55 protein-coding genes, 1 tRNA gene and 1 pseudogene (1 of these 57 only partly in view) are annotated in these 57,671 nt (G+C 40.4%); 44 read left to right on the forward strand and 13 right to left on the reverse strand.

Translation table 11 applies throughout. The features are described from left to right. The first annotated feature begins 196 nt into the window (after nucleotides 1–196). The 3 genes from MHI58_RS04445 (at nucleotide 197) to MHI58_RS04455 (ending at nucleotide 2,665) form a co-directional block, all read left to right on the forward strand. Nucleotides 197–622: a hypothetical protein gene (locus MHI58_RS04445; protein ID WP_038475046.1), complete on the forward strand. Its 426-nt coding sequence runs from the start codon at nucleotides 197–199 to the stop codon at nucleotides 620–622. Between the two features lie 427 nt (nucleotides 623–1,049). Next, complete coding sequence (locus MHI58_RS04450) at nucleotides 1,050–1,844, forward strand: phosphotransferase (protein WP_045035290.1); 795 nt, start codon at nucleotides 1,050–1,052, stop codon at nucleotides 1,842–1,844. A 116-nt stretch (nucleotides 1,845–1,960) separates the two neighbouring features. Continuing rightward, nucleotides 1,961–2,665, forward strand: a complete 705-nt coding sequence (locus MHI58_RS04455; RefSeq protein WP_045035291.1) for a hypothetical protein — start codon at nucleotides 1,961–1,963, stop codon at nucleotides 2,663–2,665. Between the two features lie 42 nt (nucleotides 2,666–2,707). Here the strand turns inward: MHI58_RS04455 and MHI58_RS04460 are convergent, their stop codons facing one another. The 5 genes from MHI58_RS04460 to MHI58_RS04480 form a co-directional block, all read right to left on the reverse strand. Beyond that, nucleotides 2,708–3,253: a histidine phosphatase family protein gene (locus MHI58_RS04460; RefSeq protein ID WP_041093302.1), complete on the reverse strand. Its 546-nt coding sequence runs from the start codon at nucleotides 3,251–3,253 to the stop codon at nucleotides 2,708–2,710. A 71-nt stretch (nucleotides 3,254–3,324) separates the two neighbouring features. After that, nucleotides 3,325–3,516, reverse strand: coding sequence for a hypothetical protein (locus MHI58_RS04465; protein ID WP_045035292.1), 192 nt, complete (start codon nucleotides 3,514–3,516; stop codon nucleotides 3,325–3,327). Nucleotides 3,517–3,633: 117 nt separating this feature from the next. Next, on the reverse strand, nucleotides 3,634–3,927 hold the full coding sequence (locus MHI58_RS04470) for a hypothetical protein (protein WP_024719925.1): 294 nt from the start codon (nucleotides 3,925–3,927) through the stop codon (nucleotides 3,634–3,636). Between the two features lie 64 nt (nucleotides 3,928–3,991). Beyond that, on the reverse strand, nucleotides 3,992–4,681 hold the full coding sequence (locus tag MHI58_RS04475) for a DUF1963 domain-containing protein (RefSeq protein WP_368004379.1): 690 nt from the start codon (nucleotides 4,679–4,681) through the stop codon (nucleotides 3,992–3,994). Nucleotides 4,682–4,699: 18 nt separating this feature from the next. Then, entirely contained in the window at nucleotides 4,700–5,503 is an 804-nt protein-coding gene (locus tag MHI58_RS04480; protein WP_041507558.1) for a DUF2262 domain-containing protein, read from the reverse strand. A gap of 535 nt (nucleotides 5,504–6,038) precedes the next feature. Between MHI58_RS04480 and MHI58_RS04485 the strand changes: the two genes are divergently transcribed. Together MHI58_RS04485 and lepB are read left to right on the forward strand one after the other, a co-directional pair. Beyond that, nucleotides 6,039–7,982, forward strand: a complete 1,944-nt coding sequence (locus MHI58_RS04485) for an LTA synthase family protein (RefSeq protein WP_178929966.1) — start codon at nucleotides 6,039–6,041, stop codon at nucleotides 7,980–7,982. A 156-nt stretch (nucleotides 7,983–8,138) separates the two neighbouring features. After that, nucleotides 8,139–8,705, forward strand: coding sequence for a signal peptidase I (lepB, locus tag MHI58_RS04490; RefSeq protein ID WP_039170157.1), 567 nt, complete (start codon nucleotides 8,139–8,141; stop codon nucleotides 8,703–8,705). Nucleotides 8,706–8,747: 42 nt separating this feature from the next. Here lepB and MHI58_RS04495 read toward each other — a convergent pair whose 3' ends face one another. Continuing rightward, nucleotides 8,748–10,040: a homocysteine synthase gene (locus MHI58_RS04495; protein WP_019743963.1), complete on the reverse strand. Its 1,293-nt coding sequence runs from the start codon at nucleotides 10,038–10,040 to the stop codon at nucleotides 8,748–8,750. Between the two features lie 265 nt (nucleotides 10,041–10,305). Here MHI58_RS04495 and MHI58_RS04500 point away from each other — a divergent pair, with 265 nt between their 5' ends. The 12 genes from MHI58_RS04500 (at nucleotide 10,306) to MHI58_RS04555 (ending at nucleotide 19,550) form a co-directional block, all read left to right on the forward strand. After that, complete coding sequence (locus tag MHI58_RS04500; RefSeq protein WP_034647783.1) at nucleotides 10,306–10,461, forward strand: FbpB family small basic protein; 156 nt, start codon at nucleotides 10,306–10,308, stop codon at nucleotides 10,459–10,461. Nucleotides 10,462–10,623: 162 nt separating this feature from the next. After that, on the forward strand, nucleotides 10,624–11,391 hold the full coding sequence (locus MHI58_RS04505; protein WP_041507556.1) for an ABC transporter ATP-binding protein: 768 nt from the start codon (nucleotides 10,624–10,626) through the stop codon (nucleotides 11,389–11,391). 14 nt (nucleotides 11,392–11,405) lie between these two features. Then, nucleotides 11,406–12,395, forward strand: coding sequence for an aliphatic sulfonate ABC transporter substrate-binding protein (locus MHI58_RS04510; protein WP_047947123.1), 990 nt, complete (start codon nucleotides 11,406–11,408; stop codon nucleotides 12,393–12,395). 44 nt (nucleotides 12,396–12,439) lie between these two features. Beyond that, complete coding sequence (locus tag MHI58_RS04515; protein ID WP_234712545.1) at nucleotides 12,440–13,228, forward strand: ABC transporter permease; 789 nt, start codon at nucleotides 12,440–12,442, stop codon at nucleotides 13,226–13,228. Nucleotides 13,229–13,242: 14 nt separating this feature from the next. After that, nucleotides 13,243–14,385 carry an FMNH2-dependent alkanesulfonate monooxygenase gene (gene ssuD, locus MHI58_RS04520; protein ID WP_047947124.1) on the forward strand — a complete coding sequence of 381 codons (1,143 nt, stop codon included), beginning with the start codon at nucleotides 13,243–13,245 and terminating at the stop codon, nucleotides 14,383–14,385. A gap of 541 nt (nucleotides 14,386–14,926) precedes the next feature. Beyond that, nucleotides 14,927–15,139: a hypothetical protein gene (locus MHI58_RS04525; RefSeq protein WP_003211695.1), complete on the forward strand. Its 213-nt coding sequence runs from the start codon at nucleotides 14,927–14,929 to the stop codon at nucleotides 15,137–15,139. 115 nt (nucleotides 15,140–15,254) lie between these two features. Further along, nucleotides 15,255–16,001: an ABC transporter ATP-binding protein gene (locus MHI58_RS04530; RefSeq protein ID WP_008349096.1), complete on the forward strand. Its 747-nt coding sequence runs from the start codon at nucleotides 15,255–15,257 to the stop codon at nucleotides 15,999–16,001. Then, a complete protein-coding gene (locus tag MHI58_RS04535; protein WP_019743966.1) occupies nucleotides 15,979–17,445 on the forward strand; it encodes a hypothetical protein in 1,467 nt (488 codons plus the stop codon). Before MHI58_RS04530 ends, MHI58_RS04535 begins: the two co-directional genes overlap by 23 nt. Beyond that, nucleotides 17,429–18,334, forward strand: a complete 906-nt coding sequence (locus MHI58_RS04540; RefSeq protein WP_008349091.1) for a PqqD family protein — start codon at nucleotides 17,429–17,431, stop codon at nucleotides 18,332–18,334. The genes MHI58_RS04535 and MHI58_RS04540 overlap by 17 nt, the downstream gene beginning before the upstream one ends. Continuing rightward, a complete protein-coding gene (locus MHI58_RS04545) occupies nucleotides 18,331–18,612 on the forward strand; it encodes a hypothetical protein (protein ID WP_008349089.1) in 282 nt (93 codons plus the stop codon). Before MHI58_RS04540 ends, MHI58_RS04545 begins: the two co-directional genes overlap by 4 nt. An 80-nt stretch (nucleotides 18,613–18,692) precedes the next feature. Beyond that, nucleotides 18,693–19,349: a hypothetical protein gene (locus MHI58_RS04550; RefSeq protein WP_168948489.1), complete on the forward strand. Its 657-nt coding sequence runs from the start codon at nucleotides 18,693–18,695 to the stop codon at nucleotides 19,347–19,349. Between the two features lie 127 nt (nucleotides 19,350–19,476). Then, a tRNA-Gly gene (locus MHI58_RS04555) sits at nucleotides 19,477–19,550 on the forward strand. Between the two features lie 96 nt (nucleotides 19,551–19,646). On the opposite strand, the gene MHI58_RS04560 is transcribed toward MHI58_RS04555, so the two are convergent. Further along, a complete protein-coding gene (locus tag MHI58_RS04560; protein ID WP_144666999.1) occupies nucleotides 19,647–20,243 on the reverse strand; it encodes a hypothetical protein in 597 nt (198 codons plus the stop codon). Nucleotides 20,244–20,326: 83 nt separating this feature from the next. Here MHI58_RS04560 and queG point away from each other — a divergent pair, with 83 nt between their 5' ends. The 9 genes from queG (at nucleotide 20,327) to MHI58_RS04605 (ending at nucleotide 30,168) form a co-directional block, all read left to right on the forward strand. Further along, entirely contained in the window at nucleotides 20,327–21,475 is a 1,149-nt protein-coding gene (gene queG / locus MHI58_RS04565) for a tRNA epoxyqueuosine(34) reductase QueG (protein WP_026050065.1), read from the forward strand. A gap of 61 nt (nucleotides 21,476–21,536) precedes the next feature. Continuing rightward, on the forward strand, nucleotides 21,537–22,439 hold the full coding sequence (locus tag MHI58_RS04570) for an amidase domain-containing protein (RefSeq protein ID WP_024719936.1): 903 nt from the start codon (nucleotides 21,537–21,539) through the stop codon (nucleotides 22,437–22,439). 43 nt (nucleotides 22,440–22,482) lie between these two features. Next, the gene (gene trmL / locus MHI58_RS04575) at nucleotides 22,483–22,956 is read left to right on the forward strand and encodes a tRNA (uridine(34)/cytosine(34)/5-carboxymethylaminomethyluridine(34)-2'-O)-methyltransferase TrmL (protein WP_003211950.1); all 474 of its coding nucleotides are present in this window, start codon (nucleotides 22,483–22,485) and stop codon (nucleotides 22,954–22,956) included. Between the two features lie 443 nt (nucleotides 22,957–23,399). Further along, on the forward strand, nucleotides 23,400–25,295 hold the full coding sequence (locus MHI58_RS04580; RefSeq protein ID WP_113767231.1) for a PrkA family serine protein kinase: 1,896 nt from the start codon (nucleotides 23,400–23,402) through the stop codon (nucleotides 25,293–25,295). Between the two features lie 140 nt (nucleotides 25,296–25,435). Then, nucleotides 25,436–26,599, forward strand: coding sequence for a sporulation protein YhbH (gene yhbH, locus MHI58_RS04585; RefSeq protein WP_007497035.1), 1,164 nt, complete (start codon nucleotides 25,436–25,438; stop codon nucleotides 26,597–26,599). A 362-nt stretch (nucleotides 26,600–26,961) separates the two neighbouring features. After that, nucleotides 26,962–27,594, forward strand: coding sequence for an HlyD family efflux transporter periplasmic adaptor subunit (locus tag MHI58_RS04590; protein ID WP_007497037.1), 633 nt, complete (start codon nucleotides 26,962–26,964; stop codon nucleotides 27,592–27,594). Nucleotides 27,595–27,633: 39 nt separating this feature from the next. Next, the gene (locus MHI58_RS04595) at nucleotides 27,634–29,253 is read left to right on the forward strand and encodes a DHA2 family efflux MFS transporter permease subunit (protein WP_113767233.1); all 1,620 of its coding nucleotides are present in this window, start codon (nucleotides 27,634–27,636) and stop codon (nucleotides 29,251–29,253) included. Between the two features lie 17 nt (nucleotides 29,254–29,270). Continuing rightward, entirely contained in the window at nucleotides 29,271–29,795 is a 525-nt protein-coding gene (locus tag MHI58_RS04600) for a flavodoxin family protein (protein ID WP_017366904.1), read from the forward strand. A gap of 13 nt (nucleotides 29,796–29,808) precedes the next feature. Continuing rightward, entirely contained in the window at nucleotides 29,809–30,168 is a 360-nt protein-coding gene (locus tag MHI58_RS04605; RefSeq protein ID WP_017360371.1) for a hypothetical protein, read from the forward strand. Between the two features lie 114 nt (nucleotides 30,169–30,282). Here MHI58_RS04605 and cspB read toward each other — a convergent pair whose 3' ends face one another. Together cspB and MHI58_RS04615 are read right to left on the reverse strand one after the other, a co-directional pair. Next, nucleotides 30,283–30,483: a cold shock-like protein CspB gene (gene cspB, locus MHI58_RS04610; RefSeq protein ID WP_008349061.1), complete on the reverse strand. Its 201-nt coding sequence runs from the start codon at nucleotides 30,481–30,483 to the stop codon at nucleotides 30,283–30,285. Nucleotides 30,484–30,694: 211 nt separating this feature from the next. Further along, nucleotides 30,695–31,786 carry a diguanylate cyclase gene (locus MHI58_RS04615; protein ID WP_045034824.1) on the reverse strand — a complete coding sequence of 364 codons (1,092 nt, stop codon included), beginning with the start codon at nucleotides 31,784–31,786 and terminating at the stop codon, nucleotides 30,695–30,697. Between the two features lie 94 nt (nucleotides 31,787–31,880). Between MHI58_RS04615 and MHI58_RS04620 the strand changes: the two genes are divergently transcribed. Beyond that, nucleotides 31,881–32,261: a hypothetical protein gene (locus MHI58_RS04620; protein ID WP_045034825.1), complete on the forward strand. Its 381-nt coding sequence runs from the start codon at nucleotides 31,881–31,883 to the stop codon at nucleotides 32,259–32,261. 36 nt (nucleotides 32,262–32,297) lie between these two features. Here the strand turns inward: MHI58_RS04620 and MHI58_RS04625 are convergent, their stop codons facing one another. Then, nucleotides 32,298–32,714 carry a hypothetical protein gene (locus tag MHI58_RS04625; RefSeq protein WP_045034826.1) on the reverse strand — a complete coding sequence of 139 codons (417 nt, stop codon included), beginning with the start codon at nucleotides 32,712–32,714 and terminating at the stop codon, nucleotides 32,298–32,300. Between the two features lie 153 nt (nucleotides 32,715–32,867). On the opposite strand from MHI58_RS04625, the gene MHI58_RS04630 reads away from it, so the two are divergent. Together MHI58_RS04630 and MHI58_RS04635 are read left to right on the forward strand one after the other, a co-directional pair. Then, nucleotides 32,868–33,374, forward strand: coding sequence for a YhcN/YlaJ family sporulation lipoprotein (locus MHI58_RS04630; RefSeq protein ID WP_008349054.1), 507 nt, complete (start codon nucleotides 32,868–32,870; stop codon nucleotides 33,372–33,374). 156 nt (nucleotides 33,375–33,530) lie between these two features. Continuing rightward, on the forward strand, nucleotides 33,531–34,406 hold the full coding sequence (locus tag MHI58_RS04635) for a hypothetical protein (RefSeq protein ID WP_368004380.1): 876 nt from the start codon (nucleotides 33,531–33,533) through the stop codon (nucleotides 34,404–34,406). A 29-nt stretch (nucleotides 34,407–34,435) separates the two neighbouring features. On the opposite strand, the gene MHI58_RS04640 is transcribed toward MHI58_RS04635, so the two are convergent. Next, nucleotides 34,436–35,080, reverse strand: a complete 645-nt coding sequence (locus tag MHI58_RS04640) for a spore coat protein (protein ID WP_019743738.1) — start codon at nucleotides 35,078–35,080, stop codon at nucleotides 34,436–34,438. A gap of 144 nt (nucleotides 35,081–35,224) precedes the next feature. Here MHI58_RS04640 and MHI58_RS04645 point away from each other — a divergent pair, with 144 nt between their 5' ends. From MHI58_RS04645 to MHI58_RS04655, 3 genes are all read left to right on the forward strand, one after another. Beyond that, nucleotides 35,225–38,587 carry a CheR family methyltransferase gene (locus tag MHI58_RS04645; RefSeq protein WP_045034828.1) on the forward strand — a complete coding sequence of 1,121 codons (3,363 nt, stop codon included), beginning with the start codon at nucleotides 35,225–35,227 and terminating at the stop codon, nucleotides 38,585–38,587. An 82-nt stretch (nucleotides 38,588–38,669) separates the two neighbouring features. Next, nucleotides 38,670–41,576 carry a 5'-nucleotidase C-terminal domain-containing protein gene (locus MHI58_RS04650; protein WP_045034829.1) on the forward strand — a complete coding sequence of 969 codons (2,907 nt, stop codon included), beginning with the start codon at nucleotides 38,670–38,672 and terminating at the stop codon, nucleotides 41,574–41,576. Nucleotides 41,577–41,608: 32 nt separating this feature from the next. Further along, nucleotides 41,609–42,175, forward strand: a complete 567-nt coding sequence (locus tag MHI58_RS04655) for a class D sortase (protein WP_045034830.1) — start codon at nucleotides 41,609–41,611, stop codon at nucleotides 42,173–42,175. A gap of 34 nt (nucleotides 42,176–42,209) precedes the next feature. Here MHI58_RS04655 and MHI58_RS04660 read toward each other — a convergent pair whose 3' ends face one another. Continuing rightward, nucleotides 42,210–43,112 carry an RluA family pseudouridine synthase gene (locus MHI58_RS04660; protein ID WP_025207003.1) on the reverse strand — a complete coding sequence of 301 codons (903 nt, stop codon included), beginning with the start codon at nucleotides 43,110–43,112 and terminating at the stop codon, nucleotides 42,210–42,212. Between the two features lie 108 nt (nucleotides 43,113–43,220). Between MHI58_RS04660 and MHI58_RS04665 the strand changes: the two genes are divergently transcribed. The 3 genes from MHI58_RS04665 to MHI58_RS04675 all read left to right on the forward strand — a co-directional run bounded on the left by MHI58_RS04665 (nucleotide 43,221) and on the right by MHI58_RS04675 (nucleotide 46,088). Continuing rightward, nucleotides 43,221–43,562 (forward strand): DUF5365 family protein, encoded by a 342-nt coding sequence (locus tag MHI58_RS04665; RefSeq protein ID WP_024719947.1) that lies wholly within the window; start codon nucleotides 43,221–43,223, stop codon nucleotides 43,560–43,562. A gap of 307 nt (nucleotides 43,563–43,869) precedes the next feature. Continuing rightward, nucleotides 43,870–44,535, forward strand: a complete 666-nt coding sequence (locus tag MHI58_RS04670) for an HAD family hydrolase (RefSeq protein WP_017366913.1) — start codon at nucleotides 43,870–43,872, stop codon at nucleotides 44,533–44,535. 14 nt (nucleotides 44,536–44,549) lie between these two features. After that, nucleotides 44,550–46,088 (forward strand): bifunctional GNAT family N-acetyltransferase/carbon-nitrogen hydrolase family protein, encoded by a 1,539-nt coding sequence (locus tag MHI58_RS04675; RefSeq protein WP_045034831.1) that lies wholly within the window; start codon nucleotides 44,550–44,552, stop codon nucleotides 46,086–46,088. A 45-nt stretch (nucleotides 46,089–46,133) separates the two neighbouring features. Here the strand turns inward: MHI58_RS04675 and MHI58_RS04680 are convergent, their stop codons facing one another. Further along, the gene (locus MHI58_RS04680; RefSeq protein WP_024719949.1) at nucleotides 46,134–46,550 is read right to left on the reverse strand and encodes a hypothetical protein; all 417 of its coding nucleotides are present in this window, start codon (nucleotides 46,548–46,550) and stop codon (nucleotides 46,134–46,136) included. Nucleotides 46,551–46,716: 166 nt separating this feature from the next. Between MHI58_RS04680 and MHI58_RS04685 the strand changes: the two are divergent. The 9 genes and pseudogenes from MHI58_RS04685 to MHI58_RS04725 all read left to right on the forward strand — a co-directional run. After that, a pseudogene (locus MHI58_RS04685) lies at nucleotides 46,717–47,133 on the forward strand (VOC family protein). Nucleotides 47,134–47,216: 83 nt separating this feature from the next. After that, nucleotides 47,217–48,134 (forward strand): AEC family transporter, encoded by a 918-nt coding sequence (locus MHI58_RS04690; RefSeq protein WP_007497064.1) that lies wholly within the window; start codon nucleotides 47,217–47,219, stop codon nucleotides 48,132–48,134. Nucleotides 48,135–48,162: 28 nt separating this feature from the next. After that, on the forward strand, nucleotides 48,163–49,755 hold the full coding sequence (locus MHI58_RS04695; protein ID WP_045034832.1) for a PucR family transcriptional regulator: 1,593 nt from the start codon (nucleotides 48,163–48,165) through the stop codon (nucleotides 49,753–49,755). Between the two features lie 240 nt (nucleotides 49,756–49,995). Next, nucleotides 49,996–51,333, forward strand: coding sequence for an aspartate aminotransferase family protein (locus MHI58_RS04700; protein ID WP_045034833.1), 1,338 nt, complete (start codon nucleotides 49,996–49,998; stop codon nucleotides 51,331–51,333). A gap of 358 nt (nucleotides 51,334–51,691) precedes the next feature. After that, a complete protein-coding gene (locus MHI58_RS04705) occupies nucleotides 51,692–52,249 on the forward strand; it encodes a glycerol-3-phosphate responsive antiterminator (RefSeq protein ID WP_017360356.1) in 558 nt (185 codons plus the stop codon). Nucleotides 52,250–52,464: 215 nt separating this feature from the next. Beyond that, the gene (locus MHI58_RS04710; protein ID WP_008349011.1) at nucleotides 52,465–53,280 is read left to right on the forward strand and encodes an MIP/aquaporin family protein; all 816 of its coding nucleotides are present in this window, start codon (nucleotides 52,465–52,467) and stop codon (nucleotides 53,278–53,280) included. A gap of 15 nt (nucleotides 53,281–53,295) precedes the next feature. Further along, a complete protein-coding gene (gene glpK, locus MHI58_RS04715) occupies nucleotides 53,296–54,792 on the forward strand; it encodes a glycerol kinase GlpK (protein ID WP_007497075.1) in 1,497 nt (498 codons plus the stop codon). Nucleotides 54,793–54,931: 139 nt separating this feature from the next. After that, nucleotides 54,932–56,593: a glycerol-3-phosphate dehydrogenase gene (gene glpD / locus MHI58_RS04720; protein WP_327878707.1), complete on the forward strand. Its 1,662-nt coding sequence runs from the start codon at nucleotides 54,932–54,934 to the stop codon at nucleotides 56,591–56,593. Nucleotides 56,594–56,737: 144 nt separating this feature from the next. Continuing rightward, nucleotides 56,738–57,671 carry the 5' portion of a phospho-sugar mutase gene (locus tag MHI58_RS04725; RefSeq protein WP_045034836.1) on the forward strand. 812 nt of this gene lie beyond the right edge of the window, so the window shows 934 of its 1,746 coding nt (coding positions 1–934); the start codon lies at nucleotides 56,738–56,740; its stop codon lies off the right edge, out of view.

The raw sequence follows: 57,671 nt of genomic DNA on the forward strand, positions 1-57,671 counted from the left end.
GTAGAGAGGCGTTTTTTATTTGTTTTAGCTAGTTTTTCACATGACAAAATTACTTCAAATGGTGAAAAAACGGTTTTTGCTGAGGGCCATTCTAAGGAGATTGACTTTTACTTTATTGATGGTTACCTTATGATTAAACTAAAGGGGCAGGACAATTGAAGATGGATTGGATCAATTGTACATAGGAGGTGTTGTAATGATTACGGTTAAAAATGCTGAAAGTTATCTTAAAGATAGCATCGGTGAAGATACCGATGAGATAAAAAAGGTTTGGGAAACATTTAAGGCTTTTTCAAAGGAGACCGTTGAGGGCGAAGAAGATAAAGAAATTTTATTTCAGTGTGGTGTCTATGATTTTACAGGAGAGGAACTATTTCATCTTGATTTTGTACGGCAGTTTACAATTTATGAAGAAGATGATTATTCTCACATGGAACAACTGCACTGTGAATTTTTATTTAAACCAACAAGCGAGTTAAAAAAGTTAAAGGTGGTAGAAGAATGGTCAATGGATTATGACGATATAGATCATTTTTTTAATCATATTGAAAGTATTCATGAGTTTAAAATTCCTTTGACTTTAAAGCCGATAAAATCAGCAATATATCAAGAAGAACTTTAATTCTTATTTCATTAACGGCTGCTTTACTTTAAGAGGGTATACCTTGCCTTTTTGGAATCATTTATCACGTAGTGTCGGTTCGACTCCGGCCACCGGTATCTATTAATATTAAAAGTTTCATGATCGGTTTTTACCGTGAACCCAACGTTTCACCCTCGTGGTGAAACGTTTTTTGTGGTTTAAATGAGTTATTTAGATGAAAATAGAATCCTATTAGAAGAGAATGAGCATGTACTACTTTTAACAGAATAAACTTTAGATGATTTGCAACATTTGGTACGATACATTTAACCATATAAGGAAACAAAATGGATTAGCGCATTCACATAAAACAGTGAATTACCTTTGTGTAACTAAATGAATATTTGTGGGTACATACGCATCTTTAGCTGGCATCATCATTGTGGCCCAGTTTGGAGGAGAATTTATGAAAAAACAAAATGATCATGAAGAGTTATTGACAGGTGGAAATGTCTCGAACGTATATCGTTCGGGAGATACGGTTCGCAGAGAGGTAAAGTCAGACAATATGAATATACAAAAGCTACTAAAGCATTTAGAAAAAAAGAATTTCTCCTATGCTCCAAAGTTTTTAGGGGTTGATGAAAAAGGTAGAGAGATCTTGTCCTTCATTGAAGGTGTAGCCGGTCATGATCCCTTAAAAGAATACATGTGCTCTCACAATGCTTTAAAAGAAATAGCGAAAATGCTTAGACTGTATCATGATGCTGTTTGTGATTTTCCCATTTCAGACGATTGGGAACGAATGGACAATACGCCTAACAACATAGAGGTTGTGTGCCATAATGATTTTGCGATGTACAACATCATTTTCAAAGATAAAAACCCAGTGGGAATCATTGATTTTGATGTAGCTGCCCCTGGTCCAAGGCTTTGGGATATTGCATATACTCTCTATACTTGTGTCCCTCTCAGTAGGTTTTTTCGTACTGAAACAGGGGAGGTCGTAAATTATCATACATTAGAGCATGCAGCCCATATAAAGTATAGAGTCAAACTGTTTTTTGAAGCTTATGGTGAGGCAATACCAGAAGATTATGTGGACATGGTGTTGCTGCGTTTAGAAGGTTTATGTCAATACATGAAGCGAAAAGCGAATGAAGGGGATAGAGCCTTTCAAAAAATGATTCATGAGGGGCACCTTGAACATTATCAAAAAGACATACAATTCATTCATGAACACAGAAAAGAATGGGTTTGAGGATGCCAAGGGTTTTATAAAAAAAGGACAACTTATCTTTTTACTAGTTTCTTGTGGATGTTACAATTGGTTATAATAGTTCAATAGAATGAATGTAAAGAGGCGGAGTTGTTATCTTGCAAACGAAGACGATATTACAGACTATGATTGAAGATGAGCGATCACATGATTATCCGCTTTTTAGACAGTACTGTGTAAGGAAAGAACAGGGTCTGCGTAAAGATGCGTTAAAGGTTCTTCAGTCTTTTGTTGAAGAGATGAATAAGAACGAATTTACAGCACGGCGTTCATTTGTTGCTTGGCTGTTTGATTACATTGAACGTTTTGAGGATGGTCATCATTTGCTTGTGTATCCATTGGTACATGGGGTGATCCACCCTGTTCTTCGAGAGTGGGAAAATATTGATCCAATGGATGTGAGACCGTATCGCTGGCAAGGCTTGTTTGTGCATCAGGGGGAAGGGCTGCCCTATTTATTGAAGGCACTAGAGATGGGTGGCAGAAAAGAGCAGCGAGTGATTGTTCAAATTTGCGAAACCTATTTCTCGGCTTTGTGGTATTCGTTTCATCATATACATGAAGATCTTTATTTAAGCACCTATGAGAAAGATCATGAGCGAATTCAAGGGATTCAAGATGTCATGAAACTGATCGAAGATAAAAATGTTCAAAGCAATGTTGAAAAACTAGCAGTCTACTATAACCAACTTTTATCGGACTGGAAGGAATTTCAGCAGACGGAGACAAGAGGCTTTGTGAAATGGTGTGCGGATCATAAGAAGCCCTATGAGTGGGTACAGACATTTTACTATAATCAATAGTTGTTTTTCATAAGAAAAAGGCAGGGATCAACCCTGCCTTTTTTATTTATGCCATATTCTTTCTATTTCTACATGGTCTGGTTTAAAATATTTCAGGATGTAGACATCTGGATTGCTTAGTTGTTCCCACTCCTTGAATCCAATTGCAGGATCGGCGTGTTTTAGAAGCAGGCTCATAATATTGCCATGAGTGGCGAATAAAGTATGATCTCTTCCTAATTTTATTTGTTCATAGAGTGCCTCTACAATACGATTCATCGCTTCTTGGCTCGACTCTCCGCCTTCACAGGTCATATGCAAGTCCGAAAAACTGAGCTTTAGTTTTTCATACCAATCTTCCATTGGTTGACTGCTTAACCTACGTTCAGAGAGACGCTTATCAATTTGTACCTTTATTTGTTTGGCATAAGCAAGGGGCTCAGCGGTTTGAATCGCTCGTTTATAAGGACTTGAGATGATCTGGTTGAGCTGAATGCCGGAAAAAAACTGTGCGAGTTCATGCGATTGTGTGATGCCTTGAGGCGTTAAAGACGCATCCTCGGATTGTCCATCTGCTTGACAGTGTCTGACGAAATAATATGTCTTCATAGGGGAGACACCTTCCTCTAAGTATAAAAAAATCATCCAATATTGGATGAGGGTTCACGAAAGTTTAGGTTCTATTTGTTCGTGTCTGCTTCTTTGTATGGATCTATCAGTTTGGAGGTTAGGTCTAAGTTGAACAAAAAATCATCTACGGTGTCTGTGCCAAAGGGAAGGGCAGAAAAATTAATTGGGATGCTGTCTTCTTGCGTATCTGAAGTAATCGGCTGTTTGTGCTGCTTTTTTCTCCAGTTCTTAAACAAGCGCATGTGAGGCCCCCTTTTCTAAAAAAAGATGGATTTATACATAATATACGGGGAGAGTTGTCCGAGCGTCAATTGTTTTCTTCAAAAGGATTTACTACATTTGTACGGAAAGAGCCACAGCTAAGTGCGGATCTTTCCGTGTTTTGACATGGCACGGTGTATGGCTTGTTGTACCTTTCGTTCGCATCTGATGTTGTATGGCTTCTTATGGAGTTTACTCGTCTTAAATTGACCAATTACACGGCGGACTCCTTGATCATAAATGATCAGCTCTCTGCTCGTTTGATCACTTAATAACGCTTGAAACCAGCTGTATTTTTTTAGCTGTGCTGCATTTCGTGATATATCATCTTCATCTACCTGTAAAAAAGGGATATACAGAGCAAGATTGAAGATGTCTAAAATGAATCCCATATTACCGGCCCCCTTCATATCGTTTATTACGATTAGAAAGGGGAATGGTTCCATACAGTTGGTTTTAAAAACAATCCCAGTGCATGAACCATTCTTTATTGTTTTTGTCATAATAGAAATACATCGTGCCGTTATCACCAATCATGAACCGAGGCTTTTCTTCTGAGGCGATTTGCAGCATGAATTCTCCTGACATCTGGTGGGGAGGAGATTGGATGTAAGCTCCGTATCCACCGATTTTTGTGAACGAGTAGTTTGAGTAATGCTCGAAGAAATGATCTGTCGCTTCTTCACTTTCATTAACCTCTGATAAGTCAACGTATGACCAAGCTTCCTCCCAGCATGGATAATCCGGTTGTTCCCCTTCGAGCCACTTTATCTGGAAAGGTTTAATTCCTTTCACGTCTTCAGGGGTCTCAGCGATTTCTAATCCTTCCATTGATGAATATTCAATGAGTTTCCAGCCATCACCGTTTTTGGCGATATCGATCGGAAGGGTTTTCTTGTTGATGAAAATTTGAATCATCTTACATTCATCAAAGCCGTTCATTCCCCCTGGTACTTCGGGTAAATACATTTGTAAAATGGGAATCATAGCTCCATCTTGATCTGCCGGCCACCCTTTATCACGTTGGATGAAAAAATGACCAGCAAACCAGCTGTACTTAGATGGATCAGGGCGAAACCCGCCTATTTTGGCTACAATAGGTGTTTTTCCTAGTTGATTTAATTCGTCAAAAGCTTTGATCTTCATTTATCCATCCCCCATTCTTTAGCCAGCAATGTGTGCATCTTGAAATGTTCCATTCATATTGCCAGAGACAATGATGACATGTCCCCAAAATAAATCTCCGTCATGATAGTAGGCTTCGAATTCTCCATTTGGATAAGCATGGAGGCTTTCAAGAGAGATGCGGCTGATAAATTGATCCGGTGTGATCTCTTCTGAATGTTCAGCGGAGTCGTCTTGTTCCTGCCAATCTTTTGCTAGTTCAATCAGCTGATTTGCTGCATATGACTTCATGGAGGCATCCCATGTTGTCTGCTCTTCTACGAGTTGTCTAGCCGTTTTCAGAGAGTCATTCATTTCTTCCTCTTCTTCAAGATTGAAGTAAAGAAGGCACTCCTCATTGCCCCACTGGATGGTTGTTTCAAATAAGTCTAGTCCTTTCACTAATTCAAAGGTACCCAGCTTGTCATCGTGGTAAAAGATAGGTTGTTGAGCTTCTTCTAATATTTCTTGCAGTTCCTTATCTTCAGTATCTGTATCAACAAGTGAAACGAGCATGAATTCATCTTCACCTTTACGTACTTGAAGTGTGACGATAGATTCTTTATGTAATTGCGCTTGTTTTTCTCGTAGTCCCTTTTCATCTGTTAACCAGCACAGTCTCACTTTTTCGGTTATGATGCGGTCTTTTTCCTTCCATGCAATGAGTGGGATTGAAGCAGTCCAAAGAGTTTCTTTTCCCGCTTTTCCTGCGCCGACTCCAGAAGGTCCTGTAACAGCCATGATGTCTATCACTTCTTCTGAGAATCTTTGTTCAAATATGTTGATTTGTTTGTTTGATTTCATAGGATGTCCCCCAGCTTGATTTATTTGATGGAGCTATACCTTTATCACACCGTACATTGGCAGGGGAAATCAAGCTTTTTTTGCTTAAAACTGTTTTTTAGGTTTGTGGCAACAGAGAGGATACATGGATTGCTGGAGGTTGAGTCACAATAAAAAAGCAAATCGGTTCAGATTTTGTATAAATTTGGCTAAGTGAGTCGAAAAGCCTAGGTTATTCTTCCTTTTCTTTATAATTACTTTGACACGATTAGATGAAAAAAGTAAAGTAGTACTGAGTGATTTACAAAACCTTCATCATTCTCTGAAACATGAAGCGGCAGTAAATTTAATGTAAATGGATATTTTTCCTTTTATTTACTCGTATTTTTTTTTGAAACTTATGATGCTTCTTATTCGTTATATTAAAGGAGCACATGTAACCTGCGGAGAAAAGAGCATCGGAATGCTTGGTGCAGAAGATTTACATTTGCAAAATCAATGTAAATTTTTTATGATTTCATTTATATCAGATCGAAAATAAGAAAGAAGAGGTTTTATGAAAAAAATATTTGCGAACAAATATAGCTTTTTTGTTTTGGCTGTTCTTCTATTTTGGGCAAAATCGTACACAGCCTACAAAATGGACTTTAATTTAGGAGTGAAGGGATCTTTTCAAGAGGGTCTTCTCTTATTAAATCCATTCAGTTCAGCCATCGTGTTTTTAGGACTTGCTCTCTTTTTGAAGGGGCGTAAATCGGCCATTGTTTTAATTGTCATTGATTTTATTATGACCGCACTTTTATATGCGAATGTAGCGTACTATCGTTTCTTTGATGATTTTTTAACATTCCCGACAATGAAACAAGCCGGTAATCTTGGGGGAGGTATGACCGGCGGTGTGTTAGCAAGTATTAAGCCGCATGACCTTTTGTACTTCCTTGATATCATCATTTTAATTGCCATTGTCATTTGGAGACCAGAAGTGAAGAAGTTCCAAATGAAAAAAACTTTCGCACTGCTGATTGTGGCTGCAGGTGTTGGACTGTTCTTCGTTAACCTACACTTAGCTGAAAAAGATCGTCCAGAATTATTGACGAGAACATTTGATCATAAGTATATTGTGAAATATTTAGGTGTTTATAACTATGCGATTTATGACGGCGTGCAAACCGCACAAAATGCAACGCAAGTAGCAAATGCGAGTAGTGATGATTTAACGGATGTCGTGAACTATACGACCTCTCACTATGCGAAACCAAATGCAGAATACTTTGGTCAAGCTAAAGGGAAAAACATCATCAAAATCCATTTAGAAAGCTTCCAGTCATTTTTAATTGACTACAAGTTAAATGGAGAAGAAGTGACGCCGTTTTTAAACAAACTAGCTCATGGAAAAGAAGATTTTACGTATTTTGATAACTTCTTCCACCAGACTGGTCAAGGGAAGACTTCTGATGCTGAGCTCATGATGGATAATAGTATGTTTGGCTTACCAGAGGGTGCAGCGTTTGTGACAAAAGGTGAAAATACCTTCCAATCACTTCCTGCCATCTTAGATCAAAAAGCAGGCTATACGAGTGCAGTGCTTCACGGGGATTATAAATCTTTCTGGAACCGTGACACGATTTATAAACATATGGGAATTGATCAATTCTTCGATGCATCTTATTACAACATGGATGAAGAAAACCTTGTAAACATGGGTCTGAAGGATAAACCATTCTTTAAAGAATCAATCCCAATGTTAGAATCAATGAAAAAGCCATTTTATGCACACTTAATGACATTGACCAACCATTATCCATTTAATTTAGATGAGAAAGATGCGACAATCGCTAAGGCAACAACTGGCGATAAAACAGTGGATAATTATTTCCAAACAGCGAGATACTTGGATGAGTCATTAGAACAATTCTTTAAGGACTTGAAAAAATCGGGTCTGTATAAAGACTCAGTGATTCTATTATATGGTGACCATAATGGAATTTCTGAGAACCATAACCGTGCAATGAGTGAGATTCAAGGGAAAGAAATTACGCCATATCAAAATGCACAAAATCAGCGTGTACCGCTCATGATTCGTATCCCTGGTAAACAAGGCGGCGTGAATCATACGTATGGCGGTGAAGTAGACGTGATGCCAACGCTCCTTCACTTACAAGGTATTGATTCAAATGAGTACGTGAATTTTGGAACAGATTTATTCTCTAAGAAGCATGATCAAACTGTTGCATTCCGTAACGGAAACTATGTGACACCAAAATATACCCTTGTAGATAATACGGTCTACGATACAAAAACGGGTAAAGTGGTGAAACAAAACAAAAAGACAGAAGCGATTAAAGCCCGTGTTGATAATCAGTTAAGCCTGTCAGATAAAGTACTGTACAGGGATCTTCTTCGATTCCATAAGCTATCTGATTTTAAACCAGTGAATCCATCTGATTATTTCTATGGTAAAACAAACAAAGAGACAGAAGAGGATTCTTCTGCTAACTAACTGAGTTTTGGGCAAGCACAGAAAGGTGCTTGCCTTTTTCTCTCTTACAGCTTGATTTGTTGGCAAAATATGTTTATATTTAGGGAGAAACAAGCGTGGCGTCAGCGGTCAGCTGGCGATAACTCATTTTGTCCTAGGGGATTTCAGGAGGAGCTTATGACAACAAATACAAAAACACAAAAAAAGAAATCAGAATTATGGGGCTGGATCAAAGCCATCTTAATCGCATTTATTGCTGTTTTTATCATTCGTAACTTTTTATTCGCACCGTATATTGTGAAGGGGACTTCTATGGAACCGACACTGCATGATACAGAGCGGGTGTTTGTGAATAAAACAGTCGATTACTTCGGCGATTATAAACGCGGACAGATCATTGTTCTTGATGGGGAAGACCGCAGTACTCACTATGTGAAACGATTGATTGGTTTACCTGGTGATAAAATCGAAATGAAAAATGACCAGCTATATGTGAACGGTCAAAAAGTGGCGGAGCCTTATTTAGCATCAAACAAAAAGAAAGCTGCCGCAGATGGCACCTTGCTGACACCTGATTTTGGTCCTCTTACAGTCCCTAAAGGAAAGTACTTTGTCATGGGTGACAATCGCCAAAACTCAATGGACAGTCGCAATGGTTTAGGTCTTTTTACAAAGAGTGACATTCAAGGGACAACATCATTCGTGTTTTATCCCTTCCAAGATATTCGCTTAATCAATCACTAATCAATAAGAAAAAGCACACAGGCGTGTGCTTTTTTTGTTTGGTTAAGACTGACTTTTTGAAATCGCCTGTTCTAGATCTGCCAGAATATCTTCAATCGCTTCTGTTCCAACAGATAAACGAATAAGTTCTGGTGTCACCCCTGTGGCTTTTTGCTCTGCTTCACTTAATTGCTGATGCGTTGTGCTGGCAGGATGGATGATGAGTGACTTAGAGTCGCCTACGTTTGCAAGATGTGAGAAAAGCTGAACCGAATCAATGAGTTTTTTTCCTGCGTCTTTGCCACCTTTAATGCCGAATGTGAGGATGGCACCTTGTCCTTTTGGTAAATAAGTTTGAGCCAGCTCAAAGGATTCATGGCCTTCAAGACCTGGATAGCTGACCCATTCTACAAGAGGATGATCTTGTAAAAATTGTGCTGTCTTCAATGCATTTTCACTGTGGCGTTCAAGGCGAAGGTGCAATGTTTCTAAGCCTTGCAAGAGTAAAAATGAGTTGAATGGTGATAAAGCCGCCCCTAGATCACGTAAGAGCTGTACACGTGCTTTTGTGATATAAGCCGCTTCACCAATCGCTTCCGTATACGTCAGGCCATGATAGCTTGGGTCTGGTTCAGTCAGGCCTTTGAACTTATCGCTATCACCCCAAGGAAACTTACCGCTGTCGACGATGACTCCGCCAATGGATGTGCCGTGGCCGCCGATGAATTTCGTCGCTGAATGGACGACAATGTCTGCGCCAAATTCAATAGGTCTTAACAAATAAGGGCTGGCAAGTGTGTTATCCACAATTAGAGGGATATGATGCTTGTGTGCAATGGCTGATACGGCTTCAATATGTAAAATGTCGCCTTTTGGATTTCCGATGCTCTCTGCATACACTGCTTTTGTTTTATCTGTAATGGCTGCTTCAAGTTCTTCAAGGTTTGAGGAATCCACAAACTTTACTGTTATTCCAAGTTTTTTCAAGGTATGCGCAAATAAATTATATGTGCCGCCATACAGACTGCTGGAGGATACGATTTCGTCTCCAGCTCCTGCAATGTTTAAAATGGAGTAAGTGGTCGCTGCTTGTCCTGAGGAGACAGCAAGTGCACCAATTCCACCTTCAAGCTCAGCGATCCGTTTTTCAAACACATCATTTGTCGGGTTCATAATACGTGAATAAATATTACCGGGTTCCTGAAGTCCGAATAAATTCGCCGCATGCTCACTATCTCTAAAACCGAAAGAGCTTGTTTGGTAAATAGGTACAGCTCTTGAATAGGTGGCTGAATCCAGTTCTTGACCTGCGTGTATTGCTTTTGTTTCTAAACGAAATTGAAGTTCTTCTGACATGTGTGTATCCTCCTTTTGTTAGATAAAACCAACTACTTTAATAAGAAATATTTAATAAGACTATAAATCTTGTTTACTGCCCGGTCAATCATTTTTTAGATAAATCTGAAAAAACAATAAATATAGTTGACATGTCGGAATAGTATGTATTAACATAAGCATACTGAAAATACCAACAAGAATCGCTGATCGGTCAACCGAAGGCTCGTTCACTCAGGCATGAGTGAAGGGCCTTTTTTTATTTTAATCAGGAGGGAAGCTGAAGATGGAGAAAAAGAAAAAACGAAAAAAATACAGAAAACATTTGGATATCACATTAGACATTTTGATTGAGCGGAACAAATATGAGATTTACAGCAATCAAGAACGAATAGAAGAAATTTACGATCGTATTGATGAAAAGCATACAAGGTCGAAATAACCATTTTATAAAATATAGTTGATTTATAGGAATAATATGATTTAGGATGGTGCTAACAACTCAATATGAATAGCTGATCGGACAACACGAAGGCTCTTATCTCACTTTTGGGATAAGGGCCTTTCTGTGTATTTATCTGATGACAAGAGGAGTGAACTTGCAATGACTATTTCCATTGATATTGTGGATAAGTCTTTTTGGAAAGACAAACAAACCATTCAAGTGCTTGAAAACGTAAGGCTCACCATCGTTCCTGGTGAATTCGTGACGGTGATTGGTCCGAGCGGATGCGGGAAAAGTACATTGCTGAAGATGATTGGAGGCCTTGATACAGATTATGATGGGCAGATCGTGATAGGAGAAAGGCGTGTGGTAGAACCAGGAATGAAACAGGGCTTTATCTTTCAAGAGCATCGCTTGTTTCCATGGCTGACGGTCGAAGAAAATATCGCTGCCAATTTCAATTTAAAACAGGTGGCTGTTCGCCGCAAAGTGGATGAATTAATTGAAATTGTTCGGTTAAAAGGTTTTGAACACGCCTATCCACATGAGCTTTCAGGCGGGATGTCACAACGTGTTGCTATTGCAAGAGCACTCCTGCGTGATCCGGAGATTTTATTGCTTGATGAACCTTTTGGTGCGCTAGATGCATTTACACGGAAACACTTACAGGATGTACTGCTGGATATTTGGCAGGAGAAAAGAACAACGATGGTGCTTGTCACTCATGATATTGACGAATCCATTTATTTAGCCAATGAAATTGTGCTGTTACAAGCAAGACCCGGTCGAATTCATAAAATCCTTCCCGTGAACTTACCATTCCCGCGGAATAGAACGTCAACAGCTTTTCAGAGCTTAAGACAAAGGGTGCTTTCAGAATTTGAGAAAACAGATGAGCTGTTACTGACGAATGGCTCAGGAATTTAAGGAGGTCAAATTGAATGAAAAGGCAAAAAAGGATCGTTCTCTTTCTGGGTATCCTCCTTGTATTAGCTGGGTGTGGTCAAGCAGCGAATGGATCAGAAGACAAGCCGAAAGAGATTCGGATTGGGATTCAGCAAAGTCTAAGCCCACTTCTTTTAGCAAAGGAAAAAGGGTGGTTTGAGCAATCATTTGAAAAAGAAGGTGTGAAAGTCAAGTGGGTGGAGTTCCAAAGTGGTCCTCCCCAATTCGAAGGACTCGCCGCCAATCAATTAGATTTTTCACAGGTTGGTAATTCACCTGTTATAGCTGGTCAGGCAGCAGGTATTGATTTTAAGGAAATTGGTTTATCTCAGGATGGGTTAAAGGCGAATGGGATTTTAGTGAATAAGAACAGTGAGATTAAAAAAGTAGAAGATTTAAAAGGAAAAAAAATCGCCGTTGCCAAAGGAAGCAGTGGTTTTGACTTTTTATACAAAGTATTAGATCAGGCTGGTTTATCTGCAAAGGATGTTCAGATCATTCAGCTTCAGCCGGATGAGGCAATATCTGCGTTTGAAAATGGATCAGTTGATGCTTGGTCGATCTGGGAGCCGTTCTTATCACTTGAAACGATAGAAAAGGGAGCAAAGCTACTGGTTAATGGAGAAGCGACCGATTTATATTCACCTGGATTCACACTTGTCAGATCCAAGTTTGCCGATGAGTACCCTGAACTAGTGGTGCAATTTTTAAAAGTATATGACAAAGCGGTGAAATGGCAGAAAGACCATCAACAGGAAGCCATTACACTTTATGCTCGTTTGAAACAATTAGATCAGAAGGTGGTGACACAAGTATTAAACAATACAGAGCCGCTCAATGAGCCCATTTCTAAGAAGATCATAAACGCTCAGCAGCATACAGCTGATTTTCAATATCAAACAAAGGCGATTCAGCGGAAGATTGATGTCAATCAGGTGGTAGATAATTCGTTTATTGAAAAAATGCTGAAAGAGGAGAAGAGTTGATGAAAGCTGCATCTAACCCAGCCCTTGTGACTAAAACTGAGCGAATGAAGAAAAAAAGGAGAAAAGCTTCATCCTTCATCATGTTAAAAGGACTTGTATTACCTGCTTTACTCATTGCGATTTGGCAGGGAGCTGCTGCTTCCCAAATCGTTTCTTCTACTGTACTACCTGCACCCACTGTCATTGCGGAATCTTTTCGTGAGTTGATTCGTTCCGGTGAGCTGTTTGGCCATCTTTACATCAGTCTCTACAGAGCAATATGCGGGTTTTTACTTGGGGGAGGTTTAGGACTTGCGATGGGTCTGTGTGTCGGTTTTTCTAGGAAAACCGAGCAGTATGTAGATCCGACCTTGCAAATGCTGAGAACAGTTCCTCATTTAGCGGTGACTCCTTTATTTATTCTTTGGTTTGGTTTTGATGAATCAGCGAAAATTTTATTGATTGCACTTGGGGCTTTTTTTCCGATCTATATCAATACTTTTCTAGGAATTCGCAGTGTAGATAACAAGCTTTTCGACGTGGCTCGCGCTTTAGAGTTTAATCTGTATCAAAATATCACAAAGCTCATTTTACCTGCTGCCCTTCCTCATATTCTTCTGGGCGTGAGGCTTTCATTAGGCATTGCCTGGCTTGGTTTAGTGGTGGCTGAATTGATGGGGTCGAGTAGTGGAGTCGGCTACATGATTATGGATGCAAGACAATTCTCGCAAACGGATAAAGTGTTTGTAGGGATTATCATCTTTGCGGTAGTTGGTAAGATGACTGATTCATTTGTACGGCTGTTAGAAAAGCGATTGCTCAAATGGCGCATAAGTTATCAAGGTGAAAAATAATAGGAGGCGATATGATGAATATTCTATGGTTTATTCCAACGCATGGGGATGGGCGTTATTTAGGATCTTCGAAAGGGGCAAGACAGGCAGACTATCCGTATTTTAAACAAATTGCTCAAGCTGCCGATCAGCTTGGGTACACAGGGGTCTTGCTGCCTACTGGTAGATCTTGTGAAGATCCATGGCTGACAGCGGCCGCTTTAGCTGCAGAAACAACCCATTTAAAGTTTCTTGTGGCTCTTCGGCCAGGGTTGATGCAGCCATCTGTTGCTGCTAGAATGACCTCCACATTTGATCGGCTTTCAGGCGGGAGACTGCTGATCAATGTTGTAGCGGGAGGAAGTAAAGAAGAACTTGAAGGAGACGGGCTATTCATTTCTCATGATGAACGTTATGAGGCAGCAGAAGAATTTTTGACCATATGGAAGAGGTTATTGAAAGGAGAGAATGTTCAGTTTCAAGGGAAGCATCTGCAAACACAAAATGGACGGCTGTTATTTCCACCAGCTCAAACACCACATCCACCCGTTTTTTTTGGAGGATCATCAGAAGCAGGCATTCAAGCCGCTGCAAAACATACAGATGTTTATTTAACTTGGGGCGAGCCGCCTGCACAAGTAAAAGAGAAAATCGCACAAGTGAAAAAGCAGGCTGAAAAGGAGGGAAGAACGGTGAGGTTTGGTATTCGACTTCATGTGATCGTGAGGGAAACGGAAGATGAAGCTTGGCAGGCAGCGGAACATCTGATTCGTCATTTAGATCAAGAGACTATTGATGATGCGCAAAAGACTTTACAAGGGATGGACTCAGTAGGGCAAAAACGAATGGTTGAATTACATCAAGGGAATAAAGAGAAGCTTGAAATTAGCCCTAATCTTTGGGCGGGCATTGGCTTAGTTAGAGGCGGGGCAGGAACAGCGCTCGTCGGGGACCCGCATACAGTAGCAGAACGTATAATAGAATATCAGTCTCTAGGTATTGATACATTTATCTTTTCTGGTTATCCGCACTTAGAAGAATCTTATTATTTAGCAGAACTTGTTTTCCCGCTTCTCCCATTTAAAAGAAATGGTGATGCAGGACCACACGTTCCTGCTGGTGAAATTATTGGGAACAATTACTTTCCTGATACAGCCTCTGCTGCAAGTTCCTCATAAATGAAAGCAAAGCAGTCATACTTGTCGGGCTGCTTTGCTTTTTTTATAGAAAGAGAAGCAAGTAAAATGATATGTGCTGTGGAAGAAGGCAAGGGCTTTTTTCCCAACAGGTTTTCTTGTATATACATATTTTAAGAGACAAGAGAAGAAGGAAAATATGCTCACTCTTTTGTCGGAATTATCAGTTAATATGTCGTATTTGATGTGTTAACGACATATAATTAGGACTTTTATATCTGATATATCGGGGGAATTCTTTCTATCTCAAAAAAATGAAAGATTAAATAGAAGAGATGATGAAAATGAACTATTTGAAAAAAGGCAGAAAAAAGATGGATTTATTGCCAATATATGGGTTTTGTGGTTCTTATGTTGTGGTGAAAAATAGTAAAAAAGGGAGAATTTATACAGTTGAACATGAATAATTGAATAAAAAGTCACATTTTATACGAAAATATGTTCGGTCAAAAATGGGATCTTCTGTTGATGTTTGGAGTGTGACGCCTATGATACGATCATCATAAGCTGGGAGGTGAAAAGTATGACTTATGCAGCGCCGCAAGTTGACTATTCCACTATGGAACCTGCTATTATGGACCAAGCTTGGTTCTTAGTATTTGTTGCTGTCCTTCTTGGATTGGGAGCAACAGTTGTTCTAGGAGCAGCAGTTTGGTGTTTAGCAAACGGCAAGGGTAGCTTTACAGGAGCCGTTCAGTGGGAAAGTGGCTTAAAAGTCCAAATTGAATGTAAGTAGCTATACTTAGGATTCATCTTTTTACTTCTTAGATAAGACACCAGGGCTAAACCGTCTGTGGCGGGCGGTTTAGCCTGATCTGTTTTTAAAGAATATGCAGACACTTGGAGGTTATATGTTTACGATCGAGAATTTAACCAAGACGTATAAAAATAACGTGACTGCTGTCAATGATTTTCATTTGAAAATTGCCCCTCATCAAATCGTTGCTGTGGCTGGACCAAATGGATCCGGTAAAACAACGATGATTAACTGTGTACTCGGCATCATTAAGCATACAGAAGGAACCATTCATATCAAGGACGTCACAAATGATGATCCATCCTTTAAAAAACAAGTCGCCTATGTTCCAGATGATCTGCTGCTCCCTGAAGCATTGACTGGTGCTGAATATTTAGATTTTGTTTCTTCTATGTATGAATGTAAAACAATTCAAAGAAGAAATCAACTAATTGAATTGTTTGATATGGAATCAGCTTTATCAAGACCGATTGAAACCTATTCCCATGGAATGAAAAAAAAGACACAGCTGATTGCTGCCTTTATGCTTGAGAGTCAATTAGTGATCATGGATGAGCCCTTTAGAGGACTTGATATTGAAGCGGTTATAAACACAAAGAAACTGATGAAACGTTATGCCGAGCACCATGGTGCAATCTTGCTTTCAACGCATGATATGCTTTCAGCGGAAGAGCTGTGCCACAAGATCGCCATTATTTCTAAAGGAAATAAAATGGATGAAGGGACGGTTTCAGCCTTAAAAGAAAAGTATCAATCAAGCACATTGGAACAGGTGTTTCTGAAAGCTTCAATGTTAAGTGATAGGGGTGCACATTTTGATGAAATCATTAATCATTTCTAAAATGATGCTTAAAATGTGGCAGCAAGAGATGTATAAGCTCTTTGATACTCAAACGAAGCGAATCATTGTGGTCTTATTCTTTTTGTTTGCAGTCACAATGGGAGCCATCATCGGATACAGTTTTACGGGTGTCTTTATGAAGGCTTTCTTAAATGGAGATGAACGTTCACTTGGGTTGTTGGTTGTGTCGATGGCAATCAATGCATCCATTTTTACAAGCTTGTTATTTGTGCTGATCAAAGTCAGAACACCTGAACAAGATCGTTTTTCTATGCAGCTCAGCTGGTTTCCGCTGTCTACCTTTCAAAAAAGTCTTGGTTACTTCATTCCGATGGTGACAGTCGTGACAGGGCTTGTTTTATTTTTCATCGGGATCTTGCTTTTACCTAATTTTATTGCACAAGGGATCGGTATTTTCTTTATTCTTACATTCTTTTTGATGGTGCTTTTGCAATCCCTCTTTGTCTTAACACTGCTTCAGCTCATTTACAACGTGACTTATTTACTCGTACTAAAATTAAAATTACCGTTGCAAAAATTTGCAGCGATATTTGTTTTATTAGCGCTAGTTGTAGCGTATGGAATGACACATTTCGACATCAATCAAATACAGCAATCATATGTACAGTTTGATTATCATTTGATGTATTTTACAGCGCCGTTTTTCTTAGCGGCACAAGGGATGTCTCCTGACGGGGTGAATTATGCGATTTTGATCCTCTTCATCTTATTATCTGCGGGAGGCGCATTTATTTCTCTTGCTTTAATGCCAATTATGGCTGAGAAAAAAGCGTTAACCTTTCTGCACAAACTACCATTTTCATCTTCGAAAAAGTGGTCACTCATTGTAAAGGAAATAAAGTCACAAGTGAGAAATGAAGAAAATATTTTAAACTTTCTCATCCTCCTTATTGTCATTTTATTTGTCCGTTATCAGTTTGCCTTCCGCTTTGAAGGAGAAGCTTTTTTTGTCTTATGTGCGCTAGCTGGGTTAACAGCTTTTAATTCATTTGGCAATGACAAACGTATGCTTGGGATGTATAAAACGTTTGGTCTAAGGCCGTGGGAAGTGGCTCTTTATAAGTTCCTCGGGCTTTTGCTCGTTGGTGTGATCCAAATTGTTTTATTTATGATCACAACACTGACGCTCCCGGATCAGATCTGGATCGTGTTGATTGGCGCTGCTGTCTTGTGTAATGCAACGGCTCTCTTTTATGTGGTAGGTATTTTATTACCCCTTGATCGAAATAATCCTTACACAGGTATTTTCTCGTTCGGAGCGCTTATTTTAATCATGATTCCGATTGTATTTATTGGAAACTATGTGATAGGGGAATCGAGTCAAATGCTTCAGTGGCTGCTTGTGGCAGGATTTGAATGTCTGCTCATCTTTGCCATATATAAAGGTTTTTCATGGAGGTATTCACATGATTCAACTTCTTAACAATAAGCTAAAGATTGAGCGGGTGCCGGCACTTGCTCCATATGTGACTTTACAAAAAAGGCATTTGACTGATACGCAGTACGGAAGCTCACTTCCAATTAACGAAAGTGCATATCATATGTTAACGAAAGTGGATGGTCAAAGGACAGAGGCGAGTATTACGGCAGAGCTCGCCGATTTGTTTCAGGTCGATGAGTCTGTGATTGCCCGCGATTTTTATCAATTGATGATGGGGCTGAATCAGCATCACTTGCTGTCGATTCATTATCAATCGCCATATCGGACTGTCACAGCCTTCTGTCAATTTTTTAAGCAGTATCAAGTAAAGATGAAAGAGCGGTTTGACTGCACGGGTCATTCATTTCTTCACATATTGGGTACGGCTCTGCTGATGGTGACGCGCAAAATCATCTTTTTTTGGGTGCTCTTTATGATCATGGCGGGAATCGCCTTTTTATTTATTCCTGATCCATCGATTGCAGCCATTGCAATTTATTTTACGATTATTTATTTTGGATTAATTACTGGAACTGCCTTGCATGAGGCGGCACATGGGTATGCACATCGGAAGTTCGCCGGCCGGGATGGTCCTCAAGGCTTTTTTGCGAGCGATATGATGTCTGTGAAATTTGTGAGGCCTGTTTTAGATCCGTTTCAGAAAAAACAGGTGTGGATTACACTGCTTGGTCCGCTTTTGCCGGGGCTCATTGGCGCAGCCGGAATCATTGTGACTGTTTTATTTCTAAAAGAAAATCCAATTTCGACAGGGTTTTTCATTTTTTCAATCACGTATTTTATTCAATTACTCTACCTTCTTCCGTTTATGGGGGATGGTAAGTCTATTATGAAGCAGTTATTGCTTGGTGGAATGGGAGGACAACGATCATGAACGTTCAGGCAATGAAACAAGGTGCAATTGTTGGTAGTTTCCTGGGTTTCTTAGGCTTTCCGATGTTGACCATTGGTGTTCTGTTCTATCACTTATTTCAATCAAAAACAAATAATGAATTATTATTTAACAGTCTTGCTTTTGAAATGGAAGGTTCGTCTGCATTTACGTTCCAAATCAAACCAAACTTTTTTATTTATATGGTTGTCATTTTTGCTGTCAGTTTTCTCATTGTGGCATTCCTATCAGCCATGAAACAGAAAAAAGCGAAAGATTAGGAGAATTTTCCTAATCTTTTTTTTGTATAATCAACCAAATTTTAGTATAATAAAAAATAAAAGTATAAAAGGGGATATCAATGATTAAGAAATGGAGCATTCTTTTATTGACTGTTTTTCTATTAGCAGGATGCGGCGAGAAGGCTGCAGAAACAACAACGACAGAGAAAACGGTCTCTAAAATAGAAACAGAGTCTGACTCTAAAAACCAAGTAACGATTGAAAAAATGAAATTGACAAAGAAAGAAAAAAACTTACTAGAGGCATCAACGACGAATGAAATAGTAGCTCTTACACTTAAAGGATTAACGAAGAATGATAAGAGTATTACGTTTATCGGGAGCCACTACAAAAATGGCCGGCTAGTTGATAAGGAATCATCTTCTTCGACTTTTACGTTACATCAGGATGGAACTGACCAAACGATGAATATACTTTTACAATTAAGAGATGAGAAAGATACATATGAATCACAATTTAGTATGTGGTCAGACAACAAGAATGAGGGAATGACAAAAGCAACAGCAAGTTTTCCGTTCAAAGTAAGTGATTATGTTTTTTCTGCACAATCTGATACTGTCAAAGTCTCTCCTGGAGGAAAGGCACTGATTGCGTATACTGCGGCAATGGGGAAAGACGGAAATTCACCGATGCTTGAAGTGATTGAGAAAAATCCTAAGCAAGCGCTGAAGAATAAGTCACATGCCTACTTATTTTATATCCAGCTCGATAAATAACTATCGTAATATATATGGAGAATATGAAATTTTTTGACGAAAAATCTTCATATTCTCTTGACGAATTGTTAAGAAAGTTGTAACATAATAAAAGTCAACGCAATGATGTTGTCTTTAAAAGATTGATGCGGGTGTAGTTTAGTGGTAAAACCTCAGCCTTCCAAGCTGATGTCGTGAGTTCGATTCTCATCACCCGCTCCAATACATAATTTTGTTTATAACGCAGTATTTCGTTTCATAGATAAACGAAGTGTTGCGTTTTTTATTATGTCAGTATAATGTAAAAAGCACTGTCACCTACAGTGCTTTTTCAATGAGTTCATATTTGCTTTCTCCACCATGTATTTGTATAAACATCTTCGTCAAGGATTGTATAAGTGCTTCACTCTTTTCCCGGGAAATAGATGGTGGGAAGAGAATGATTTGAAGAATGCTTTTTGTGTCTTGAGAAATTTGAGCTTTACTTGGTTGAGAAAATAACCCTTTAAGCTCTGCGCCATCCTGCCATTCAATATGACCAGTTTCATTTTTGGATAATGAAAGAGGCCCTTTCAATTGATCGGCATCTAATGTAAGGATAGGTAAGAAATATTTCAATGAAAAAAATATCGACAAATCCTGTACGGAATTGGTCGAGTCAATAAATTGTTCTTTTTGAATATCAGCAAGAAGCGGAAGAAAGGGGACACCTTCTAGAAGATTCGTCCATTCTTTGATCGCTGGTACTTCTTCCAAAGTTTGATCTTCATATTCAAAAAACAAAGATTCTTGAAACAGGCGCAGTCGGCCTTTTAACATTTGAGGGGATTTTCCTATCTCAATATGTGAATATTCAATCTGTCCAACATGGATAGACGGGCTTTGAGGTTGGGAAATTTCCATTTGTATCTTCACAGTGACTCACTCCAATCGGTCATGATACACTCGTATTATACTGAAAACAACTGAAGAAACAAAGAAAGGAGGTTTGCAAGGTGATTCATGTTGGACAATTAAAAGAAGAGTTAATTCAATATGCGAACGAAATTGGTGTCGATAAAATTCGATTTGCAAGTGCTGATACATTTGATTCATTAAAGGACCGCCTCATCTTACATGAATCGTTAGGGTATTTGTCCGGTTTTGAAGAGCCTGATATCGAAAAACGAACAAATCCTGCTTTGCTGCTTCCAAAAGCAAAATCAATTGTCGCCATTGCGCTCGCATATCCTTCTAAAATGAAAGATGCTCCCCGAAGTACAAAGGATGCAAGAAGAGGAATTTTTTGCAGGGCTTCATGGGGAACTGATTATCATGTTGTGCTGAAAAAAAAGCTCGACATGCTTGAAGAATTTTTGCGCAGTAAACACGAAGATATTCGGACAAAATCAATGGTGGACACAGGTGAATTGTCTGACCGTGCTGTAGCCGAACGTGCTGGCATTGGCTTTAGTGCAAAGAACTGTATGATTATCACACCAGAGTTCGGATCTTATGTCTATTTGGCTGAGATGATTACAAATGTTCCATTTGAACCGGATGAGAAAATAGAAGACCAGTGCGGAACTTGTAATAAATGTGTGGATTCATGCCCAACGGGTGCTCTTGTGAATCCAGGCCAGCTCAATTCTCAAAGGTGTATTTCGTTTTTAACACAGACAAAAGGGTTTTTACCTGACGAATTTCGCTCGAAAATAGGGAATCGGTTGTATGGATGTGATACGTGCCAAACGGTCTGCCCAATTAATAAAGGGAAAGACTTTCATCTACATCCTGAAATGGAGCCGGACCCTGAAATTGCAAAGCCGCTCTTAAAGCCACTGCTGACAATCAGCAATCGTGAATTTAAAGAGAAGTATGGTCATGTTTCTGGATCATGGCGAGGGAAAAAGCCTATTCAGCGGAATGCCATTTTGGCACTTGCTCACTTTAAAGATACATCTGCTTTGCCAGATTTGGTTGACCTGATGCATAAAGATCCAAGACCGGTCATTCGAGGCACGGCTGCTTGGGCAATCGGTAAAATTGGCGATGGTCAGCAGCTTTCAGAACTGGAAAAAGCCCTTGAGCGGGAAAGTGATGAAGAAGCAAAACAAGAGATCATCAAAGGGATTGAATTGTTACAAACACCTTTAAATACTAAATAACCTCCCATTGAACATAGAATGAACCAAACAGAGATGTTAAAAAAAGTTTGGTGGTGTCTGTGTGAAACAATTATTAGAACAAACGTTAGAAGACAGACTGGCATATTTATTAAATGGCAGTACGATCAAACAACCCCAGCTGATGTCTGATGTGGACGCTGTGGAGCGAAAGAAAGAGCTGTTTGCAAGAAGACAAGTTGAGATTGTCAAGGCGAAAGCAAAAGCAAAACTTCTCGATTCAGCTATTCAAGATGATGGAGCTCAGCAAGTACAATATCTCGCGCACCTCACTTATGTCTGTAAGGATATAGACGATTCTTTTTATTTAGAGGAACAGGTTGAGAAAAGAGAAGCGTTTCTTTATAACGACATGCTTGTGAAAGATCGGATGATGTTAGAAGAACGACAAAAGGAAGATCAGGTGGATGAGCGTTTCCAAAATGAAGACCAATTTGGAAGAGCTTTTCACTATGACCGGCGTGCAGCTGTTCAATATGCTGAGACGTATTGGAATAAACGAAATCCAGCCTATAAAAATTTTGAAGATAACTGTACGAATTTTATTTCACAATGTCTAAAAGCAGGGAATGCGCCAACGAGAGGATATCCGAACCGTGGATCTGGCTGGTGGGTTCGTCCACATACATGGAGCTACAGCTGGACGGTGGCACATTCGATGAAAAATTACTTAACGAATTCCAAAGCGGGGTTGAGAGCGAAGAAGCTCAAGGAGCCGCAGGAGCTTCAAATAGGTGATGTTATTTGCTACGATTTTGAGGGTGACGGTAGGTATAATCATACAACCATTGTCGTTGATCATGATAAAGGCGGAATGCCTCTTGTGAATGCACAAACGTATGACAGTCGTATGCGTTACTGGTCGTATGAAGATTCAACGGCTTATACACCTAGTATTCGTTATACGTTTTTTCACATTTTGGACGATGCCCCGAAGGATAGTTAATGGTATAATGTTGAGCGGAAAAGAAAATTAGAGGTGAACTTTTTTGGGACTTCATGTCGTTTTATATCAACCAGAAATTCCAGCTAATACTGGAAATATTGCGCGAACATGTGCAGCAACAAATACAACACTTCATCTGATTCGTCCGCTTGGTTTTTCGACAGATGATAAAATGCTGAAGCGTGCAGGACTCGATTATTGGAAATATGCCAATGTCGTCTATCATGATTCATTAGATGAATTGTTTGAGGCTCATCCGAAGGGGCAATTTTTCTATATCACAAAGTTTGGGCAAAAGCCGCATACAACGTTCGATTACTCGCAGTTAGATGAAGACTATTTCTTCGTATTTGGCAGAGAGACGAGTGGATTGCCAAAAGATTTGATTGAACGGAATATGGATCGCTGTCTACGTTTACCAATGACAGAGCATGTTCGTTCACTGAATCTATCGAATACGGCAGCGATTCTTGTGTATGAGGCGCTTCGCCAGCAACAATACCGAGATTTGATATAAGAACATGATAAAAAGCCGAGATCCCATCTCGCTTTCAGTGAATATGTAAGTGCTGAAAATATGAACGAAATGAAAAAGGATGTTCCGCTGATGGAACATCCTTTTTTTCATTTACCAGGCTTGCCTTCGTAGCCAGCTGTGAAAATGGATACTAAAAACGTAATGATGACGCCCATCATAATGACCGTTCTCATATAAGCTCCCCCTTATCCCTTTGTTCCTTTGCTGCCGGTTTCATATGTTGTGAAGTTCGCCTTGAAAAGCAGGAGATGAAGATCATTTTTCTCCTGTTTTTCCTTTATTATGAAGGGTCTTGCGGATGGTTGTCAATTCAGTTTGCCAATTCGTCATTTTGAAGAACGAAAGCATGTAATAGGACGCCTCCGCATAGATTGTAAAACAGTATCTGATTTCTAGCTTCAATCTTGAAAGAGGAGGTTCATATGGATATTTTAAAGAAAATTGAACAGCACAGAGAAGAAGAGCAGCGACTGAAATGGGAAGGCACATTCAGCGAATATTTAGATATTATTAAAGAAAATCCAATTGTCGCTCAATCTGCTCATTCTCGCGTTTATCATATGATTAAGGACAGCGGGATTGAAGAGGAGAATGGGGTCAGAACCTACAAATTTTTTGATCAGGAGCTTTTTGGTTTAGAGGAATCATTGGAAAGGCTAGTGGAAGAGTATTTTCACCCTGCGGCTAAACGTTTAGATGTCAGAAAGCGTATTTTATTGTTAATGGGCCCAGTCAGCGGCGGGAAATCGACGCTTGTCACAAGGCTGAAAAGAGGGCTGGAAGAGTATTCACTGACAGATCATGGCGCAGTCTATGCGATTAAAGGCTGCCCGATGCATGAAGATCCGCTTCATCTCATTCCGCAAAATCTGCGGGAGGATTTCTATAGAGAATACGGCATACGTGTGCAGGGGAATTTATCACCTTTGAACTTGATGAGGCTGGAAGAGGAATATGGCGGCCGCATTGAGGATGTGAGAGTGGAACGAATCTTTTTCTCAGAGGACAAACGGACCGGCATTGGTACCTTCAGCCCGTCGGATCCGAAATCTCAGGACATTGCTGACTTAACAGGAAGTATTGATTTTTCAACGATTGCTGAATTTGGTTCAGAGTCAGACCCGCGTGCGTATCGGTTTGATGGAGAGCTCAATAAAGCGAACCGTGGAATGATGGAATTTCAGGAGATGTTAAAGTGTGATGAGAAATTTCTATGGCATCTTCTTTCATTAACGCAGGAGGGAAATTTTAAGGCAGGGCGTTTTGCGTTGATTAGTGCGGATGAATTGATTGTTGCACATACGAATGAAACGGAGTATCGGTCATTTATTTCAAATAAAAAGAACGAGGCTTTACACTCAAGAATTATTGTGATGCCGATCCCTTATAATTTAAAGGTGACAGAGGAAGAACGCATTTATCATAAGATGATTTCAGAAAGTGATGTTTCAGATGTTCATATTGCCCCGCATACGCTAAAGGTGGCTGCGATGTTTTCTATTTTGACAAGGCTGAAAGAGCCGAAGCGGTCTGATATCGATTTGGTGAAAAAAATGCGACTGTATGATGGGGAAAGTGTCGAAGGTTTCCAATCTGTTGATATTGATGAGATGAAAAAGGAATTTCATGACGAAGGAATGAGCGGAATTGACCCGAGATATGTCATTAACCGCATTTCATCCACTATTATTCGAAAGAACATGGAATCCATCAATGCACTGGATGTCCTCCGTTCCTTAAAAGAAGGACTGGATCAGCATCCATCGATCTCAAGTGAAGATCGGGAACGTTATTTGAATTTTATTTCTGTCGCACGAAAAGAGTATGACGATATGGCGAAGAAGGAAGTTCAAAAGGCATTTGTGTATTCCTATGAGGAGTCTGCGAAAACTCTCATGGATAATTACTTAGATAATGTCGAGGCGTACTGCAATAAAAACAAACTGCGTGATCCGTTAACAGGTGAAGAAATGAATCCTGATGAAAAGCTCATGCGTTCAATTGAGGAACAGATCGGCATTTCTGAAAACGCCAAAAAGGCATTCAGAGAAGAAATCCTTATTCGGATTTCAGCTTATGCGAGAAAGGGCAAACGCTTTGATTATAATTCTCATGAGAGATTACGAGAAGCCATTCAGAAGAAGCTCTTTGCCGATTTGAAAGATGTCGTGAAAATTACGACATCGACGAAAACGCCGGATGAGCAACAGTTGAAAAAGGTCAATGAAGTAGTGGCGCGATTGATTGATGAGCATGGCTATAATTCTACAAGTGCAAATGAACTCTTAAAATATGTAGGCAGTCTTCTGAATCGTTAATAAATGAAGGAGGCATTATTGGCGCAAACCAGCACCGGTAATGTCTTTTTTAAAAATCGTCGTCATTTCGACGACGGCCAGCATACGATAATGGAATCGATGGGTACAAGAATTGTCCAAAAAGGTGAGGAGGGGGATGGATGTCCCGGCAAGAAAAAAGTCAGTTTATTGTGTCTCAGGAAGACTGGTCCCTCCATCGAAAAGGCTTTGATGACCAGCAGCGTCATCAGAAAAAAGTCAAAGAGGCGATTAAAAACAATTTGCCGGATCTTGTCACAGAGGAAAGCATCATCATGTCTAATGGCAAAGATGTGGTCAAAATTCCGATCCGTTCTTTAGATGAATATAAAATTCGGTACAACTATGATAAGAATAAGCATGTAGGTCAGGGGGATGGAGACAGCCAGGTTGGCGATGTGGTCGCTCGGGATGGATCTGACAGTAAGCAAGGACAGGGAAAGGGGCAAGGTGCTGGAGATCAAGCCGGTGATGATTATTACGAAGCAGAAGTCTCATTAATGGATTTAGAGGAAGCGCTATTTCGTGAGCTGGAGCTACCAAATCTTAAACAAAAGGAACTTGATGATATCGTTGTCGAGGAAATTGAGTTTAATGATATTCGCAAAACGGGGTTAACCGGTAATATCCATAAAAAACGAACAATGCTGTCAGCATTTAAACGAAATGCCATGACAGGAAGCCCTTCCTTTTATCCTATTTATCCAGAGGATATTAAGTATAAGACGTGGAATGAAGTCACCAAACCAGAATCAAAAGCGGTTGTCCTAGCGATGATGGATACGAGCGGAAGTATGGGGCTTTGGGAAAAATATATGGCAAGAAGCTTTTTCTTTTGGATGACACGTTTCTTACGGACAAAGTATGAGACAGTCGAGATCGAATTCATTGCCCACCATACAGAGGCGAAGGTCGTAGATGAGGAGCACTTCTTTTCTCGGGGAGAGAGTGGGGGAACCATTTGTTCTTCTGTCTATCGAAAGGCACTAGAGCTCATAGACGAACGATATCCTCCGTCACGATATAATATTTATCCTTTCCATTTTTCTGATGGTGACAATTTGACCTCTGATAATGCACGGTGCGTGAAGCTCGTTTCTGAAATTATGAAAAAAGCCAATTTATTTTGTTATGGTGAAGTGAATCAATATAATCGGCATTCTACGTTAATGTCAGCATATAAACATATTCAGGATGAGAAATTTAAGCATTATATTTTGAAGCAAAAATCAGACGTTTTTCTCGCATTAAAAAAATTTTTTCAGCAGGAAGAAGTTCTTTCTTAAAGAGAACATTCAAAAAAACCTTTCAGCATAAGGGCTGAAAGGTTTTTTGTGTGGAGAAGGAAGGGATCACCAGAAAAAAAGTAAAACTTTCTCTTTGACATTTCAATTTTCATTTATTAATATTTAATCTTGTTAAATATAAGTTTTTCAAAAAAGATGCCGATTGTCTTTTCTTCTTTTTCTGCTTTTTGCTCATAAGTGAACAATAAGTATAAATGGGCTGCACACCATTTTCAGCGGAGTAGAAAAAGGGGAAACAGGCAGCTCTATGAGCTTGTTTCATAATCTGTCAGATGATGGGCATTCTAAGTTTGCTAAAGCAGATGACACTATATTTTTATACATGAAAGGAGAAACAAAACATGAACAGAGGGCGTTTATTGCTAACGAATATTATTGGCCTTATTGTGATTCTTGCCATTATTGCCGGAGGTGCTTATTACTACTACGAAAGCACAAACTTCGTAAAAACAGATGAAGCAAAAGTGACAGGTGACATGTACCAAATTACAGCGCCAGCAGCTGGACAAATCAAAGGCTGGGACATCAATGAAGGTGACGAAGTGCAAAAAGACAGCACAGTTGCAAAAGTTGAAGGAGAAGCAAAAACAAACATTAAAGCAGTGGCTGATGGCACATTAGTCAAAAAAGAAGTACAAAACAACCAACAAGTGCAGCCTGGGACAGTTCTTGGTGAAACGATTGACCTAAGCAAGCTTTACATTACAGCGAATATTAAAGAAACAGACATTAAGAACATTGAAAAAGGTGACAAAGTGGACATCGTTGTAGACGGCGATCCTGATACAACATTTGAAGGAACTGTTGAACAAATTGGTTATGCAACAAACTCAACATTCAATATGCTGCCAGCAACAAACTCAAGTGGTAACTACACGAAAGTGACACAAAAAGTAGCAGTGAAAATTTCAATTAAAAATCCATCTGACAAAGTACTTCCAGGTATGAATGCTTCTGTCAAAATTTCTTCTTAATGATGACTGATATCAAAAAATGAAAGGAGGTTGTCTGAGATGGCAAATCAACCTGCAGCGACAAAACAGGGAGCAGGCTCCTTGTCTTTACTGATCATTTTAATGGCCGGTTTGTTCGTAGCGATTTTAAACCAAACGCTTTTGAACGTAGCCATGCCCCATTTAATGACTGAATTTAATGTGAGTGCGACGACAATTCAGTGGCTTACAACAGGTTACATGCTTGTCAACGGTGTGCTCATTCCGTTATCTGCGTTTTTAATCACACGTTTTGGCCAGCGCAGCTTATTCCTCGTGGCGATGATTTCATTTACACTAGGGACATTTATTTGCGGTATTGCGCCAAACTTTTCTACGATGCTGATTGGTCGTTTGATTCAGGCAGTCGGTGGCGGTATCTTACAGCCGCTCGTCATGACAACAATCCTTTTTATTTTCCCTCCAGAAAACAGAGGGAAAGGAATGGGGATTTTTGGTCTTGCGATGATGTTTGCGCCAGCTGTCGGACCAACGTTATCTGGTTATATTATTGAACACTATTCATGGCGTATTATGTTTTATGGACTTGTACCAATCGGTGCGATTGTCATTATCGCGGCTTTCTTTATGTTTAAAAATATTGTAGAGCCTAAAAAAATCAAGCTGGACACTCTTGGTGCGATTCTGTCGATCGTTGGTTTTGCTTCGCTTCTATACGGAGTGAGTGAAGCGGGAAGTGATGGTTGGACAGATCCAATCGTTTTATCTACGATTATCATTGGTGCGATTGCGATCATTCTCTTTATTTTCCAACAGCTAAAAGCGGATAATCCGATGCTTGATTTCCGCGTGTTTAAATACAGCATTTTCTCATTATCAAGTGTTATTAACATTATTATTACCGTTGCCTTATACACTGGGATGTTCTTACTACCGATCTACTTGCAGAACCTCGTTGGGTTTACTGCACTGCAATCGGGGTTATTAATGCTTCCAGGGGCACTTGCGATGCTCATTATGTCCCCAATTTCAGGGATCTTGTTTGATAAATTTGGACCTCGTCCACTTGCCATTGTGGGGATGCTGATTACGGTTGTCACCACATACGAGTTTACACAGCTTACGATTGATACATCTTATAGTCACATTGTGCTCATGTATGCAGTACGTGCCTTTGGTATGTCACTCTTAATGATGCCAGTCATGACTGCTGGGATGAACCAATTACCGCAGCATTTAAACAGTCATGGTACAGCGATGTCAAACACACTGAGACAAATCAGTGGTTCGATCGGTACGAGTTTGATCACGACGATTTATACAAATCGCACGACATTCCATTATTCCAATATGGCAGATCAAACGAATACAGCTGATCCGTTCTTTATGAATTCATTCCAGGCGGCTGTCTCTAATGTGATGCACCATATGGGCATGACAGCAGAAGCTGCTCAAAAATATGTGTCGACCCAGCTCTTTACGAAAGCACAAGTCGATTCCAATGTGATGGGCATCAATGATGCTTACATGTGGGTGACATTATTCTGTGCAGCTGGTGTGATTCTCAGCTTGTTCCTGCGAGATGTACGTAAGGATAATAAGCGAAAAGAAAAGCAGGATAAGAAACAAGAAATGACATTGCTTCCAGCACCTAAGGAAGCAAACCAAGATGCAAGATAAGTGTGGAGGGACCGTACATGAAAATTTATGTCGTATACGATAGTGAAGGTGACCATACAAAAGCACTTGCAGAAGCGATTGCAGCTGGCGCAGGTGAAACAGAGCAAGCTGAAGTGTTCATTGATCATGTGAAAGATGCGGATATCCGCAAGCTTGATCAAATGGATGCAATCATTTGGGGCTGCCCTGGTCACTTTGGTACCATTAGTTCTGGATTAAAGACATGGATTGACCGTCTTGGGTATTTATGGGCAGAAGGAAAACTCATCGATAAAGTCGGTGCCGTTTTCTGTACCACTGCCACAACACACGGCGGATTAGAAATGACGATGCATAATTTGATTACGCCAATGTTCCATCAAGGGATGCTTGTGGTCGGCCTTCCTGGAAATGTTCCAGAAAATGCGTTATACGGCTCTTATTATGGAGCAGGTGTGACGTGCCCGATTGATTCTGATGAAGTGATTTCTACAGAAGGCATTGAGCTAGGGAAAGCATTAGGAAGACGTGTAGCATCAGTCACTGCGTCATTTAAGCGATAAGGAGAGGGTTCTTTTGGCGACGATTATTGTAGCGTTAGTAGCTGCTGTTCTAGTCATTATCGGATTAGTAGCGTTCAATGTCAGACACGCTTCGGCCGAGAAGGAAGAGATCAAAGAAGATGTTTCGAATCATCCTGACGTGCCGCATAGCGAGCCAGAAGTTGCGGCGAGACCTGTAGAGCCTGAAGTGGAAGAAAAAGCGTCAGAGCCTTCTCAGACAGATGATGCTCCGTCAGGTGATGATTTCTATAGACAGGCGCTTCAAAAGTTTAAGCAGCCAGAACCACCTGTCAAAGAAGAAGAACCAGAGACGAAAATGAATGATGATATGTATCGTTCTGCTTTACAGAAACTAAAGCAGAAGGACAAATAAAAAGAGAACCTCTCGTCAGGTTCTCTTTTTTTATTGCACAAAAAAACCGCCGGCATAAAAGCCGAGCGGTTTTCCTTCACTCTATAAAGTGCTAAAAGAGCAGATGCTCTTAAATTACGCTTTGTTAACGTTAGCAGCTTGTGGTCCACGGTTACCTTCAACGATTTCGAAAGAAACTGATTGACCTTCTTCTAAAGTTTTGAAGCCTTCGCCTTGGATAGCAGAGAAGTGAACGAATACATCGTCTTGACCTTCTACTTCGATGAATCCGAAACCTTTTTCAGAGTTGAACCATTTTACTTTACCTTCTAACATGAAATTTCCTCCTAAAGCGATCTTAACGCTTAAATTCACTATTCTTGCTCTTACACAAACTTCAAAGACGAAAACTCTTTCAAAACTTTCTTCTTAAAGATGATACGAACAAAAATAATTACCTTTACTTTACCAGTGTTTGCGGGAAAAAACAACTGTTATACGAAAACTTTTTTAAAAATAATTCGCGCTAACAAATTGAGGAAAAAGCCTATGTTAAGTGTTCTCTTTTTCGTCCAGAAAAGCTCACTTGGTTTCTGCCTGACTGCTTCGCTTTATAGAGCTCCTGGTCTGCAATAATCGGTAATTGTTTCATGTTTTCACTTGTTCCTGCATCATAAGCACATCCAATTGACACCGTAATGTGAATCGATGTTCCGTTTTGTAAATAAATTGGCTGATCCGCCATTTTTTTTCGTAAACGTTCCGCAATTTGCCATGTTTTTTCAACGGAACAATTCGGTAAAAGCACAGCAAATTCTTCACCGCCGATTCGACCAATATAATCAGAGCTTCTTGTGTTCTTAATTAGCCTTGTTCCGATTTCTTTTAAAACGATATCTCCCTCATGATGTCCATACTGATCATTGATGGTTTTGAAATAATCGATGTCTAGATAAATCAAGGACATTTGATGGATAGGTTGCTTTAAGTTCAGAGAAAAAGCATCACTTAATATTTCATCGAATTTCCGTTTATTTAAAACACCAGTTAAAAAGTCATAATGAGCTTGGAATTTATACAAATTTAACATCTGATACGCTTTTGTTTGATGCTCAATGACATAAAAGTTAAATAAACCGGCAATATACGAGAATATCCAATAGGCAGTATGCAGTTCAAATGATCTTTCATTGACGATGATGATAAATAAAATCGTCGCTATGACGTTGCTCATGGTAATAGATAACAGCATTTTTACGACGTGATTGATATGACGCTCAGCAATTAAAAAAGAAGCTGTGGCGATAAATATCATGGAAAAAATATTAATGAAAGAAGCGACATTGGCTTCGATTAATAATCGGCCAATAATGATCACACAGGCTGCAATGAACGTTTGTGCAATGCCTCCATAAAATGCCGTTAAAATAAGGGGGATATGTCTTAAATCGATGATGGCTGGTCCTGCTTTAATAGAGAAAAACATTAAGAGGACACCGAGTAACCCAGAGATCATTCCTTTATAAATTTGTCTGAGCAGGGTGTCTTCCTTTTTTAAAAAATTCTCTTTAAACACAAGCATCAATAAATAATGGAAAGTGACAAGAATTGTTAAATTAATAAAGAGGTCTCTTAGCAAAATAAAATCACCTTTTTAAAATTACTAAAATTTGTTGCAAAAGAAAAGAGGAAACAAGATAATTAATAAAAATTTCACTTATGAGGGGTTTAAAATGAGGAGGGAACAATTTCCAGATCGAACGGACTGGCTTTCTTTTTTTGAGACGTGGCCTGATGAAGGATTTGAACGAGATATGCCCATTGAATATCAAGATCTAACGTTTCGGTTTGAGAATGAGGAAGAGCGATTTGTGGTGACGATGTCTCTTGGAGTACAAGAATTTTCTTTGAAGGCTGTTCGAAAAAAGGACGCATCCGTTTTAGGAGTATATGCCTTTAAAACTGTGCGACATGTAGAAATAAAAAAGGATCGGCAGCATGAAAAAGAGCTGTTGATACTATTAGATGGTGTGGAACGGTTTGTTATCACGATCGAAATCACCTTCTTGCCTTCCTTCTGCATCATGGTGAAAGAGCATTTTTCAGGAGAATAAACAGGAGCCTTTCTGAAAAAAAGGCTCCTGTTTTAGTTATTTGTGCTCGATGTCATTGAGTACTTGCTGAATAGATTCATCATCCATTACATTCATGACACTTTCATCAATGTGAAGAGACTGGGCGTAAGACTCTCTCGGCGGCTGATGAGTTTGGTATGTTTTTGATGATGTTTGATGCTGGCTTGTTTCATTAGGCTGGACAGCGGTGAATGCTTGCTTGATCATTTGTCCTACTTCAGCTGTGCCTTTTGAGTCTTTACGTGAATGTGAATGGGACTCATGACGAGATGACTCATGATGGTGTTGATCTTTGCCTTTCATCGTTGAGGACAAATTCATTTGAGTCATGCTGCTTAGTCTTCTCCGTAATAGTGGTGAAAATAATGCAATGATGGCTGTTGATGCTGCGATCATTGCACCAGTACTCATACCTTTTCTCTTTTTAAACAAACGAATCCCTCCATTTGATCGTGATGATACTTCTTCATCATGTTTAGGATGACCAATCAAGGCTGATTTATGAATTCATTGCTGAAATAGAGGATGTGTGCATAAAAAGTCTGCTGGATGAAAAACCTATGAGCAAAAGGAGGGAATAAATTGATGAATAAGAAATGGATGCTATCTTTATTACTCGTTCCAACATTGATCACTGCTGGGTGTGGAATGAACAACCAAGGCGATGAACGAAGAGGAACAATGAAACGACAGTACGAAAATGTCACATATAAGAACGACAACATGAGACAGGATCAACCAAATGTGCAAACACCTCAGAAGGTGAAAGTGGCAGATAAGGCATCAGAGCTTGTTGCCAACATGTCTGAAGTGAAAACAGCGAACGTACTTGTCACAGGGAAAAATGCATTTGTTGCTGTCGTGCTTGAAGGCAATAAAAGCGGAGATGTAACAGACGATTTGAAAAAGAAAATTTCTGACAAAGTCAAATCGACGGATCAACAAATTGATAATGTGTATGTATCTGCTAATCCAGACTTTGTCGATCGTATGGCAGGGTACGGAAAACGTATTAGAAGTGGAGAGCCAATTTCAGGATTCTTCGACGAGTTTACTGAAACGGTTCGACGTGTCTTCCCTGAATCAAAATAGCTACGACAAAAGCCGTATGTCATATGCGGCTTTTTTGTTTGGAACCGCACCTTGCGCACCTGACTGCATAAAGTAAAAAATATATCACCTCTTGTTGATCTTTGTTTTTTCATAGAAAGAGAAAGAGGTTGCAGGATGAATTCAGGTGGGGAGTAAATGAAAGCAAAACCGTCATTAATTCATAAAAAACTTGTAAGCGGAATGATTGCAGCAGGTTTGATTTTTTATGCGTTCACTGCGTACTTGATTTATGTAGGGTTCCAGCTGGCAGAGCAATATCTAGAGCAGCATTCTTCGCCTAAATCGGTCTTAACGGAAGGACTCAATAAGCAAGTCTATGAACATATTCGAATCTACTATGCAAAGGATGAGGGCGCCTTTGTCGATTTGACCATAGAAGCGCTGGAACAGGCAAAGAAGAGAACGATGTCAGTGTTTCAGTATGAAGCTGACAAACCGTTAGATATCATTTATTTTGATGATAAAGAGACGATTGAGCAATTTGCCGGTATCAAGCATATTACAGGTTTTTATTCTGATGTTGATCATATGATTGGATTATACCCAGATAAACGGGAAGAATTGTTGAAGAAAGAGACACTGCCTTTATACTTTTTCAACACGTTATTCATTCATGAGTATGCCCATTTCGTTTTCTATGAAAAGGTGCATGCATACAATGTATCTCCAGTCGTCTTTCCCCTTTGGTTCCATGAAGGAACAGCAGAATGGACGGCCTATGATGTGCTGAACGCCACGTCTGAACGGTTTGACGTCATTCCTTTTAAATCTCTTTATTCTGATCAAGACTGGCAAGAATCCCGCACGACGTATGAGACAGATGTTTATTTACAAAGCTACTATATGATCTATGAGCTTGTGCAGCTTTATGGACGAGATGTCATACATGAGATCATGGAGGAAACGGCGAAAACTAGTCGTTTTGATAGAGGGTTTGAACAAGCGACGGGACAACGTCTCACAGATTTTGAAGAGCAATTTAAACTGAAATATCAAAGAAAAAACGGCTGATCTGTAAATAGGTCGGCCGTTGTTTTTGTTTAATGAAGCGGTTTTTGCTGGTTGGCTTTGCTTGGCGGCATCTGCACTTGTCCCTGCATAGGGGCAAATGTAGACGTCATCGCCTGCATATCTTGAGCTGTAAGCTGCGGAACTTGATAATAGCTATGTTTGTTTTGATATAAGAAAATCTCATACGCCATTTCAATAAAGTTCGGGATTTGCGCTGCAAGCACACGTCGCACCACAGGGTTTGTGACCTCTAATGCAGTCATTGAGAGTAATCCAGCATGAGATTTCACGAGACCAAGCATATGCCCTGTAATTCCCGCATCTTTTACATCCTGTAATGATTGATTTGGTTTCTTAGGCTGAGATGGTTTTATTCCGTATGTCACCTGTGTCTGTTCTTTCATCATATAAGTAGATGTTTCTTCACTAGGCTTTTGACCAGTAGAAAAGCAATCTACCGTGACGTTGTACTGGGACAATACAAATTGATATTGTCGATCTAACATGTCGGATAATGCGGGATCTTGGATAAATTGCCGAAAGATCATGTATTGATCCAAAATATTAATGGTCCCTGCTAACACCTCATGTAAATCAAATAACTCATGCCCGCCATGATTGAATTGGGGCTGCTGGACATGTCCTTGAACGTTTGGTTGCTGATCGTTTTGCATAAAGAATCCTCCTTCTGTTTATACAGTCTGTTTTAATGTGAGGAAGTTTTCCTCCTTTCATGCAAAAAACATTATTTACAATTAGAGGGTTTTCTTCCTTTTTGTCGAAAAAATGTATCAGACGAATGAACATGGGGGTACCAGATGCAGGACAAAATCATTAATCGTTTGATAGAAGACGAACATGTGCAGGCACCAGTGATTGGCATCGGTGTTTCGCCGTTTGAACAGCATCATCTTGAGGCTTTTTTTCAATCATTTCCGCATGAATTAAATGCCTCTTTTATTGTTGTGCAAAATCATGTGACAGGCGATTGTGTAACTGATTTGGAAGCACTTGTTTTACCGATTGGCTACCGGGTAAAGCCGATTAAGCATGGTGAGAAAGTCATGAAAAATACGATTTATGTTTGTCCGCAGCATGCAGCTGTGACATTGACAGAAGACAAACGGCTACACATAACAGAGCAGCATCCCACGAACAAGGCGTGTGCTGTAAATTCGTTGTTTCAGTCACTTGCCAATGTGCAAAAGGAAGAGGCCTATGCGATCTTTTTTCAAAAAGGCTATTGTGTAGGAAGTGGTTTGCTTCAAATCGTTGAGCAAGGCGGTACAGCCATATCGTGCAGTGAGACAAATAGTGGGTTTGATCGTATGTATCATCAAACATTTCAAGACCCATCTGCACTTGCGTCATATATAGCCAACATCATCAACGTTCCGCATACAGATGTTGCAGACCCTGTTTTGATCAGAATCATTGAACGTCTTGAAATGCATAAAGGAATTGCATTTTCAACCTATGAGAAGCGCAGACTGCTCTCTGTCATTCAAAAAAGAATGAGGAGTGCGAACCAATCGATCTCCTTATTGTCCGAGTACGATCGTTTATTAGAGAGAGAACCAGATGAGCTTGATCGCCTGCATGTACAGCTTTTAAGCGGCACGACTTCCTTTTTTAGAGATATGGAAGCCTTTCGAGTATGTGAACATCACATCATTCCGTCGATCATTGATAATACAATGAAAAATGGGAAATCTCGATGCCGCATTTGGATTGCAGGATGTTCTACAGGTGAAGAAGCCTATTCTTTTGCGATGTTATTTTTAGAAGAAATGAAACGAAGACAAGTGTCCATTGAACTTCAAGTGTTTGCAACAGACATCAATCGGAAAGCCATCCAAAGTGCAAGCAAAGGTGTTTATTCGCTTGAGTCTATGGCACGGATGCCAGAAAAATGGAGGGCGCGATATTTCGAAAAAAAAGGTGACGCTTTTATTGTGAAGCAGTCGCTTAGAAAACATATAGTCTTTGCTCCTCACAATTTATTGATCGATTCACCTTTTATCCACCTCGATTTTATCAGTTGCCGAAATGTTCTGATGTACTTCCAGCCAGAAGTACAAAAACGAGTCTTATCTCGATTCCAATATGCACTAAAGGATCAAGGGATGTTGATATTAGGGCCGAATGAAAAGGTACCCAATATCCCTCGTTTATTTCATTTGTTCAATGAAAAGTGGAACATTTACACCCACTCAAACGTTCCTAAATACAATGCAGGTCATACGGAGTTAAAAGAACGAGCTGTCCAATATATGGAAGAAGTAGAGCGGGAGTATGATGCATGTTTCATCATAGACGATTGCGAGAAAATCCTCGCGATATCAAACGGTGCCTATTCTTTCTTAGCGCATGCAGAAGTCTCAGATGAATTATGTGAATATGTAACCCCTGATTATATGAAAGAGATACTAAGTCAAAGCTTTCAAAAGGTATGGACTGAAGAGACTGAGGTTGTCTTTCAACATGTCCTCATTTCGAAAAATGGAAGAAAGCAGTATGCTGATTTCACAGTGAAATATTTTGATCGCCGTTTTAAAGGAGTATACGTCATTCTCATTCGGATGAGTGAGAGAGGAAAAAATCAAAAGAACGACAGGGACAAAGGGATGTCAGATCAGAATTCGGTTTATCAACAGCGAATTGTCGATTTAGAAAACGAGCTCAATGAGGTCAAACAAAAGGAGCAAGAAGCAAGGGCTCAATTAAAAGAAAAAAACAAGCAAATAGAAGTGCGCGAGAAAACAAACGAGCATTTTATTAATATTATAAACAATTTAAAGGTGACAAGAGAAGAACTGTACCGGCCGTCTGTGAAGCCAGAACTTGCCACGTTGTTTGTGGACCGGGAAATGAATATTCGCTATCACACTCCTACAGCTACCTCTTTATTCACTTCAGCTCAAACCCGGCACCAGCAAACGTTTCAGTCGATGGTGAAGAAGTTATCGAAGGAAATGCTCTATCATGATATTCAATCTGTCATTTCAGATAGGCGCGTGATCGAACGTGAAATTGAAACGAACGAAGGAGAACAATTCACGGTTCATATGACGCCTTTCTATGATCAAGATCGCGAGGGAGCAGTGATGACCTGGATCAAAATGACCGAAATGACGAAATTGAAGCAGGCTCTTCATCTTGCGGTGACAGCACTTGATAACAGCCATATTCATATTGTGGTTGCAACAGGAGAAGGTGTCATTCAGTGTGTCAACCAGCGCTTTTGTCAGTTTGTACAACAGCATGAATATGACTTGATCGGAAAAGATATTTTTTCTGTCTATTATGCGTTGTGTCAATGTGATGATCTAGCGAAACAATGGGACGTGTGTTTAAGAGAGGGCAGCTGGACAGGTGAGCTGTATTTTCAGGACTTATCAGGGCGTGAGCGATGGGAAAGAGTCTCTTTACACCGAATCGATGACCCTGACAAAATGCAGTCTACTGTCATGCGGATTTCAGAGGATATTACAAGTCAAAAACAGTCTGAGAAAATGCTGATGAAGTCTGAAATGCTGTCAGCAGTTGGACAGCTTGCAGCTGGTATTGCCCATGAGATACGTAACCCACTTACGTCGTTAAAAGGCTTTTTACAGCTAATGATTCAAAGTAAAAAGTATCAGAAGGATTATGCCGATGTGATGATGTCAGAGTTTAATCGGCTTGAGTCTATTATTAACGAATTCCTTGTGCTCTCTAGAAGTAAATCTGTTAAATTTGAACCGGTGAATGTGAATCTTCTGCTCGAAGAAGTCATTATGGTCGTTGAATCTCAGGCGGTCTTAAAAGGAGTGTCGATTCAAAAGAATTTGGCTCCCTCTCTGCCACATATTCAAGGCATTCCAAATGAATTGAAACAAGTGTTCCTTAACATTCTTAAAAATGGAATTGAAGCGATGGATGGAGTAACAGGTGTGATCCAAGTGACTTCATTATTGAAAAACGACCAAATGATGCTGATATTTGAAGACCAAGGAAAGGGCATACCAGAAGATGAGATTGGGAAATTAGGCGAACCTTTTTACACAACGAAAGAAAAAGGCACGGGTCTTGGATTAATGATGACCATTAAGATTATTGAAAGCCATGGCGGTACCATTCGTTTTGAGAGCAAAAGCTTTGAAGGGACACGTGTGATTATTACGTTTCCAAGTAATTGAGATCAGCTTTACATGAAATCCATCCAGTCTTAATAATTGCTTTGTACACTAGAAGAGATGAAGTTCAAAGGGGAGAAATCTAATGAAACGTATACAATCCATTCGAATGGTCTGTTGTTTGATTTTGGTGATATTTAGTCTGCAATCTTTACTGCCTAGTATCATGACAGCTGAGGCGTTTTCTTCTTCTGAGAAAAAGGAGACTTTATGGAAACAAACAAAGCCGATGAACATAAAAAAAGCCCGAAAACTGATAGGAGAAACGGTAACGGTCAGCGGAATCGTAACAGCAGATCAATCCGCTATAGGGAATGGGAAACTATCAACATATATTCAAGACAAAACAGCTGGTCTCAATATTTATTCTGCGCAGCCTAAGAATTTTCCAGAACTGAAAGCAGGCATGAAGGTCACGGTGACTGGCAAGGTGACGACTTATAAAGGGCTCGTTGAAATTGTGCCAGATCAAGATCGTCTGAAGATAGATGCTGTGAATCAGCCATTGCCTTCGCCAAAGAAAGTTTCCATTAAACAATTGGAATCGGATCAGGCAAGCAAATATGAAGGAAGATTAGTGAAGGTAAAAGGCTATGTAGAACAGACGCCAGATCAGCCAGCTGGCGGTGGATACAATGTGGTCATCATCGATAAAAAATATCATAGCACAGTCCTTAGAGTCATGGTTGATACGGGTGCCATTGATCAAGTGAAGACCGGAAAATGGTATGAGTTTACTGGCGTTTTAAGCAGATATGATACGCTGCAAGTACTTCCAAGACACAAAACCGATGTCAAATTGCTGAAGCACCAGCCAAAGCCGCCAAAAATCAAAAAAGAATATGAGGCAACGGTAGATCGTGTTGTGGATGGAGATACCATTCATTTGAAGAAGCCTGTGCTCGGCACAACAAAGGTACGCTTCGTGAATATGGACACACCAGAAACCTACCACAAGCCAAAAAATGAATTAGATCAAAACCAGCTGCGCTTTGGACAAAAAGCGACGGATTATTTAAAAACGCTTCTTTCAAGTGGTGATCGAGTCACATTAAAGATTGGCCCGGAAGCAAAGGATGGATATGGACGTCTTTTAGCTCAAGTCAAAACCAAAAAAGGGCTGAATACGAACCTAGAGCTTGTGAAAAAAGGATATGCCCCTACTTATTTCATCTGGCCTGTTGGAGATGAAAAAGAGTATCAGATGTTTCAGCAAGCAGTGAAAGATGCCAAGGAAAAAGGGCTGGGTATTTGGAATGAAGAAGATCCTCTGTTAGAACAGCCGTTTGAATTTAGAGCACGCGAGCAGAAAAAAGGGCTTACACGTTATGTTGGTGATTCATCTGCAAAAACCTACGTATCACCTGACAGCTGGAATGAGATCGATGTAGATAAACGTATCTTTTTTGCTTCTAAAGAAGAAGCAGAGCAGGCTGGATATCAGGCGTCAGCATCATCCAGTGAAGTCCCATTAACCATTTTAAGCATGAATGATTTGCATGGGAAAATTGATCAGCAATATGAGCTGGATGTAAAAGGTGATGGCAGTAAAGGAACATATGGACGGATGGATTATGTGGCGGCTTATATAAAACAAAAGCAAGCTGCGCAAAAAAATACACTGACAGTTCATGCAGGAGATATGATAGGCGGAAGCTCGCCAATATCTTCCCTTTTACAAGATGAACCAACCGTTGAACTAATGGAGAACATCGGCTTTGATGTTGGGACAGTTGGCAACCATGAGTTTGATGAAGGTGTAGATGAATTATTGCGCATCTTAAAAGGTGGAGATCACCCGAAAGGCACAAAAGGATACGATGGGCAGAACTTCCCGCTTGTTTGTGCAAACTGTGAATATAAGGATACTGGCAAACCACTTTTACCGGCCTATGAAATTATGGATGTCGAAGGAATTCCTGTGGCTTTTATCGGGGTTGTGACAACATCAGCGGCAGGTATGGTCATGCCAGAAGGAATTAAAGACATTCAATTTACTGATGAAGTCCAAGCTGTCAATGAAGCAGCGAAGGAATTAAAGCAAAAAGGGATTAAAGCGATCGCAGTTCTGGCTCATATGACCGCCTCTCAAAATGGTGATACCATTACTGGAGAAAGCGCAAGGCTTGCCAAAGAAGGTGATGACGAAATTGATGTCATTTTCGCTGGACATAATCACGAAGTGGTCAATGGAGAGGTGAATGGAAAATTAATTGTCCAAGCCTTTGAATACGGAAAGGCAATTGGAGAAGTCAATGTCACACTTGACCGGAAAACAAAAGATATTGTCAAAAAGAGTGCAAACATCCAGTATGTGGACCAGGCTGGTATTGAAAAGGATCAGGAAGCAGCGGACATTTTAGACCATTACGGAAAAGAAGTGGAGCCGATTATTAGTGAGGTGGTTGGAGAAGCAGGGGTCAAGATGGAGGGCGGCTATTCAAATGATGGTGATACACCACTTGGCAATCTCATTGCGGATGGCATGAGATATTCAATGAAAAGTGACTTTGCCATGATGAATGGTGGCGGCATCAGACAAAATCTCGAAAAAGGATCCATTACTTGGGGAGACCTCTTTAATATTCAGCCATTTGGAAATGTGTTAGTGAAGCTGGAAATTAAGGGGAAAGATTTAGTTGATATCATTGAAGCTCAAATATCTCCTCAATTTGGACCGGATTATAGCATTTCAGGCTTTTCTTATTCGTACAATCCGTTAACATATAAAGTAGTCGACTTAAAAATGCCTGATGGTTCTTCCGTTGATTTCGATAAAACGTATACACTCACAGTGAACAACTTCATGGCGACTGCCACTGGAAGTAAGTATGCACCGATTGGGCGGCTAGGGAAAAATCCGGAAACAGGCCCAGAAGATTTAGAAGCAACGGTCGCTTTTGTAAAGAGCTTCGAGGGAGCTTCTATTGTGTATCAAAAAGAGGGCCGAATTCAACAAGCGAAACAAGAAGAAAAGGCAGCAGCAAGCTAAAGAATCATCAGCAAAGACAAAGGAGTTAACGCATGAAAAAATGGCTTGCAATGATTGTGATGTCAGCGGGAATTGTGGTGCTTGGCTGGGGAATCTGGCAAATGGCTTCTACTCACTTACAAACAGCACATTCGTTAGAGGAAGCAAAGAAGGTCGTAGAAACTGATCAAGGGATGACAAAGGAAAAATTTTCACCTGAAATGGGGAAAGCCTCTGGCATCCTGACCATTCCGAAATTAAAAGCCGATTTGCCGATTGTTGAAGGGACAGATGCGGACGACCTTGCCAAAGGCGTCGGTCATTATAAAGGCAGTTATTACCCTGATCAAAATGGACAAATCGTTTTGTCGGGACACAGGGATACGGTCTTCCGCCGGACTGGTGAACTGGATATTGGGGATCAACTGAAAATCACTGTACCGTATGGCGAGTTTGTTTATGAAATTACGCATACGAAAATTGTGGATCAGCATGATACATCCATTATTACCTTACAAAATAAAAAAGAAGAGCTTGTGTTAACCACATGCTATCCATTTCATTTTGTCGGCAACGCACCAGAGCGGTACATTATTTATGCGAAAAGAGCATCTGTCTAACGTCAAAAGAGCCTGTATGATCAGGCTCTTTTTTCTACATATTGTCCATTAATTCAGCCATATCAGGTGGAAGCGGTGCTTCTATCGTCAGCTTTTCACCTGTGAATGGATGGTTCATGTCTACTTGTTTGGCATGAAGGGCGCATCTGTTTATCAGGTCACGCTTCCCGCCATATAATGTATCGCCAGCTAAAGGATGCCCGAGACTGCTAAGATGGACCCGAATTTGATGCGTTCTGCCTGTTTCTAATCGCAGCTTAACGGCCGTCATCTGTAAACGTTTATTGAGATGGAAGACCTCATAATGAGTCTTGGCGCTTTGACCAGTAGGAGAAACCCTCCTTCTGACGGCATGGTGTTTATCACGTCCAATGGCTGCTTGGATCGTTCCTTTCTTTTTCTTAAACAGTCCTTGTGCGATGGCAAGATACGTTCTGTTAATCGCTTTTTTTGAAAGCATTTGATCGAGTACAGCATGTGCCAACCTGTGTTTGGCAAAAATGACGGTGCCGCTTGTATCTTGATCAAGCCTATGTATATGTCTGACCCGCTTTTCTTCTCCATTTGCTTGAAAATGGAAAGCGACTAGGTTCGCCAGCGTACCTGTTTGTCCTTTTTCATTTGGATGCGTCGGCCTTCCAGCAGGTTTTTGAACAACTAATAAATGCTCGTCTTCAAAGAGTACCTCTAATTCACCGTATTCTGGCGTCACATCACTTTCTTCCGTCTCAAATAAATCAATGAGAATCTGATCACCTGTACTCACTTTTGCAGCATGGTGGGCAGGTTTTTGATTGAGACGGACTTTTTGGTGCTCCATCCAAAAATGGATAATCGGTTTAGAGGCAGACACTTCGTCTTTTAAAAATTGACTTAAGGAAATGCCATTTTGCTGCTCACCTACTTTTAGGGAGAGCGTGTGTCCTTTTATGATCATGATATTCGTCCTCTCTTTGGGTATATATAGGAAACACTTACCTTAGCGAATGACTTTTTTTCTGTGCTATTCTGAATGGAGTAATAACGACAGAGAGGTAGATGCCACGTGAGATTAATGAAAGCTGCGACAGACCTTCAAGAGCAGGCAATTGAAGAAGTATCAAAGGAAATTGAAGATCTCTTATCCCATTCTGTCAATGGAGAAGCGCAGGAAAAACAACCCCCGCTTACATTCATTGATGGTGTGTATAACGGGACAATGGATGATGCTTTTCGTATCTTATCAGGTCTTCAGCTATTACATACCATTATTTTAAAGCCGAAGCGACATATCACAAAACGAGATCGTGAGTTATTTGAACTCAACCGTGAACAAGTTAATGCGTGCGGCTTTTCTTTCCCGTTTGATTTAGATGATTTTGCAGGCCGTCACCTTCAAAATGCGTAAAAGTTGGTGTGAACTTCCTTGTTAACTTACAAGGTCGTCGCACATACTATTTTTAAGGGAACGGAGAAACCTTCAAGATCTGTAATACCAATTCCGCTCTTTTTCAACAATGTCTATTCTCCACGAATCGGAGCGCTTGGATCTCTTGCAGAAAGAATCGAACATGACAGGAGCCTGACAAAACGATGCAGGCTCCTTTTATACATAATCATTTTAGCAGACATTCATCTTTGAAAGTCAATTTTATTCACGATATGATAGCATTATGGAAGATATTTCAGACTTTCGGAAAAAAGGAGTGGCCTCTTTGGTAAAGGCGATTATATTTGATTTTGATGGATTAATTTTAGATACAGAAACACATGAATATGAGGTTCTGCAGGAAATGTTTGCGGAGCATGAATCGGAGTTGCCTCTGTCTGTATGGGGAAATGTGATTGGAACGCAGGCAGGTTTTAAGCCTTTTGAATATTTGGAAGAGCAGTTAGGAAAGACATTAGATCATGAGGCACTCACAGAAGACCGGCGTTCACGTTTTCAAAAGAGAATGAAGGACGAAGCAGCAAGACCTGGTGTAGAAGCTTATTTAGAAGCGGCAAAGGAGCTTGGAATTAAGATTGGACTTGCTTCCAGCTCAGATTATAAATGGGTGTCTGATCACCTGAAACAAATTGGACTTTTCGATTACTTTGAATGTATCCGCACGTCAGACGATGTGGAAGAAGTGAAACCTCACCCAGAACTTTATTTGCAAACCGCACAATGCTTAGGCGTTGAGCCAAAAGATTGCGTGGCATTTGAGGACTCTGTGAATGGGTCAATCGCTGCTAAACGAGCGGGTATGAAATGTGTCATCGTGCCAAATAAAGTGACGAGCACACTGCAGTTTGAAGAATATGATGCGAGATTAGAATCCATGGCTGAAATCGAATTGCTCCAGCTATTCCATCAGCTTGAAAAAGAGGATCAGTAAGGGGGCAATACATCATGGCAGAAAAACTAGATTTAACGCGATTTGAAAAAAGAATGGTGATTCGAAATATTAGAGAAGAAGATATCGACCGAATCATTGCATTGCAAGAGGTATGCTTTCCAGGCATGGACCCTTGGAAAAAAGAGCACCTTGAAAGCCACCTTGAACATTTCCCAGAAGGCCAGTTCTGTGCGGAATTCGAGGGAGAAATCATTGGCTCATGTTCAAGTTTATTAATTAACTTTGATGAATACGATGATCGTCACACATGGCAGGACATCACAGATGATGGATATATCACAAACCATAATCCAGATGGGATGAATATGTACGGAATTGAAGTAATGGTCAGTCCTGAGTACCGCCGGATGAAAATCGGTCATCGTTTATACGAAGCAAGAAAAGACTTAGCGAGAAGATTAAATTTAAAAAGCATCATCATTGGCGGACGTATCCCGAATTATCATAAATATCAAGAGGAAATGACGCCTCGCCAATATGTAGAGCAAGTCATGCTGCACCAAATTTATGATCCTGTGCTATCTTTTCAGCTGTTAAATGAATTTAGCCTGATGCGGATCAATCCGAATTACTTGCCGGATGATAAAGCTTCCAGTACGTACGCAACGCTAATGGAATGGAACAATGTCGATTATCGTCCGCAATCGAAAAGATATTTTAAATCGGCGTTCCCAGTACGAATTTGTGTCATTCAATATGCAATGAAGCAAATTCATTCCTTTGAGGAGTTTATGAATCAAGTGGAGTATTACGTGGATGTGGCATCAGATGCGTCAGCTGACTTTGCCGTTTTTCCGGAAATCTTTACAACGCAGCTTATGTCATATTTAGAAGAGAGATCACCAAGTCTAGCAGTGCAGCGGATCACAGAATATACCGAGGACTACATCAATTTGTTTACAGATCTCTCGGTCAAGTACAACATTAATATCATCGGTGGTTCTCATTTCGTTGAAGAGGAAGGGAAAATCTATAATATCGCCTATTTATTTAGACGTGATGGAACGATTGAAAAGCAATATAAGCTGCATATCACGCCGAATGAAAGAAAATGGTGGGGGATTTCAGCTGGTGACCAAGTCCGGGTATTTGATACGGATTGCGGTAAAATTGCGATCCAAATTTGCTACGATATTGAATTCCCTGAGCTTGCTCGAATTGCAGCTGACAAAGGAGCGAAAATTATTTTCACTCCATTCTGTACAGAAGACCGTCAAGGCTATTTACGAGTACGTTACTGTGCGCAGGCGAGAGCGGTTGAAAATCAGATATATACGGTCATTTCTGGAACGGTCGGAAACCTTCCGCAAACAGAAAACATGGATGTCCAATATGCACAATCAGCAATCTTTGCACCATCTGATTTTGAATTCGCAAGAGATGGCATTGTAGGGGAATGCAACCCGAATATTGAAATGGTGGTTGTCGGTGATGTCGACTTAGAAATATTAAGAAGGCAGCGTCAAGATGGGACGGTTCGTCAGCTGAAAGACCGAAGAAGAGACGTGTACCATATTGAATATAAGAAATAACCAAAACAAGCGCCCCGCAATTATGCGAGGCGCTTTTCTTTATGTTTACATTTTCTTTAATGCGAGTGTAGCAAAATGGGCAATGCTTTTGGCAGCTAAAAATGGAACGTCTGATTTGACAAGAGATTGATAAATCGTTTTTTCTACTTGTTTCCATGTAAGAGCAGGCTCTTCTAAAAGATTTTTTAAATCAGGTCCTACATGCTGGTTGAAAAACTGTTCAAATTGTTCGCGTTTTTCTTGTCCGGCAATCACTTCTAATTTTTGTAGCCACTTTTCTTGTTTTTGGAAAGATTGTTCGATGTTTTGTTTAATGGTGTCTGTTGTTGAAGGAAGCTGAAAATCACTTTCTGCTGTCACCTGCTTCGTTTGAATAGATGCAGCATCAGCTGTTTGTGTAATAGGTGAAGCGAATAAAAGGACAGAGGTGGAGAGCATCAAAGATTTTGCGATTGTTTTCATTAAGAAAACCTCCTAGTTCATTTAGTATTGTGCACGAGATTTATTATACATTTTTGTTAAAATAAGGTAATGGGGCTTACCGCTTATTTTTTCATGCGACAAAGGGATGCCAAATGAAAAGACGAATATACTGAATGGAAATGATGTTTTACAAAGGGAGAGGGATATGGGGCGAGAATCTAAACATCTGTATATCAATTTGCCGGTTAAGCATGTAAATGAGTCAAAGGATTTCTTTGAACAGCTGGGTTTTGACTTTCAACAAGAACTGACGAATTAACATGCTGCTTGTTTTGTGATGAATGAGACGATCACAGTCATGCTGTTATCACTTAAGCATTTCCAATCCATTTCAGAGAAGGAATTGGTAGATGCCAGAAATGGCGCAGAGGTCATTATCTCTTTACAGGTCGAGACGAGGGAAGAGGTTGATGAGCTTGTAGAGCGTGCGATCGCAGCTGGTGGTTCACCGTTTAAGGAAAAACAAGACCATGATTTCATGTATGGCTGGAGCTTTCAGGATCGTGATGGTCATTTATGGGAAGTGTTTTATATGGATGAGGAGAGAAGCGACCTTTCATAAGGGTGCTTCTTTTTTATTGATGATCAGTGGTATGATAAGAGGGTAAAAAATAAGGAATTCATCTAGAGAAAAGTAGGTGCTGCATGGAGTTTTTACTTGTCTTAATGCCAGTGTTCGGCATATTCCTTATAGGGTATATTGGGCAGAAGACAATTGGTTTTGATATACATACGCTCTCATCAATGTCTTTATATTTAATGTCACCTTTTCTTGCGTTTGAAACCTTTTATCAAAATAAAGTATCGATGGACTATGTGTACTTATCTATATTTGTCGTAGGGCTTTGTCTTTCACTTGTTTTATGTGTCTTCATTTTATCTCGAATTTACGGGTATTCGAATGAAACGTATTGTGCCATGATTTTGTCATCAGCATTTATGAATAATGGAAATTACGGCACGCCTGTTGTCCTTCTTGTTTTTGGAGCAGCTGGTTTAGATATTGCGATTGTGCTAATGGTCCTTCAGCAGCTCGTCATGAGTACGATCGGCATGTATTATGCAGCAAAAGGTGGAGAGGACGCGGGAGACTTGAAGGTCGTTCTAAAAAAAGTGCTGCGTATGCCGGTTGCTTACGGGGCTCTTCTTGGTTTATTATTTCAGCTCATTGACCTTTCATTACCTAAAGAGCTTATGACAGGTGTTCAGCTGGTCGGGGATGCAGCGATACCAACGATTATGCTGATTTTAGGTATGCAGCTCGCAGTGATTTCTTTTAAACAAGTGGATTATCGCAATATTTCCTATGCGGTGCTGCTCAAGCTGTTTATTTCACCTCTCATCGCCTTTGGTTTTACACTTATTTTACCTGTAGATGATTTGGTGAAACAAATTATGATTTTAGTTGCAGCGATGCCGACAGCGGCGAATACAACGCTGATGGCTGTGCAATTTCGAACGAAGCCTGAGTTTGTCTCAAGCACGACGTTTCTCAGTACGATTTTAAGTATTGTGACTTTACCTGTTTTATTATGGATTTTATCCATGCACCCTCTGGGATAGGGGACGGCAAACAAAGGGGGACTTATGAATGAATGTAGATGTTCATTTTCAAGTAAGTGATGTGTTAAAAACGAAGCATTTTACGCATGCGAAAGTGTTAGCTGGGGAAAAGGGATTGTTTCGGCAGGTAAAATGGGTACATGTACTTGAAGTGCCTGCTGTAGAGGATTTGTTAAACGGAGGCGAGCTGATCTTAACGACGGCCGCGGGCTTCCATGATCAATTGGAAGTCTTTCAGGCGTTTTTAAGGCAGTTGATTGACTCAGGTGCGGCTGGACTATGTATTGAATTTGTACCGCTCCGGTTTGATGTACCGGAAGAACTGATTATTTATGCAGAAGAACGTGATTTTCCGCTTATTCTGTTTACAAAAGAAGTGAAGTTCGTCAATATTACACAGCATCTCCATACGATGATGATTGAGCGTCAGTATCAGATGATGGCGGATTTAGAAACACTGTCTTCCAAGTTGAATGAGCTTTTATTGACTCCTCATCCGCAGATGGATATTTTGGATCAAGTGTATCAGCACGTGAGAGGGATACTACTGCTGATCCCTGTTCAAGGTGAGCCGATTATTTTATGTGATTCATCCAAACAAACAGAAGAGCTTGTGATGAATTATTTGCAGTATGCTTCATTACCAAAAGGATATGAAGTGACGCAAAAACAAGTCCTTGCACTCAAACAAACCTTTGCAGACCTCGTCCTCATTCATCAATCGAACACGCTCTCGGAATTTGAACTGCTTGTGATGGATAAAGGAGCGAATGCCCTTGCCCAGCAAACTTTAAGAGAGCTGTATACAGAAGAGCTGAAGAAGACAAAAGAGAATGAATGGCTGCAAAAATGGTTTCATGAAGAGCATACAGAAAGAGAAATCATAGAACACCTTGAGGAAACAGAAGGACTGAAAAAACCGACCGGCTGTGTGGTGATGCTCTTTCAAAAAAACCACCAAATAGAAGAAATCGCAGGGAATCTTTATTTTCTTGTCTCTTGCCGTTCTATTTTTCAGCGTGCTGGTTTCTATTTGATTGTGTACGAGCATCAAGGACAAACCTTATTTATTTTATTGAATACAAGAAAAGTTGAGGACTGGAAAGAGCGTGCAGAAAAAGCGGCAAACGACATCACGCAATTATATGATCGTGAGAAGCCCGGCGAGGCAGTCATCAATTATGGAATCGGTTCATATTGTGAGCAATTTCAGCACATGAGAAAAAGTTTTCAAGCAGCGAAAGAAGTGCTGCATTTAAAGAAAGTGATGCCGCAACGGATAAAAAGCCCATTTTATCAAGATTTACATATGCTTCGGTTGATGCCTGTCATGAAAGAAAGCGGGTTATTAGAATGCATGGTGAAAGAGTATTTAGAGCCGGTGATTTTATATGATAAACAAAATAGCGGCAGGCTCTATCAGACGCTGAATATCTTTTTACAGACAAACGGTTCTAAAAAAGAAACCGCAAGCCAGCTCTATATTGTGAGGCAGACGCTTTATCACAGATTGGATAAGCTTCATGCTTTACTTGGTGATGATATGATGCAAGCGCCAAAACGTCAAGCGCTTGAATTTGCGATCCTTGCTTATGAATTTTTACAGGGGAATCGCCATTAACGGTATATGTTAGATTTGCCAAGGGATCAAGTAGAGTGTCTCATGGTTCTTTTCAATCAGTTGACGATCTGTCTAATGTAATGTGTCTGGCCCCTTTTTTATAATGAGAGTAACGACACGGGCGGTCTTGTTTCAGTTTCATATGCCTCACTTTTATCCATATAATGAATGGAGAGGTCATATGCAGGACCGGTTTAAGTTTCTTTGATGATGAAAACGGATACATGGGGGCGTGGGAAGATGAAAACACATAATGCACAAGATCTTCAGGCGAAAGATGATCAGTTCATTTGGCATCATATGAAAGGGACAAACAAAGAAAATGAAAGTATGGTGATTCATGAGGCAGAAGGCGCATGGGTGACAGATATTCATGGAAATCGCTATTTAGACGGGATGTCAGGACTATGGTGTGTAAATGCCGGATATGGACGTAAAGAGCTTGCAGAAGCGGCGTATAAGCAATTAAATACGATGCCTTACTACCCACTGACACAAAGCCATGTGCCAGCGATTCAGCTGGCTGAGAAGCTCAATGAATGGCTAGACGGGGACTATGTGATCTTCTTTTCTAACAGTGGTTCTGAAGCGAATGAAGCGGCATTTAAGATTGCCAAACAATATCATGCGCAAAAGGGAGAGAGTACACGCACAAAATTTATTTCCCGATATCGATCGTATCATGGCAACACAGCAGCAGCTCTAGCCGCAACGGGTCAAGCGCAGCGTAAGTACAAATATGAACCGTTAGGGCAGGGGTTTATCCATGTCGCACCGCCTGATATGTACCGGCATCCTGAAGATCAAGAGAGCTTGGCAAGTGCTGATGCAATCGATCAAGCGATGACGTGGGAATTAAGTGAGACCATTGCTGGCGTCATCATGGAGCCGATGATTACAGGAGGCGGTATCTTAATGCCGCCAAAAGGATATTTGAAGAAGGTGAAAGAAATCTGTGAAGATCATGGAGCGCTCCTTATTGTGGATGAAGTGATATGCGGCTTTGGCCGGACAGGAAAGCGGTTTGGATTTATGCATGAGGAAGTGAAACCAGATATCATCACCATGGCAAAAGGGATCACAAGTGGATATTTACCGCTATCTGCAACGTGCGTGAAACGAGACATTTATGAAGCGTATGCAGGAGAAGATACGTATGACAGGCTACGGCATGTGAATACATTTGGCGGTCACCCTGCTTCCTGTGCGGTGGCACTTGCTAACCTAGACATCATGGAAAACGAGCAATTAGTGGAGCGGTCAGGCACGCTTGGCCAAGACATGCTCGAACGTTTGCAAGAGTTAAAAGAGCATCCATTTGTCGGTGATGTGAGAGGAAAAGGCCTGCTGTTTGGGATTGAGCTTGTGCAGGATCAGGCGTCAAAAAAGCCAGCTGATCCAAGTGTAGTCGGTCAATTGATTACAGAATGTAAAAAGCGAGGATTGATCATCGGGAAAAATGGCGATACAGTGGCTGGTTATAATAACGTGGCACAGCTCGCACCACCGCTAAATATCACTGATGAAGACGCCTCATTCATTATTCATACTTTAAAAGAAAGCATGGCACAATTATAGCAGAGATTTCTCTGCTTCAGATTGTTGACAAAGGGCTAAAATATTATTTATTTTAGCCCTTTGTCTTCTTTTCAGCGTGATAGAAAACCTTTGCAGTCTAGGAAGAACGAGTACTGGCGCGGAGCGAATTTGACATTCGTGAGCACCAGCACGCAGGACTGACAAAGAATGCGAGGGTTTGCCTACACGCTGTAGCAGAGAGGTTTCTCTGCTTTTTTCTATGCCCTGAAAGGATCAGGTTTTGATCGATCTGCTAGGCTGAATGGTCAATGGGCACACTAGGTGTATTGAAAAAAACATGCGATTCTATTACTGTAAGGAGAAGATAGAACCAATACACACGAGAAGGAGACGGCATATGAGTTTTCATGATCAACCCATTCTACCTGCTGTTCGCAATATGAAGCAATTTGAGGAATTTTTAAAAAGTCCATTTACATATGGGGTCTTACTAGATGTTCACTTAGGGCGGCTTAAGGGCATCATGAATGAGGCGAATGCGCATCATAAAAAAATGTTTGTCCATGTCGATCTCATTCACGGAATCAAACATGATGAGTACGGAACGGAATTTATTTGTCAGGAAATGAAACCAGCTGGCATTATTTCTACTAGGTCTTCTGTCATAGTAAAAGCCAAGCAGAAAAAGGTATATGCCATCCAGCGAATGTTTTTACTTGATACAAGTGCGATGGAAAAAAGCATGGAGTTTGTCGGGAAACATCGTCCAGATTTTATTGAAGTATTGCCGGGTGTCGTGCCAGATTTAATTACAGAAGTGCGCGAAAGAGCTGGAATACCAATATTTGCAGGAGGATTTATTCGAACAAAAGAAGATGTAGAAAGGGCGCTTGCAGCAGGGGCGACAGCTGTCACCACATCGAATACAGAGCTTTGGAAAGCGTTCCAAAAGTGAAAAAGATAAAATGTGAAAATTGATTGACAACGTTTTCATCCTCTGTTACTATAGCACTAAGTTAATATCATGTGATGGAGAAACGGAGATCCACAACGGCACTTTACTAGGTGACAAATGACCCTGATGTAAAGTATGTTTGTTGTGGATCTTTTTTCTTTATCTTTTCTACACATTTATAGGGGATGGCAACTGAACCAGAGGAGGAATTTTTCATGACACCATTTTGGGGTGAAGTCGTTGGTACAATGCTTCTTATTATTTTCGGAGGCGGTGTGTGTGCGGCAGTCAGTTTAAAGAAATCGCTCGCTTATCAGTCCGGCTGGATTGTAATCGCTTTTGGATGGGGATTTGCAGTAGCGATTGCAGCTTATGCCACTGGAGGAATCAGCGGTGCACATTTAAACCCGGCGCTGACAATAGGTCTTGCATTAGAAGGAAGTTTTCCTTGGGCTGATGTTCCAATGTATATTGTCGGTCAAATGCTTGGCGCATTACTCGGAGCTATTATTGTCTTCTTACATTACTTACCACACTGGAAAGCGACAGACGATCCAGGTGCAAAACTAGGCGTATTCTCAACTGGTCCTGCGATTCCGCATACTTTTGCAAACGTGCTCAGTGAAGTCATTGGTACATTTGTATTGGTGGTAGGAATTTTAGCGATTGGTGCAAATAAATTTGCAGACGGAGTCAATCCGCTGATTGTTGGTTTCTTAATTGTCGCAATTGGTCTTTCATTAGGTGGTACAACTGGTTACGCAATTAACCCTGCACGTGATTTAGGTCCAAGAATCGCACATGCCATTCTGCCGATTCCAGGTAAAGGTCCATCAAATTGGAAATATGCTTGGGTTCCTGTTGTTGGTCCAATTTTGGGCGGTGCATTTGGCGGTGTTTTCTATAATGCAGCCTTTAAAGCGAACGTCACACCAGCCTTTTGGATTGTAAGCGTTATTTTAGTTGTGGTATTGTTAGGACTCTATGTTTCTACGAAAAACCAGACAAATGCTGTCAATGAAAGTATGTAAGGGGAGGAAAACATCATGGCAAAAGAAAAATATATTCTCGCATTAGATCAAGGGACAACAAGCTCAAGAGCGATCTTATTTGATCAAGAAGGTAAAATTGCCCATACAGCTCAGAAGGAATTCAATCAATATTTTCCGAACCCAGGCTGGGTAGAACACAATGCAAATGAAATTTGGAGCTCTGTTCTATCAGTTATTTCAACTGCTTTAATCGAATCAGGAATTGAAGCAGATCAAATCGCCGGTATCGGAATTACGAACCAGCGTGAGACAGCTGTCGTTTGGGATAAACATACAGGCGCACCCGTTTACAATGCAATTGTTTGGCAGTCACGACAAACATCTGGTATATGTGATGAGCTAAAAGCGCAAGGGCACGATGAAACGTTTAGAAATAAAACGGGTCTACTCATTGATGCTTATTTCTCAGGTACTAAAGTGAAATGGATTTTAGACAATGTCGAAGGTGCTCGTGAGAAAGCAGAAAATGGTGACTTGCTGTTTGGCACAATTGATACATGGCTCATTTGGAAAATGACTGGCGGTCAATCACACGTGACAGATTATTCGAATGCATCAAGAACGTTAATGTTCAATATTTACGACCTGAAATGGGATGAAGAACTACTTGATATTTTAGGTGTTCCAGCTTCCATGCTGCCAGACGTCAAACCATCATCACACATTTATGGTGAAACAACAGACTATCACTTCTTTGGTAAAAATATTCCGATTGCAGGTGCGGCAGGAGATCAGCAGTCTGCGTTATTCGGTCAGGCTTGCTTTGAAGAAGGAATGGCGAAGAACACATATGGTACAGGATGTTTCATGTTGATGAATACAGGGGAAAAAGCAATTAAGTCGGATCATGGATTGTTAACGACGATTGCATGGGGCATTGACGGGAAAGTTGAATATGCTTTAGAAGGAAGTATTTTCGTTGCTGGCTCAGCGATTCAGTGGCTGCGTGATGGACTTAGAATGTTTAAAGACTCAAAAGACAGTGAAGCTTATGCTGAGCGTGTTGAGTCAACAGACGGCGTATATGTCGTACCAGCATTCGTTGGTTTAGGCACACCATATTGGGATAGTGATGTCCGAGGCGCTGTATTCGGTTTAACACGCGGTACTTCTAAAGAGCACTTTGTTCGTGCAACGTTAGAATCACTTGCTTATCAAACGAAAGATGTTTTAGATGCGATGGAAAAAGATTCAAACATCTCACTTAAAACATTGCGTGTCGATGGCGGGGCTGTAAAGAATGATTTCTTAATGGGCTTCCAAAGTGATTTGCTCGATGTACCAGTAGAACGTCCAGAAATTAATGAAACGACGGCACTCGGTGCGGCCTATCTTGCGGGAATAGCAGTTGGCTTCTGGAACGACCGTTCAGACATTGCAAAACAATGGAACCTTGACAAGCGCTTTGAACCTAAAATGGAAGAAGACAGCCGTGACTCGTTATACAGCGGGTGGAAAAAGGCTGTAAAAGCAGCTCAAGCTTTCAAATAAACAAAAAGTATGGTATACTTCAAGTAAGTTAATAGAACGGTTGGAGAACTGGAGAGACCGCAAGCACCGAAGTGTAGAAATACGCTTTGGGTGTTTGCGGTCTCTTTTTCTTTACCGTACAACATGGGAGGAACAAGAGATGACTTTTTCTAGCTTAGAAAGAGAACAAATGCTTCAGGACATGACAAAAAAACCATATGATGTGTTTATCATTGGTGGGGGTATTACTGGCGCTGGTACAGCACTTGATGCGGCTTCACGCGGAATGCGTGTCGGTCTTGCGGAAATGCAGGACTTCGCAGCAGGTACGTCTAGCCGCTCAACGAAACTTGTACACGGCGGACTTCGTTATTTAAAACAATTTGAAGTGAAAATGGTCGCAGAGGTCGGTAAAGAGCGTGCCATCGTATACGAAAACGGTCCTCATGTGACAACGCCAGAATGGATGCTTCTTCCAATGCATAAAGGCGGGACATTCGGTAAGTTTTCAACTTCAATCGGACTTAGAGTATATGACTTTTTAGCTGGCGTTAAGCATAGTGAACGCAGAAGTATGCTAAGTGCAAAAGAGACACTTGCAAAAGAACCGCTAGTGAAAAAGGATGGCTTAAAAGGCGGGGGCTACTATGTTGAATACCGTACAGATGATGCACGCCTGACAATTGAAGTCATGAAAGAGGCTGTGAAATTCGGGGCAGAAGCGGTCAACTATGCGAAAGTAAAAGAATTTATTTATGATAAAGGCAAAGTTGTCGGTGTTGTCATTGAAGATGTGATGACGCAAAAAACATACGACGTATATGCGAAGAAGATTGTCAATGCGACTGGTCCATGGGTCGATCAGCTAAGAGACAAGGACCACTCAAAAGAGGGGAAACATTTACAACATACAAAAGGAATTCACTTAGTATTTGACCAATCTGTTTTCCCATTAAAACAAGCAATCTACTTTGACACACCTGATAAACGAATGGTCTTTGCGATTCCAAGAGAAGGAAAAACGTACGTGGGAACAACAGATACCGTATACAAAAAACAGCTGGAACATCCGCGTATGACAAAAGCAGATCGTGATTACGTGATCAAAGCCATTCAATATATGTTCCCAGATCTTCATATTACAGAAAAAGACGTTGAATCTAACTGGGCTGGTCTTCGTCCACTCATTCATGAAGAAGGCAAAGATCCTTCAGAAATTTCTCGTAAGGATGAGGTATGGACATCATCTTCAGGCTTAATCACGATTGCTGGCGGTAAATTAACAGGTTACCGTAAAATGGCTGAACACATTGTGAATCTTGTACGTGATGGACTTAAAGAGGAAACTGGAAAAGATTTCGGACCATGTAAAACGAAACATATGCCAATTTCAGGCGGGCATGTAGGCGGTTCAAAAAATATGGCATCCTTTGTTCAAGCGAAAACGGCAGAAGGAGCATCCGTTGGTTTGACAGAACCGATTGCACAAAAATTAGCTGAGAAATATGGCTCAAACGTCAGCAATGTCTTCAAGCGTGTGGAGCAGCTTCAAGAGGAAGCAGACAAACGAAACATTCCCGCATATGTGTTGGCTGAACTTGTCTATGCGATCGAAGAAGAATTGGCTGTTACACCTGTCGATTTCTTCTTGAGAAGAACAGGCAGCCTATTATTTAATATCAATTGGGCAAAAACGTATGCACAGCCTGTTGTTGACTATATGGCAGATCGTTTTGGCTGGGATGAAGCGACAAAACAGAAACATCAAACTGAATTAGACCGACTATTCCATGAAGCAGTCGTACCGCTTGATGCTGAATAAGTAAAAAGCCGATCGTGTATCGGCTTTTTTTATTTTGTTCATCGTTTTTTCATATGTTCATGATATAACATGACATGAAGGATAATTCCATATAAAATAACAGTAGATGTTATTTTATTGATGATAAGAGCTGGGAGGACGACCATGAGTTGGAATACGAATTATGAGCGTTGGATCAATGAGAAGCACCTGGATACTGAACTAAGGGAATGGCTGGAGGCACATCAAGATGATCATCAAGCGCTTGAAGACTGCTTCTACAAAAACCTTGAGTTTGGTACTGGAGGAATGCGCGGAGAAATTGGTGCTGGAACGAACCGAATGAATGTTTATACTGTTCGAAAAGCATCTGCTGGTCTTGCTGCGTATATTGCAGCACATGGAGAGGATGCAAAAAAAAGAGGCGTCGCCATTGCCTATGATTCACGCCATAAATCTCCTGAATTTGCGATGGAAGCGGCCAAAACACTTGCTTCGCGTGGCATTCAAACATACGTATTTGACGAACTGCGTCCGACACCAGAACTCTCTTTTGCAGTTCGAGAACTGAATGCTTTTGCAGGGATTGTTGTGACAGCAAGTCACAATCCGCCAGAATATAATGGCTATAAAGTTTATGGAGAAGATGGAGGCCAAATGCCCCCATTTGAAGCAGATCAAGTCATTAAAGAAGTAGATGCCATCGAAAATGAATTAGCCATTTCAGTGGAATCAGAAGAAGTATTGAAGCAAAATGGTTTGATCCGCATGATTGGTGAAGAAATCGATCAAGCGTATATGGAAAAATTAAAAACGATTCGTGTGCACCCTGAGCTTGCAAAAGAAGTCGATGTTAAAGTGGTGTTTACCCCGCTTCATGGGACGGCGAATAAACCTGTCCGAAACGGACTTCAGGCCTTTGGTTATAAGCATGTGACGGTTGTGCCTGAACAGGAAAAACCAGATCCGCAATTCTCGACGGTCACGTCTCCAAATCCAGAGGAGCATGCCGCTTTTGAATACGCCATCAAGCTTGGTGAAAAGCAAAATGCTGATATTTTGATTGCGACAGATCCAGATGCAGATCGATTAGGTATCG

Source organism: Bacillus sp. FSL K6-2869 (assembly GCF_040869405.1).
Classification (GTDB): domain Bacteria; phylum Bacillota; class Bacilli; order Bacillales; family Bacillaceae; genus Bacillus; species Bacillus altitudinis.

What these genes read in the sequence shown, in the direction of transcription:
- MHI58_RS04495 (WP_019743963.1), bottom strand. Translation starts at nt 10,040, where the DNA reads ATGTCAGAAGAACTTCAATTTCGTTTAGAAACAAAAGCAATACACGCA.
- MHI58_RS04590 (WP_007497037.1), top strand. Translation starts at nt 26,962, where the DNA reads ATGAACAGAGGGCGTTTATTGCTAACGAATATTATTGGCCTTATTGTG.
- MHI58_RS04620 (WP_045034825.1), top strand. Translation starts at nt 31,881, where the DNA reads ATGAGGAGGGAACAATTTCCAGATCGAACGGACTGGCTTTCTTTTTTT.
- MHI58_RS04445 (WP_038475046.1), top strand. Translation starts at nt 197, where the DNA reads ATGATTACGGTTAAAAATGCTGAAAGTTATCTTAAAGATAGCATCGGT.
- MHI58_RS04475 (WP_368004379.1), bottom strand. Translation starts at nt 4,681, where the DNA reads ATGAAGATCAAAGCTTTTGACGAATTAAATCAACTAGGAAAAACACCT.
- cspB (WP_008349061.1), bottom strand. Translation starts at nt 30,483, where the DNA reads ATGTTAGAAGGTAAAGTAAAATGGTTCAACTCTGAAAAAGGTTTCGGA.
- MHI58_RS04470 (WP_024719925.1), bottom strand. Translation starts at nt 3,927, where the DNA reads ATGGGATTCATTTTAGACATCTTCAATCTTGCTCTGTATATCCCTTTT.
- MHI58_RS04600 (WP_017366904.1), top strand. Translation starts at nt 29,271, where the DNA reads ATGAAAATTTATGTCGTATACGATAGTGAAGGTGACCATACAAAAGCA.
- MHI58_RS04465 (WP_045035292.1), bottom strand. Translation starts at nt 3,516, where the DNA reads ATGCGCTTGTTTAAGAACTGGAGAAAAAAGCAGCACAAACAGCCGATT.
- MHI58_RS04485 (WP_178929966.1), top strand. Translation starts at nt 6,039, where the DNA reads ATGAAAAAAATATTTGCGAACAAATATAGCTTTTTTGTTTTGGCTGTT.
- yhbH (WP_007497035.1), top strand. Translation starts at nt 25,436, where the DNA reads ATGTCCCGGCAAGAAAAAAGTCAGTTTATTGTGTCTCAGGAAGACTGG.
- MHI58_RS04630 (WP_008349054.1), top strand. Translation starts at nt 32,868, where the DNA reads ATGAATAAGAAATGGATGCTATCTTTATTACTCGTTCCAACATTGATC.
- glpK (WP_007497075.1), top strand. Translation starts at nt 53,296, where the DNA reads ATGGCAAAAGAAAAATATATTCTCGCATTAGATCAAGGGACAACAAGC.
- MHI58_RS04695 (WP_045034832.1), top strand. Translation starts at nt 48,163, where the DNA reads ATGAATGTAGATGTTCATTTTCAAGTAAGTGATGTGTTAAAAACGAAG.
- ssuD (WP_047947124.1), top strand. Translation starts at nt 13,243, where the DNA reads ATGAATATTCTATGGTTTATTCCAACGCATGGGGATGGGCGTTATTTA.
- MHI58_RS04530 (WP_008349096.1), top strand. Translation starts at nt 15,255, where the DNA reads ATGTTTACGATCGAGAATTTAACCAAGACGTATAAAAATAACGTGACT.
- MHI58_RS04450 (WP_045035290.1), top strand. Translation starts at nt 1,050, where the DNA reads ATGAAAAAACAAAATGATCATGAAGAGTTATTGACAGGTGGAAATGTC.
- glpD (WP_327878707.1), top strand. Translation starts at nt 54,932, where the DNA reads ATGACTTTTTCTAGCTTAGAAAGAGAACAAATGCTTCAGGACATGACA.
- MHI58_RS04480 (WP_041507558.1), bottom strand. Translation starts at nt 5,503, where the DNA reads ATGAAATCAAACAAACAAATCAACATATTTGAACAAAGATTCTCAGAA.
- MHI58_RS04690 (WP_007497064.1), top strand. Translation starts at nt 47,217, where the DNA reads ATGGAGTTTTTACTTGTCTTAATGCCAGTGTTCGGCATATTCCTTATA.
- MHI58_RS04680 (WP_024719949.1), bottom strand. Translation starts at nt 46,550, where the DNA reads ATGAAAACAATCGCAAAATCTTTGATGCTCTCCACCTCTGTCCTTTTA.
- MHI58_RS04675 (WP_045034831.1), top strand. Translation starts at nt 44,550, where the DNA reads ATGGCAGAAAAACTAGATTTAACGCGATTTGAAAAAAGAATGGTGATT.
- MHI58_RS04635 (WP_368004380.1), top strand. Translation starts at nt 33,531, where the DNA reads ATGAAAGCAAAACCGTCATTAATTCATAAAAAACTTGTAAGCGGAATG.
- MHI58_RS04645 (WP_045034828.1), top strand. Translation starts at nt 35,225, where the DNA reads ATGCAGGACAAAATCATTAATCGTTTGATAGAAGACGAACATGTGCAG.
- MHI58_RS04705 (WP_017360356.1), top strand. Translation starts at nt 51,692, where the DNA reads ATGAGTTTTCATGATCAACCCATTCTACCTGCTGTTCGCAATATGAAG.
- MHI58_RS04525 (WP_003211695.1), top strand. Translation starts at nt 14,927, where the DNA reads ATGACTTATGCAGCGCCGCAAGTTGACTATTCCACTATGGAACCTGCT.
- MHI58_RS04595 (WP_113767233.1), top strand. Translation starts at nt 27,634, where the DNA reads ATGGCAAATCAACCTGCAGCGACAAAACAGGGAGCAGGCTCCTTGTCT.
- MHI58_RS04510 (WP_047947123.1), top strand. Translation starts at nt 11,406, where the DNA reads ATGAAAAGGCAAAAAAGGATCGTTCTCTTTCTGGGTATCCTCCTTGTA.
- MHI58_RS04710 (WP_008349011.1), top strand. Translation starts at nt 52,465, where the DNA reads ATGACACCATTTTGGGGTGAAGTCGTTGGTACAATGCTTCTTATTATT.
- MHI58_RS04700 (WP_045034833.1), top strand. Translation starts at nt 49,996, where the DNA reads ATGAAAACACATAATGCACAAGATCTTCAGGCGAAAGATGATCAGTTC.
- MHI58_RS04655 (WP_045034830.1), top strand. Translation starts at nt 41,609, where the DNA reads ATGAAAAAATGGCTTGCAATGATTGTGATGTCAGCGGGAATTGTGGTG.
- MHI58_RS04460 (WP_041093302.1), bottom strand. Translation starts at nt 3,253, where the DNA reads ATGAAGACATATTATTTCGTCAGACACTGTCAAGCAGATGGACAATCC.
- MHI58_RS04640 (WP_019743738.1), bottom strand. Translation starts at nt 35,080, where the DNA reads ATGCAAAACGATCAGCAACCAAACGTTCAAGGACATGTCCAGCAGCCC.
- MHI58_RS04660 (WP_025207003.1), bottom strand. Translation starts at nt 43,112, where the DNA reads ATGATCATAAAAGGACACACGCTCTCCCTAAAAGTAGGTGAGCAGCAA.
- MHI58_RS04505 (WP_041507556.1), top strand. Translation starts at nt 10,624, where the DNA reads ATGACTATTTCCATTGATATTGTGGATAAGTCTTTTTGGAAAGACAAA.
- MHI58_RS04650 (WP_045034829.1), top strand. Translation starts at nt 38,670, where the DNA reads ATGAAACGTATACAATCCATTCGAATGGTCTGTTGTTTGATTTTGGTG.
- MHI58_RS04540 (WP_008349091.1), top strand. Translation starts at nt 17,429, where the DNA reads ATGATTCAACTTCTTAACAATAAGCTAAAGATTGAGCGGGTGCCGGCA.
- MHI58_RS04580 (WP_113767231.1), top strand. Translation starts at nt 23,400, where the DNA reads ATGGATATTTTAAAGAAAATTGAACAGCACAGAGAAGAAGAGCAGCGA.
- MHI58_RS04550 (WP_168948489.1), top strand. Translation starts at nt 18,693, where the DNA reads ATGATTAAGAAATGGAGCATTCTTTTATTGACTGTTTTTCTATTAGCA.
- MHI58_RS04545 (WP_008349089.1), top strand. Translation starts at nt 18,331, where the DNA reads ATGAACGTTCAGGCAATGAAACAAGGTGCAATTGTTGGTAGTTTCCTG.
- MHI58_RS04535 (WP_019743966.1), top strand. Translation starts at nt 15,979, where the DNA reads ATGAAATCATTAATCATTTCTAAAATGATGCTTAAAATGTGGCAGCAA.
- MHI58_RS04515 (WP_234712545.1), top strand. Translation starts at nt 12,440, where the DNA reads ATGAAGAAAAAAAGGAGAAAAGCTTCATCCTTCATCATGTTAAAAGGA.
- MHI58_RS04500 (WP_034647783.1), top strand. Translation starts at nt 10,306, where the DNA reads ATGGAGAAAAAGAAAAAACGAAAAAAATACAGAAAACATTTGGATATC.
- lepB (WP_039170157.1), top strand. Translation starts at nt 8,139, where the DNA reads ATGACAACAAATACAAAAACACAAAAAAAGAAATCAGAATTATGGGGC.